This is a genomic window from Bradyrhizobium sp. SUTN9-2, from assembly GCF_003122645.1.
GTDB classification, from domain to species: domain Bacteria; phylum Pseudomonadota; class Alphaproteobacteria; order Rhizobiales; family Xanthobacteraceae; genus Bradyrhizobium; species Bradyrhizobium yuanmingense.
The window spans coordinates 1,231,276-1,285,958 of sequence record NZ_LAXE01000001.1; the positions used below are offsets into that span (position 1 = coordinate 1,231,276).

Sequence of the window (54,683 nt, forward strand, 5' to 3'; positions counted from 1 at the left end):
CTCCGCGTACTCGATTGTCACCGTCGTCGCGGAAGCAGCCCCTCACCCCGCCCTCTCCCCGCGAAGGGGCGGGGAGAGGGAGACGAAAGATCTCTCCCCGCGTAGAGCGGGGCGAGGGAGAAGGGCCACGCTTCACTTCACCTTGGGCAGCACCTGCTTCACCACCTGCTTGCCTTCGACCACCTCGACCAGGAAGCTCTGGCGGTCGATGTCGCCGGTGTCGCTGAAGGTGACGTCCATCAAAATGCCCGGCTCGTCCGCGGCCTTGATGGTGAGGCCGTGCAGCGTGTCGGCGAACTTCTTCGGGTCGACCTTGCCCATCTTTTCCGTGGTCGCCTTCACCATGTAGACGGCGAGGTAGCCCTTCAGGCCGTTATGATCGGGGACGTAATTGTACTTCTTGGAGAACTTCTCGCGGAACGCCTTGACCAGATCGACCGGCGCGTCGGTGGTGAGGCCGACATGGCCGCGCGCGCCGTTGGCGGCATCGCCCGCGAGCTCGATCACCTTCTGGCCGATCAGCGTGGTCTCGCCCATCAGCGGCGCGGTGACGCCCTGGCGCTTCAGCTCCTTCAGGATGCGCGCGCTCTCTTCCTCGTTCAGGTAGACGAACACGGCGTCGGGATTGGCGGCCTTGATCTTGCCGACGTCGGCGGCGAAGTCGGCCTGGCCCGCTTCGGTGGAGAGATCGGCGACGACCTTGGAGCCGAGCCGGTCGAGCTCCTTGACCACGACGTCGCGGCCACCGCGGCCGAAATCGTTGTTGACCCAGACCACCGCAACGGTCTTCGCCTTCATCTCGTCGTGGATGTACTTTGCGACCTTCGGCATTGAGGATTGCTGGCCGAAGGAGGTGCGGAACAGGAACTTGTTTCCTGTCTGCGTCAGCTCGGCGGCTTCGCCGCCCATAATCTGCGCGATGCCGGCTTCGGCCGCGAGCGGCGCGGTCACCTTCACCGAGCCGGAATAACCGGGCCCGAGCAGCACATAGGGCTCGGCGTCGAGCGCCTTCTGCACCTGGGCGCGCGCCACCCCGGGGTTGGACTGCGAGTCGGCGTGGCTGACCTCGAGCTTGCGGCCGAGCACGCCGCCCTTGGCGTTGATCTCCTCGATCGCGAGGTCGATGCCGTTCTTCCAGTTGGTGCCGACGGTAGCGCCGCCGCCCGAGAGCTCCGCGACATTGGCGAGCTTGATCGCCTGGGCAAAGGCGCCCGTTGCGGTCATGACGGTGAGCAATGCGCCCACCACTAGCGTTGATTTCATCGTCCTCTCCTCCCGTTTCAAATCTTGCAAGCGGCCTTGTATCCGGCCGCTTCGCCTCAAGCTGCCTGATAGGCGGCGCTGCGCGCTGCCATCACGGCGTCGAAAGCCTCTCCCATGATCTCGGTGGATGGGGCAAGGCCTGTGAACAATTCGAAGGCGTCGGCGGCCTGGTAGATCGCGAGGTCGCGGCCGGTCATGATCTTCGCGCCTTTCTCTCGCGCTGCGGCCAGCAGCGGCGTGATCAGCGGCGAGTAGACGGCGTCGGCGACCCAAAGGTCCGCCCTGAGCAGTCTCGCCGGCACCGGCGTGTCACGGTTCGGCAGCATGCCGACCGGCGTGCCGTTGACGAGACCGGTCGCACCCTCGAGCGCATCCTCGACGCTGGCGGCGACGCGGGCGCCGCGCGGGGCGAGCATGGTGGCCAGCTTCTCGGCGCGCGCCGGCTCGCTGTCGAAAATGCGGATGTCAGCCACCTCTTGGCTCGCCAGCGCAAACGCGATGGCCTTGCCGACGCCGCCGGCGCCGATCAGGGCGATGGCGTTGCCGGAGGGCGCCAGCAATGGCGTCACCGCCCGCGCGAAGCCCGTGGTGTCGGTGTTGTGGCCGGTCAGCCGGCCGTCCCTGACCACGACAGTGTTGACCGCGCCCATGCTGGCTGCGCCCGGCGCCAGCGCGTCGAGCAGCGGCACCACCGCTTCCTTGTAGGGGTAGGTGACATTGACGCCGGCAAAGCCGAGCCGCCGGACGCCCTCAAGCATCAAGCGCAGCCCGGCCGCATCGGCGCCGGCGACCTCGATAAGCTGGTAATGGCCGCGCAGGCCGAGCGCTTCGGCGGCGCGCTCATGCATGGCGGGCGAGGCGGAATGCGCGATCGGGGCGCCGATCAGGCCGGTGAGGAGCTTCTTGCTGGCGGCGTATCCGCGTTTCGACATGGTTCGCTATCGTCTCAAGGGAGCGTCCGGCCCCGGCCATTAGCGGGGAAATCCGTGCAACTCCAGCTGCGACGATAGCCTTTCCCCCGCCTAACACAATTACCCTTTTATCTGGCAAACCTAACATCATGTTATTGCTTCCGCCCGCGGGCAGGGGCGGTCTTGCCACTGCCGCGGGACGGCTCGACCGCGCGCATCTCGGTGCGCAGGGCCTCGATGAAGTACTCCGCATGCAGCGACAGCGGCGTGCCGCGCTTGACTGCGATGTAGGTGTCGAACCGCGTCGGCTCGGCGATCTTCAGAAGCTCGATGCCGGGATAGCCGCCATGGGCGACGGTGAACTGGTCGATGATGGCGATGCCGAGCCCCGCCTTCACCAGCGCGCAGACGGTGGTGCCGAAGCGCGCGCGGATCGTGATGTTGTAGTCGAGCCGGTGGCGCGCGAAGATCCCGGCCATGATCCGGCCGTAAGGATCGTTGGGATCGATGCCGATCAGCGGATAGCGCGTGATCTCGGCGGCGGAGACCTGCTTGCGGCCGGAGAGCTCGTGGCCGGGCGGCACGATGCAATAGAGCTCGCCCGAGGCGAGCGGCATGAAGTCGAGCCCGGAATGCTCGAGCCGATAGCTCATCGCCACGCATTCGCCGCGGCCGAGCATCAGGTAGTCGATGGCTTCCTCGAGCTTGAGGATGTTGATGTCGATGCCGAGATCGGGATAGCGGCGGCGGACGCGCTCGATCGCACGCGGCACCATCACCTGCGAGATGCTCGGCACCGAGCCGATGCGCAGCTCCGACAGGCCGCCGCGGCCGATCTTGGAGATGATCTCGGAGAGGTCGTCGACCTTCTTGTAGACGCCGTTGATCTGCTCGAAGATGTTCTCCGCTTCCGGCGTCGGGAAGTAGCGGCCGTTCTGGCGCTGGAAGAAGCGGATGCCGAGCGAGCGCTCGGTGTATTTGACGAGGCGGCTGATCCCCGGCGCCGAGACGTTGAGCAGCTTCGCCGCACCGCCGATGGTGCCCGTCACCATCACGGCACGGATCACTTCGACCTGGCGCAGCGTCATCATGGCCTTGAACCGTCCCTGGCATCGACAAGAGATCGCGGCGATCATCTCACGAGAGATGCGCTGTCATCCAGCGGCAAGTGTGCGCCGATGTGGTCGGAGGCTGGCGCTTTCCCTCTCCCCTTGTGGGAGAGGGTGGATCGCCGCAGAGCGGCGAGACGGGTGAGGGTCTCTCTCCGCGACTTCAAATGGGAGTTGGATTCGCGGAGAGAGACCCTCATCCGGCGCTTCGCGCCACCTTCTCCCACAAGGGGAGAAGGGAAGCCAAAATTCGCGGTCAGAGTGTTTCGACTAAAACCCGCGCGATCAGATGGAGAGGCGTCCTCGTGACGCGATCTGTTGCTCCGGCGTCGTCTTTGCAATGGCGTTCTAGCTCGCCGGCCCTTCCGGCGACACGCTCTCGGCCAGCTCCGCGCGCTCGCTCTGCAGCACCTCGCGCGCAAACTCGATGATCTTCTGCTTGTTCGCCGTTTCGCGGACGGCAAAAAACACGCGGTTCAATTCCAGGCCGAGCACGCTGTTGAGGGCGATGTCCTCGTCTTCCATCGTTGGCTTCCCGCTTCGGATGTTCTCAGGTGTATCGTGGCGTCAATTCTGCCACAAGTAGTTAAATCCTCAGAGCGCATGAGCACCGGGAAACTACGGCCACAGCGAATTGAGGCGGTCTGTGAATACGTGCTATACGGAAGCGCGAGGGTCAGGAAACGTACGATGTCCGCCGTAGACTATGGCCGGGAGGCGCTCGACTTCATCGAAGGCCTGCAGACCTACCGCAAGGTACCAGAGGCCATGAACGCGCTCGAAGCGGCGTTCGGTCGCTTCGGCTTCGAAACCATCATCGTGACGGGGTTGCCCAATCCCGATCAGCAGTTTGCGCAGATGGTGCTCGCCAAACGCTGGCCTGCGGGATGGTTCAGCCTCTACACCGAGAAAAACTACGATCGTTTCGATCCCGTGGTGCGGTTGTGCCGGCAGTCGGTCAATCCGTTCGAGTGGTCGGAAGCGCCCTATGATGCGGAACTCGAGCCGAATGCGGCCGAGGTGATGAACCGTGCCAGCGAGTTCCGCATGTCGCGCGGCTTCATCGTGCCGATCCACGGGCTCACCGGCTACGAGGCGGCGGTCTCGCTCGGCGGCGTCCATCTCGACCTCAATGCGCGCAGCAAGCCGGCGCTGCACCTGATGGCGATGTATGGCTTCGACCATATTCGCCGCCTGCTCGAGCCGATGCCGCATTTGTCGACGCGCCTCACCCCGCGCGAGCGCGAGGTGATCGCCTGGGCTTCGCAGGGGAAGTCGGCCTGGGAAATCGGCGAGATCCTGCACATCACCCAGCGCACCGCCGAAGAGCATCTTGCAACTGCTGCGCGCAAGCTCGGCGCGGTCAACCGTACGCATGCGGTCGCGCTGGCGATTCGGAACAAGATCATCAATCCTTAAGCCGCCTTACTGGGAAATTTCCCAATACCGAAGCTGCGTCTTTTCGCAGAATCTCCCCCCATTGAGGATGAATGGGGGTTTTCATGATTCACGCAGTTTCCGCGGCAAATCGTCACCTTTATGAAGACGTAATCGAGCAGCATTTCCGGCTGCGTCACGACATCTTCGTCGAGGAGCGGCGCTGGGAGACGCTGCGCAGGCCGGATGGCCGTGAGATCGATTCCTATGACGACGAGGACACCGTCTACCTGCTGGCGCTGGAGGGCCGCCGCGTTGTGGGCGGTCATCGGCTCTATCCGACCACCAAGCCCTCGATGATGAGTGAGGTGTTTCCGCATCTGGCGGCGGTTCGCGGCTGGCCCGCCGATCCGCTAGTGTGGGAATGGTCGCGCTACTTCGTCGTGCGCGATCGCCGCGACGGCGCGCTCAACCTGCAACTGATGGCTGCGGTGCAGGAGTTCTGCCTCGACCAGGGAATCGCGCAGGTCAGCGCGATCATGGAGACCTGGTGGCTGCCGCGCTTCCACGAAGCCGGCTTCGTCGTGACGCCGCTCGGCCTACCGGCTCTGGTCGAGAACGCATGGACCATGGCGGCGACCATCGACATTCGTCGGGAGACGCTCGATGCCCTGCATCGTCGGATCGGCACGGCTTCGGTCGTGCAGCAGGACGGCCCTCGTCTCGATGCCGTCGCACGTGCCAACCTCTGCGGTCATGTTGCCGCGCAACGAAAGAGCGCCTGAGATGTCGAACGTGATGCGGGACAGCCAGATCATGGCGCAAATGAAAGACGAGGATCTCGGCTACATGTCCGACATGGCGCTCGAACTGGCGCAAATGGCGGAGGACACCGGATTGACGACGCTCGCCTATCTGTTTCGGATGGCGGCTCTGGAGGCGTCGACGGCCAACAGCGTTCTCGCCGAGCCGGACGAGCTCCCCCGGCAGATGACGTCGCACTAGACGCAGCCCTGCTCGATTTTACGACGATCGTACCCTCTCACCGCCAGCCGGTGAGAGGGTGATGCCGTTTGGCTGCGGCAGGTTGCCTCATGCCGTGCGGCAGCTTTTTTGCATTGCGCGGCGCGTCCCGGCCGCACGTGCCGAGATGCAACAAAGTGCATGTTTGATGTCGAATCGCTCTTGCCTCGGAACGATACTGCCATTACCCATTTTTCGGCCTTGAAGAGGCAGGGGGAGCTCTTTCACTGATGGCGACAGTGTTCGAACATCGGCGCGCGTCTGTATGCGCCTGAAAGAGTCCTGATGCTGCTCGTCGTCGAACAATTCTTGAATGGGTTGCAGTTCGGTCTGCTGCTGTTCCTGCTCGCCGCGGGCCTGACGCTGGTGTTCGGGATCATGGATCTCGTCAACCTCGCGCACGGCTCGCTCTATATGATGGGCGCCTATTTCGCCGCCACCTTCGCGGCGTGGACCGGCAGCTTCCTGCTCGGCGCGCTGATGGCGTTGGGCGCGACGCTCGTGCTCGGCATCGTGCTGGAGGTGAGCGCGCTGCGGCATCTCTATGGCCGCGACCATCTCGACCACGTGCTCGCGACCTTCGGCCTGATCCTGTTCTTCAACGAAGCCGTGCGGCTGATCTGGGGCCCGGCGGGCCTGGCGCTGCCGCTGCCGGCCTGGCTCACCGTGCCGGTGCCGATCCTGCCCGGCATTCACTATCCCGCCTATCGCCTCGCCATCATTGGGGTAGCGCTGCTGGTCGCGCTGCTGCTCTATCTCGGCGTGATGCGCACCCGCATCGGCATGCTGATCCGCGCCGGCGCCTCCAACCGCGAGATGATCGGCGCACTTGGCATCAACATCAAGCTGCTCTACACGCTGGTGTTCGGCCTGGGCGCCGCACTCGCGGGCCTTGCCGGGCTGATGCAGGCGCCGATCCTGACCGTGCAGATCGGCATGGGCGAGAACATCCTGATCCTCGCTTTCGTCATCATCGTGATCGGCGGCATCGGTTCGATCCGCGGCGCTTTCCTCGCTGCGATCTTCGTCGGCATGATCGACACGCTCGGCCGCGCCTTCCTTCCGAACCTGCTCCGCCAGGTGCTGAGCGGCGCCGCCGCATCCACCGCCGCGCCCGCGCTGTCCTCCATGCTGATCTATCTGCTGATGGCGATCGTGCTGGTGGTGCGGCCGGAGGGGCTGTTTCCGGCCAACCGTCGATGAAGAGTTTGAGCGTGAGCAAGGCCGTCACGGCCCTGATGCTGGCGGGCCTCGTGCTGCTGCCGCTCTACTCGCATCTGACCGGCAACATCTTCATCCTGACGCTGTTCACCCGCATCATCATCCTGGCGCTGGCGGCTGCGAGCCTCAACCTCATCATGGGATTTGCGGGCCTGATGAGCTTTGGCCATGCCGCGTATCTCGGCATCGGCGGCTATGCCGTCGGCATGCTCGCGCAGGAAGGCGTTGGGTCCGGCTTCATCCAGTTTCCGGTCGCGATTGCGGCGTCGGCGATCTATGCGCTGGTGATCGGCGCGCTGTCGCTGCGCACCCGTGGCGTCTACTTCATCATGATCACGCTGGCCTTCGCCCAGATGGCCTACTATGTCGCCTCGGGCCTGGCCCGTTACGGCGGCGACGACGGCCTGACCATCTACACGCGCAGCGACTTCTCGGGCCTGATCGATCTCGGCAACCGCACGCAGTTCTATTATCTCTGCCTCGCCTGCCTTTTCGGCGTCATGCTCCTGATATGGCGCATCGTCAACTCGCGCTTCGGTCTTGTCGTGCAGGGCCTGCGTTCCAACGAGCAGCGCATGCAGGCCATCGGCTTCCCGGCCAAGCGTTACCAACTGGTCTGCTTCGTCATATCAGGCACGATGTGCGGCCTTGCCGGCGCGCTGCTCGCCAACAACACCGATTTCGTAAGCCCGGCCGTGATGTACTGGACCCGTTCCGGCGACCTCATGGTGATGGTGATCCTGGGCGGCATGGGCACGCTGTTCGGCCCGGTCATGGGTGCGGTGGTGTTCCTGCTGCTGGAAGAACTGCTGTCGCAGATCACCGAATATTGGGCGCTGATCCTGGGCCCGCTGCTGCTGCTCATCGTCCTGTTCGGCCGCGGCGGCATCATGGGCGCACTCGGGAGGGCTGGCCGTGGCTGAACCCTTGCTCCGCGTCGAAAAGCTGGTGCGCCGCTTCGGCGGAATCATCGCGACCGACAACGTCTCGCTCGACGTCGCATCCGGCGAGCTGCACGCCATCATCGGCCCGAACGGCGCCGGCAAGACCACGCTGATTAGCCAGCTCACCGGGCATCTCGAACCGCATTCCGGCAGCGTCTCGCTGGCGGGGCGCGACATCACCTATCTGCCGGCCTATCGCCGCTGCGCGTTGGGCCTGGCGCGTTCGTTCCAGATCACCTCGCTGCTGCTCGACTTCACCGCCGCGGACAATGTCGCGCTGGCGGCGCAGGCGCATGCCGGCACCTCGTTCCGATTCTTCGCCAATGCGCGGAAAGAGAAGGGTCTGCGCGATGCCGCCCAGGCGGCGCTCGATCGCGTCGGCCTCGGCCATCGCGCCGATATCGTGGTCTCCAGGCTCAGCCACGGCGAACGCCGCGAGCTGGAGCTCGCGGTCGCGCTCGCCAGCAAGCCGAAGCTGTTGCTGCTCGACGAGCCGATGGCCGGCCTCGGCGTGACCGAATCCCAGCGCATGGTGAAGCTGCTCCAGGAGCTGCGGAAAGAGGTCTCGATCGTGCTGGTCGAGCACGACATGCCGGCGGTGTTCGCGCTGGCCGACCGCATCACGGTGCTGGTCTATGGCCGCGTCATCGCCTCCGGCGACCCGGCCGCGATCCGGGCCAATGAGGACGTCAAGCGCGCCTATCTCGGCGATCAGCATGTGGTGACGCATCATGGCTGACACGCTGCTCGAGGTCGACGGCATCGAGACCTGCTACGGCCTGTCCCAGGTGCTGTTCGGCCTGTCGCTGTCGATCAAGCCGGGCGAGATGGTCTCGCTGATGGGCCGCAACGGCATGGGCAAGACCACCACCATCCGCTCCATCATGGGCCTGACGCCGGCGCGCGCGGGCACCATTCGCTTCGCGGGCGCGGAGGTGCGGCAGCTTCCGTCCTACCGGATTGCGAAACTCGGTGTTGGTCTCGTGCCCGAGGGCCGGCAGATCTTCCCGAACCTCACCGTGCGCGAAAACCTGGTCGCGGCCGCGGCGGATCGCTTCAACAGCGATAATCCCTGGACGCTCGCCGCGATCTACGTGATGTTTCCGCGCCTCGCCGAACGCGCGTCCAACATGGGCAACCAGCTTTCCGGTGGCGAGCAGCAGATGCTCGCGATCGGCCGCGCGCTGATGACGAATCCAAAGCTCCTGATCCTGGACGAGGCGACCGAAGGCCTCGCGCCGCTGATCCGGCAGGAGATCTGGAATTGCCTGTCGCTACTCAAGAGCCGCGGACAGTCGATCCTGGTCGTCGACAAGAACGTCGACCATCTCGCCCGCATCTGCGATCGCCACTACATCATCGAGCGCGGCAAGACGGTGTGGAGCGGCACCTCCGACGAGCTGATGGCCGCGCCGGACCTGCAGCACAAATATCTGGGAATCTGAGCCCGGCTCCAGCCGCGTCGTCGTTGCGAGCACAGCAAAGCAATCCAGACTGCCGCTGCGGAAAGATCCTGGATTGCTTCGCTGCGCTCGCAATGACGGAAGAGATAACGTGAGCTCTCACCAATAAATTCCGTGCCGATGCAGCTCGCGGATCACGCGCGCCTCGGTGGACGGCTGCCGGCGCTTCGGCTTGGCGGTTTCGGCCCTCGACGCCGTCGCGGACCGGGCCGACGTTGTGGCGGCCGGAATTGCAGAGGCAGGCGCCGTCGATGCAGCTGGTGCGGTCGCCGTCGGCCCATTCGTTGTTGGCGGGGCTTGAGGCGTCTGCGCTGGAACTGGCGTCGCAGTGGCCGGCTGTTCCGCCTGCTGGCTTGCATTGCTGGCCGCCAGGCTGAGGCTCCGCGAGCCTCCGGCATTGGCCTGGCTTGCGAGCAGCGACATCGCGGCGATCAGGATCAGCTTGCTCATGGCAATCCCCGTCATCTGGTCAATCGACCTTACCCAATTCCCTTGGGCTTCATGGACCTAACGCGCGAGGCGGTGCGTGCCGATCTCGATCAGGGTGGTCCGGCAGGACAGGCGATAGATCAGGCTGAAAAGTTGACCCCACATGACCGAACTCCGTTGTTGATCAATGCAGAGAATTCTAGACCGCCTGCCTTTCCGGCGTTTTTCGCCGGGTGAGGAAAATGGCTTCGTCCGGGGGCGGCGCGATGTCGTCGCAACAGTCCGGAAGAAGTCGCCTCACGCGGGCGTGAAGCAGCGCGCCGAGCGGGGCCGATCGGATTCCGATCAAGGCCGGTAGTTCTCCCGGGATGAAGCGCCCGCAGCGCGGCAGTAACGTGCGGGCGCCTCAGCCCCGGTTATTGTATGAGCTCCGATCGCCAAGACGATCCGCCGATCCTCATCTGCTCAAAATGCAGGCGGCCAATGAAGTTCCTGGCGACACTACCTGGAATAGTCACGCTGCCTGCGGAGCACGTTTATCATTGCGTCCAGTGCCGTCGCGTCGACACGATTCGGCTGAAGTGACGCTCTGGTGGCCGGGGCGGGCCGCTTACAGCAGTTGTAGCTGCTCCCGCCGCCGCGAAACCGGTGCTATAATATCGTGAACGAGAACAGGGAGGACACCATGAACCACACCATGGTTCCCAGTGATCGCGTGGAGCACGTCGCCGTCTACGGACGCGACGGCACGAAGCTCGGCACGATCGAGCGGTTGATGCTCGACAAGATGAGCGGAACGGTTGCCTATGCCGTGATCAAGACCGGCGGGCTGCTCGGTACGCGTCACCATTATCCGCTGCAGTGGAGCGCGCTGAAATACGATCCAGCACGGCAGGCGTTCCAGACCGAGCAGACGCTGGACGAACTCAGCAGCGGCCCGTGCGAGTTCGATGGCGACGCGTTCGACTGGGGCGACCGCTCGCAGCCCTACCCGCATCCGCATTACTGGTCGGTCTAGCGAGCAAGACGGTTCGGCCGCGGAGCAGTATTTGACGCGAGCGCCCGCTATCCCGCGAGCGGCGGCTCGCCGACCTTGGGCCAATAGGTGCCGAAGCTCCAGAGCCCGCCCTCCGGATCGCGTGCGGCGAAATCGCGGCTGCCATAATCGGTCGTGTAGGGCTCCATCTCGATCTCTGCACCAGCGGATTTCACCTTCGCATAGAGCGCGTCGGGATCATCGACAGCCAGATAGACGGCATCCGTCCGCCGGCCGCCGATGTCGCCAACCAATTTGCCGTAGGCATCGTCGCGATGCGCGCCCAGCATGAGGATCGACGATCCGAACGCCAGCTCGGCGTGAACGACCGTGCCCTCCTTGCGGTACACCACCCGTTCGGTGAAGCCGAGAACGTCCTTCAGCCAGGCGATCATCGCCTCGGCATCCTTGCAGCGCATGGTGTGGTAGAGGCGCGGCGCTTCGTAGCCGTTCGGCTGGTTCATGACACTCTCCAGGTTCGGTGCAAGCTTGTTGCGAAGCCGACCCTAGTTCGGATCATGGCGGCCGGCTTGAACAAATGGGACCTGACCGTGCCTCGCGCCGTCTTGCCGCTGTTTTGGCGCTAGCCCCCGCCGTCCCGCATCAGGCGTGAATCGACGACATCGAGCCGCGCGGCCCATCCGGTCGGCGTCTCTCCGCTGAACATCCGGAAATCGCGAGCAAGATGTGCCTGGTCGGCATAGCCGGCGTCCGCGGCAATGGCCGCCCAGCCGCCTGCGCCATCCGTCCGGGCCAGGACGCAAGCGCGATGAAAGCGCAGCATCTGGGCCAGCGTCTTTGGCGGAGCGCCGATCTCGCGGTGGAAGCGGCGTGTGAGATGCTTGCGGCTCCAGCCGATGTCGGAGGCAATGTCGGCGATCCTGACCGCGCCCGCGCCTCGCCACAGCGTCTCCAGCGCGAAGGCGACCTCAGGCGAGGGCTCGTGTACGGCGCGGCGAAGCACGAAGTCTTCGACGATCTCGAATCGTCGCTGCCAGCCGGCCGCCTCGGCCACCCTGGCGCGGAGTTCCCTGCCGTGCCGTCCCAGAATGTCGTCGAGCCCGACGATCCGCGCGGTCAGATCGGGCACGGCGCCTCCGAAGAAGCGATACGCCCCGAGCGGCGTGAAATCGACCTGAACGCATTCGGCGCGCCCGTCGGATTCGATCACGACCGGCCCAGGAAACAGACCCGCTGCGAAACTCGGCCGCGCATCGGCGGTGTCCGGTCGGTGTCCGAGCGCGATGCGGAAGGGCGTTCCCAAATTCACCAGCAGAGGCAGTGCAAGCGGCGCGGCGTGGCGGAAGGCGGCCAAGCCGATCCCGCGCTCGCGGTAGAAGGAAATGCTGGAGATCAGCCGCGCAAGACGCGGCGAGGGCGGTCGACGGATGACATCGGGAGGTGCGTCCATCACGCGCTAACGCTCCGTCGCTTCGCGCTCCATGCGTATGGTGTCGCGGAGCATGTCGGTCATGCCTGGAGCTTAGCAGGCGATCGCAGCGGAACTCAAATGACCCGGTGCGTGGCACGCCGTCGAATTGCGCCGAAGCGCTGCCGCCCCGTCACGGCCGGTTGCGCATCCAGTCGGCCAGGCCCGCTATCGCCTTGTCGAGATCCTGGCGCGCGGCGGCGTCCGTGATCGTCTCCTCCAGCGCGCCGCGCATGCAGAGCATCCAGGCGTCGCGCTCGGCGTCCCCAATGGCGAAGCCGAAATGGCGCTGGCGCAGCCGCGGATGACCTTTCTCGGGTGTATAGAGCCGCGGGCCACCGGTCCATTCGGTGAGATAGCGCTTCAGCACGTCCCTGATCAGGCCGAGGTCGTCCGCATGCATGGCGCGGATGATCTTCGCCTCCGGCAGCGTGTCCATGCGGTCGTAGAAGCGGTCGACGAGGGCGTCGATCGTGGCGCTGCCGCCGATCCGCTCGAACATGGAGGTGGCGACGTCGGTGGACGTCATCGCTACAGCGCCACGCTGCGCAGGCCGAAGCTGCGGGCTTCGTTCTGCAGCACCGGCCGCACCGCATCGATCAGGCGTGCGGCGGCGGCATCGACGGAGAGGCCGGCGGTATCCACCACCGCGGTCGCGCGCGAATACAACGGCTCGCGGCTGAGCAGGATGTTGCGCAGCTCCGTCATCGCCGAGCGATCATCAGCCATCGGGCGTAGATCGCCCTGGCGACGCACGCGCGCCATGTGCTCCTCGGGCTCGGCCTTCAGCCAGATCGTGTAGAACGAGGAGAGGACCTGGTCGAAGGTCAGGGGCTCGGAGACGATGCCGCCGCCGGTTGCCAGCACCATCAGCTCGTTGCGCGCGAGCAGCTGTTGCAGTGCCGCCTGCTCCATGCGGCGAAAGCCTTCCTGGCCGTACAGCGCGATGATCTCGGCGACCGAGAGCCCGTTCTGCTGCTCGACCTCCTTGTTGAGCTCGACGAAACTCCAGCCGATCCTCTTCGCCAGCATCCGCCCAAGTGTGGACTTGCCGGCGCCGCGCAGGCCGATCAGCGCGATCCCGCAGAACGGCGCGCGCCGGGGCGCGGTTGCGCTGCCGCCGGCGAGCAGATCCTTGGCCTGAGCAATCTGCGCGGGCGTCGCCTTGCGCAGGAGGTCGCGAAACACCTGCCAGTCCGGGGTCGGATCGGCGCTGGGCAGCAAATCTTCGAGATGGGCGCCCATCGCGTCGGAGACGCGGCGCAGCAGCACGATCGAGACATTGCCCTTGCCGCTCTCGAGCTGCGCGATGTAGCGCTCCGAAATTCCCGACACCTTGGCGAGTACTTTGCGCGACATGCCCCGCAGCGCGCGCATGGTGCGCACACGCTGGCCGAGTTGTTCGAGGAAGCGGGATTCGGCGTCGGGACTTTCGGTCATGAGTCTTCTTTACAGGGGTCCTGCGGCGCGTTTTAATGAAACATAGTGCCTGCTGGCATTGACAGCAAGCCGCCGTGGTGTCTTTCTATGAATTATAATTCTAAATTCTGGGGAGATGTCCGTGAGCGAGGGATCCTATAACGCGGTGACCTGGCTGCTCGACCGTAACGTCGACGAAGGCAGGGGCAGCAAGCTCGCCTTCGACGATACCGTCTCGCGACTCACCTATGGCGAGCTCCAGCAACAGACCCGGCGCGCCGCCAACATGCTGCGCCGGCTCGGCGTCCGCCGCGAGGAGCGCGTGGCGATGATCATGCAGGATACGGTCGATTTCCCGATCGTGTTCCTGGGCGCGATCCGCGCCGGCATCGTGCCGGTGCCGCTCAACACGCTGCTGACCGCGGACCAATACGCCTACATCCTCGCCGACTGCCGCGCGCGCGTGCTGTTCGTGTCCGAAGCGCTCTATCCCGTCATCAAGGACGTTGTCGGCCGCATGCCGGATCTCGAGCATGTCGTGGTCTCCGGCGCCAAGCAGAACGGCCACAAGCAGCTTGCCGAAGAGCTCGCTGGCGAGAACGATCAGTTCACCACCGCCGTGACGCATCCGGACGAGCCGGCGTTCTGGCTGTACTCGTCGGGCTCGACGGGCATGCCGAAGGGCGTGCGCCATTTGCATTCCAATTTGCAGGCCACTGCCGACACCTATGCCAAGCAGGTGCTCGGCATCCGTGAGAGCGATGTGTGTCTCTCCGCGGCGAAATTGTTTTTCGCCTATGGCCTCGGCAATGCGCTGACCTTCCCGATGTCGGTCGGCGCCAGCGTGATCCTCAACAGCGAGCGGCCGACGCCGGCGCGCATGTTCGACCTGATGAATCGCTACAATCCCTCGATCTTCTATGGCGTGCCGACCTTGTTCGCCGCGATGCTCAACGACGAGACCATGAAGAGCGAGCGCGGCGGCAAGGCTTTGCGCATCTGCACCTCCGCCGGCGAGGCGCTGCCGGAATCCGTCGGCCACAGCTGGAAGGCACGGTTCGGTGTCGACATTCTCGACGGCGTCGGCTCGACCGAGCTGTTGCACATTTTTCTGTCGAACGCGCCCGGCGACATCAAATACGGCTCGTCCGGCAAGCCGGTGCCCGGCTATGCGGTGCGGCTCGTCAACGAGGCCGGGCAGGACGTCGCCGACGGCGAGGTCGGCGAGCTCCTGGTCGATGCGCCCTCGGCCGGCGAGGGCTACTGGAACCAGCGCCACAAGAGCCGCCGCACCTTCGAGGGGCCGTGGACCCGCACCGGCGACAAATACATTCGTGACGCCGACGGCCGCTTCACGTTCTGCGGCCGCGCCGACGACATGTTCAAGGTCTCCGGCATCTGGGTCTCGCCGTTCGAAGTGGAGAGCGCGCTGATCACGCATCCGGCCGTGCTGGAAGCTGCCGTCGTGCCCGAGGCCGATCCGGAAGGCCTCCTGAAGCCGAAAGCCTTCGTCGTGTTGCGCCCAGGCGCAAAGACGACGGACTTGCAGGAGATGCTCAAGGAGCACGTCAAGCAGAAGATCGGCCCCTGGAAATATCCGCGCTGGATCGATGTGGTGGACTCGCTGCCGAAGACCGCGACCGGAAAGATCCAAAGGTTCAAGCTGCGGGAAGGCGCGCGTTAATTGGCCACCTGCAACAGGCCGTGATGGCCGGGCTTGACCTGGCCATCCACGCGCCGCCACGCGTGAGAAAAGACGTGGATGCCCGGGTCAAGCCCGGGCATGACGATCGAGAGAGAAGAGCGCAGAAATGACCAATCTCACCCCCACCGGCTTCCTCGACATCGACGGCGCCAGCCTCGAATACAGATGGCTCGCGCCGCCAGTCCCCGACGCGCCCACCATCGTGATGCTGCATGAGGGCCTCGGCTGCGTCGGCCTCTGGGGTGATTTCCCCGAGAAGCTGCAGCAGGCCACGGGCGCGGGCATCTTCGCCTATTCGCGCGCAGGCTACGGCCAGTCCAGCCCGGTCGCGCTGCCGCGGGCGCTCGACTACATGCATCGTGAGGCGCTGGACGTGTTGCCGAAGCTGCTCGACATGATCGGGTTCAAGCGCGGCCTCCTGCTCGGCCATTCCGACGGTGCCTCGATCGCCACCATCTATGCCGGGGCTCATCAGGATCATCGCGTGAGCGGCCTCGTGCTGATCGCGCCGCATTTCATCGTCGAGGACATCTCGATCAAATCCATCGCCGCGATCAAGACGACGTTCGAGACCACGGACCTCAAGACAAAGCTGGCGCGCTGGCACAAGGACGTCGACAACGCCTTCCACGGCTGGAACGGCGCCTGGCTCGATCCAAAGTTCCGCGATTGGGATATCTCCGAATACCTCGCCTACATCCGCGTGCCCGTGATGATCGTGCAGGGCGCAGACGACCAATATGGGACCCTGCGCCAGGCGGAGATCGCGCAGGAAGAATGTTACTGCCCGGTTGATCTGAAAATCATTGCCGGCGCGGCGCATTCCCCGCATCGCGAGGCCGCGGGGCCGACGCTCGATGCCATCATGCAGTTTGCAAAGGCCGCCTTGCGGGACGATCCGGGGCTTCAGGCTGCATGAAACCCATGCGCGCCTAGATGAAGCAAAGTGCATATGAGGTCGCGATTCGGGCTAGACTAACCTAACTAGATGCACTATTGTGCATCTAACGCTCCAAATGCATAACCAAGCTTAAGGGTGGCTCATGGCCGGGGAAGATCGGCGCCTCGCAGGCGGCGCGACATTCATCGATTTCCAGACCGAACCGTCCCGCTACAAGCATTGGAAGCTCGCGGTTGACGGCGACGTCGCCACGTTGACGATGGACGTCGACGAGAATGGCGGCCTGTTCGAGGGCTACCAGCTCAAGCTCAATTCCTACGACCTTGGCGTCGACATTGAGCTCGCCGACGCGATCCAGCGCCTGCGCTTCGAGCATCCCGAGGTGAAGGTCGTGGTGCTGCGCTCGGCCAAGAACCGCGTGTTCTGCGCCGGCGCCAACATCCGCATGCTCGCGGGCTCGACCCATGCCCACAAGGTGAACTTTTGCAAGTTCACCAACGAGACCCGCAACGGCATGGAAGATTCGTCGGAGAATTCCGGCCAGCGCTTCATCACGGTCGTGAACGGCTCCGCCGCCGGCGGCGGCTATGAGCTCGCGCTCGCGACCGATCACATCATCCTCGCCGACGACGGCTCGTCCGCCGTCGCGCTGCCCGAAGTGCCGCTGCTCGCGGTGCTGCCGGGCACCGGCGGCCTTACGCGGGTGGTCGACAAGCGCAAGGTGCGGCGCGACCACGCCGATGTCTTCTGCACCATCGAGGAAGGCGTGAAGGGCAAGCGCGCCGTGCAATGGCGCCTCGTCGACGAGATCGCGCCGAACTCCAAGCTCGAGGCCAAGATCGCCGAGCGCGCCAAGGAATTCGCAGGCCAATCGAAGCGCAAGGGCAGCGGCAAGGGCATCGCGCTGACGCCGCTCAGGCGCCTGATCGACGAGAACAGCATCCGCTACGGCTTCGTCACCGTCGATATCGATCGCACCGCGCGCATCGCCACCATCTCGATCAAGGCGCCGGAGACCGCGCCGCCCGCCGACATCGACGGCATGATGGCGCAAGGCGCCTCGTTCTGGCCGCTGCAAGTGGCGCGCGAGCTCGACGACGCCATCCTGCATCTGCGCATCAACGAGCTTGAGATCGCGATGCTTGTCTTCAAGAGCCATGGCGACCGCGCCCATGTGCTCGCCAGCGATGCTTTCCTCGAAGCCAACAAGGCGCATTGGCTGGTCAACGAGATCAGGCATTACTGGAAGCGCGTGCTCAAGCGCGTCGACGTCACTTCGCGTACGCTGGTGACGCTGGTCGAGCCCGGCTCCTGCTTTGCCGGCACGCTCGCCGAGCTCGTCTTTGCCGCCGACCGCTCCTACATGCTGATCGGCACCCGCCAGGGCGACAATCGTCCGCCGCCGTCGATCGAGCTGTCCGCCATGAATTTCGGCCCCTATCCGATGAGCCACGGCCTGACACGGCTGGAATCGCGCTTTCAGGCCGATCCGTCCGATTTGGAGCGCGCGGAAGCAACGCTCGGCACCAGCCTCGATGCGGAGCAGGCCGAAGAGCTCGGCCTCGTCACCTTCGCGCTCGACGACATCGACTGGGACGACGAGGTCCGCGTGTTCCTCGAGGAGCGCGCCAGCTTCTCGCCCGACAGCCTCACCGGCATGGAAGCGAGCCTGCGCTTCGTCGGCCCCGAGACGATGGAATCGAAGATCTTCGCGCGCCTCACCGCCTGGCAAAACTGGATCTTCCAGCGCCCGAACGCCGTCGGCGAGGAAGGCGCGCTGCGCCGCTACGGCAGCGGCCAGAAACCAAAATTCGATATGACGCGAGTCTAGCGAATAGGGAGTGGCGAATAGCGAATAGGGGAATTCCATTCGCTACTCGCCATTCGCCATTCGCGCCCTTCAAACGAGTAAGTCCCCCACGGGAGGTCCACATGAACATGAACATCATGAACGTCGACTACTCGACCAAGATTCCCAACAACGTCAATCTCGCTGAAGACCGCCAGGTGCTCAAAGCGCTGGAAGGCTGGCACCCCGGCTATATGGATTGGTGGAGCGACATGGGCCCCGAGGGCTTCCAGGAATCGCTGGTCTATTTGCGCACCGCCTACTCCGTCGATCCGCGCGGCTGGGCCAAGTTCGACTATGTCCGCATGCCCGAATATCGCTGGGGCATTCTCCTTGCGCCGCAGGAAGAGAACCGCGTCGTGCCGTTCGGCGAGCATTATGGCGAGCCGGCCTGGCAGGAAGTGCCGGGCGAGCATCGCGCCATGCTGCGCCGCCTGATCGTGATCCAGGGCGACACCGAGCCCGCTTCGGTCGAGCAGCAGCGCCATCTCGGTAAGACCGCGCCCTCGCTCTACGACATGCGCAATCTGTTCCAGGTCAACGTCGAGGAAGGCCGTCACCTCTGGGCGATGGTCTACCTGCTGCAAAAGTATTTCGGCCGCGACGGCCGTGAGGAGGCCGACGATCTCTTGCGCCGCCGCTCCGGCGATGCCGACTCGCCGCGCATGCTGGGCGCGTTCAACGAAGCGACGCCGGACTGGCTGTCCTTCTTCATGTTCACCTATTTCACCGACCGCGACGGCAAGATGCAGCTGCACTCGCTCGCGCAGTCCGGCTTCGATCCCCTGTCGCGCACCTGCCGCTTCATGCTGACGGAGGAAGCGCACCACATGTTCGTCGGCGAGACCGGCATCACCCGCGTCGTGCAGCGCACCTGCGATGCGATGAAGGCGGCCGGCATCACCGATCCCACCGACATCGCGAAGGTCCGCGCGCTCGGCGTGATCGATCTTCCGACCATCCAGAAGAAGCTGAACCTGCACTACACGCTGTCGCTCGACCTGTTCGGCTCGGAAGTCTCGACCAACGCGGCCAACGCGTTCAACGCCGGCATCAAGGGCCGCTACCACGAGACGCAGATCGACGACGATCACCAGCTCAAGAATTCGACCTATCCGGTGCTCAAGCTGATCAACGGCGAAGTCAAGCTGGTCGACGAGCCGGCGCTGACCGCGCTCAACATGCGCCTGCGCGACGATTACAGCCAGGATTGCGTCAAGGGCATGCTGCGCTGGAACAAGGTAATCTCGACCGCCGGCTACGACTTCAAGCTGACGCTGCCCAACGTCGCCTTCCACCGCCACATCGGCGAGTTCAAGGACGTGCACGCGACGCCCGACGGCATCCTGATCGACGATGCGACCTGGGCCAAGCGCAAGGACGAATGGCTGCCGTCGGCCAGCGACGGCGACTTCATCACCTCCCTGATGCAGCCCGTCACCGAGACCGGCAAGTTCGCCTCCTGGATCTCGCCGCCCAAGGTCGGCATCGACAACAAGCCGGGCGATTTCGAGTATGTGAAGATCGAGTCGTGAGGGCGCTTGCGACGCACCACGACTGTTCCACACCCACAGTGTCATCGCCCGGCTCGACCGGGCGATCCGGTATTCCAGAGGCGGCTGTGATAGACGCGAGGCGCCGCGGCGTACTCACGCGCCAGCCTGCCCACCGCCTGCTTGCCCCAAGAACAAAGCTATTCGGGTAGTCCCGCCTTGATCATCGCTTCCAAGAGTTCCGCTCTAAGCTTGGGCGAATAGTGCGGGGCAGCCACAGTTGATCGTCGAGAGCCAGAAGATCGGCGGAGAATTTCTGCCATCAGCCTTTGAGCGTCGTCCAATCGTCCAGCGCCCACGTAGCAGAGGATGGCCTGAGCCATTCCTACATTAAACGCCGGGGGGAAGGCTCGAACGGCTTTGTCAGCCCACTCACCCGCTTCGGCATGTCTGCCGGCGTTGTGATGCGCTAGGGCAAGTCCCAGCATTGCGTTGTAGTTGAAAGGATCGCGCGGACTTAGGTGCAGAGCCAGCTCAAGGTCCGCAACGGCGGCATCGGATTCGCCTTGCCAACCTCGAATGAGGCCCCGCGCGTGAAGTGCGGGTCCATAGGTTGGATTGAAATGGATAGCGCGCTCGACCAATTCAACCCCGCCATTGAGGTCGAGCGCGAACCAGAACAGGAGAAAGCCCACAACGGTTAAGGCCATTGCGTCGTCTGCCCCGAGCTCCTTTAAACGTTCGGCAATCTGCAAGACCTGAGCGTTGTCTTCGACAAAGTCTCCAGGCCAATTGTTGGCCCTTCGCCACGCTATGCAAGTTGCAGCGCCGCCATACGCAGGCGCAAAACTGGGATCAAGAGCAATCGCTTGCTCGAAATGCCTAGAGGCAGCTTCATTATTCTGTGGAGTGGTCGGGAAACGAATATGAGGCAAACCGCGATAATACGCTGTCACCGCATCGATGTTACCGGTCCTTTTTCGACTGGCTCTGTCGATCTCGGCACGATCGACTTCTGGAGCGATGGCCCCGACCACGTGTAGCGCGACCTGGTCCTGTAAATCGAAAACGTTTCCCAAAGCACCTTCAAACCGATCGGCCCAAAGGTGCGCGCCAGTTGCAACATCGATCAATTGTGCATTGATTCTTAGCTGCGACCCTCCCTTGCGCACACTGCCTTCGAGCACGTATCGCACGCCAAGCTCCTGTCCGACGCGCTTGATGTCGACAGCCTTACCTTTGTAGGTGAACGAGGAGTTGCGAGCGATGACAGAGAGCGTCCTGAAGCGCGAGAGAGCAGTAATGATATCGTCAACCAACCCATCGGCGAAGTATTCTTGTTCTGGACGGGCCGGCATGGATTGGAACGGCAACACGGCAATCGCGGGTTTGTCGGACGGCGCGGGAGCTAGTGTCGAGGGTTGAAGTGCGTCATTTGGGACCGCAGCGTCATCCTGTCCGCCGATTTCCTGCACGCTGCCAATGAAGCGAAAACCCTTCCTCTGTAGCGTCTTAATGAGGCGCTGCTGATCGCCGGCATCATGGATTGCGGCGCGCGCTGCATTGAGGCGGGTCGCAAGCGCGGCATCCGAGATGGCGCGGCCGCCCCAAATGGCGGAAATCAGATCGTCCTTGCTAACCACACGCTGGCGGTTGCGGATCAAGTAGAGAAGCACGTCGAAGGCCTGCGGCGTCACCGAAACCGCATCGATCCCCCTGCGCAGCTCCCGCTTGTCGGCGTCGAGCGCAAAGTCTTCAAACAGATAGCGCATCAGCTCGTCCGTTCCTCCAGCAGCGCGAGCGTAGCACAGCCCAGCAAGCGGGGGAGCGCGCGAAATCAGCCGTCGGTAATGAAAATGTAAGCGGTCTGTAAAGTGTTGCCGTCGCGCTTCGCGCATTCTTGCCAGGCGAAACCCTCGAGACCGGAGTGATGGCGATGAACGCAGCCTCAACAATGCTGCAGGATAGGCACGGCCACATCGACTATGGCGAGGAGGGCACGGGACCCACCATCGTGTTCGTGCCGGGATCGTGGGCGACCGCGTCAAGCTGGCGGGGCGTGATCGAGGCGCTCGGCGGTCGTTTCCGGACGGTGACGACGAGCCTTCCGGGTTATGGCGGCACGAGGGACCGACGGACGGCTGCCGATACATCGATCGATCGGCAGGCGGAGATCATCGAAGCCGTGATCCGCCGGGCCGGCGGTCCCGTGCATCTCGTCGGACATTCCCTCGGCGCGCTCGCGTGTCTGGACGTCGCGCTGTGCGGGATGCTGCCGCTCATGAGCCTGACCCTGATAGAGCCGGTGGCTTTCGGCCTGCTGCGCCGGGAGAGCCAGCTTGCGCTGTATGAGCAGTTCACGGCGATGCGCGATGCATACTTCCAGGCGTTCGAAAACGGCGAGAGGGAAGCCGCGCTCCGGGTGATCGATTATCTCGGCGGTGAGGGCAGCTTCGATGCCCTGCCGTCCCGGATGCGACAATACATCGTTAGGACGACCGCGACCCAGGTTCTGGACATGCGTTCGGCATTCGATCCACCATTATCGGCTTTCGCCAACATCCTGCTCCCAACCCGCCTCATCTGCGGTGAGCGTAGCCCGCAAGCGTTGCAGCGAAGCGCGGAAATCCTGACCCGTGCGTCGGCGAACGCGTCGCTATGCACGATAGCGGGCGCAACCCACTTTATGCCGGGCACGCACGCTGCGGAAGTAGCCCAGCGCATTGGTGACCATGTGTCTACGACCGAAGCGCTTGCTTGGGACAGCCTGTCCATCGCCTCTCCGTTCAGTTCACGATCGCTCGGCCATGCGGTCTAGATCACCATCTGCTTCCGCAGCGCCCTCGCCGGCTGCCTCGGTCATCGCAGGCGCGGAGCCAGCGCCCCGCGGCGCAATTTCGCGGGCGAACTGGTTGAGTGAAAGCAAGGTGGAACGCGCATGAGAGACTTGGTTGGACAGACCGCATTCGTGACTGGCGCTGCCTCGGGCATCGGACTGGGGATCGCGACCGTGCTGTCGCGGGCGGGCGTGAGGGTCATGCTCTGCGATATCGAGGAGGAGGCGCTGAAAAATGTGGTCGCGGACCTGAAGACACGAACCAAAGCCGATGTCGATGGCGTGAAAGCGGACGTTTCGCTCAAGGGCGAACTTCAGGCGGCAGCGGACGCGACCGTCGCGCGGTACGGCAGAATCCACATATTGGTCAACAATGCGGGCGTGGGTGGCGGCGGCACCTTTGGTGAGTGGACTGATTTAGGCTGGAACTGGGTCCTCGGCGTCAATCTGATGTCGGTGATCTGGGGCTTCGAGATATTCGGTCCGCTGATCGAAGCGCACGGCGAAGGAGGGCAGGTTATTTCCACGGCGTCCGTCTCCGGACTGATTACGGGACCAAGTCCGGCATACGATGTAAGCAAATATGGAGTGGTGGCGCTCTCCGAGGGGATGCGTAACGTGCTCGCGCCGAGGAAGATTGGGGTCTCCGTTCTGTGTCCGGGCTTTATCCGCACGCAGATCATGAACTCTCGGCGCAACGTGCCGCACCGATTTGCCGGGGCTGTCGGCAACCCTCCGCCGACAGAAGGACCACGCGCGGAGATCATCAAGGCATTGCATGAACGGATCAACAACGGCGTTGATCCGCTCTACGTAGGCGAGCTGGTTCGCGAGGCCATCGAAAACGACTGGCCCTACATTTTCACCGATACTGAGCACGAACCATTCATCGAGCAGCGCTTCGCAGCGATCAAGCAAGGATTCGACCGGATACGCGGACGAACGCCGCGACGCTAGCTCTCGCATCCATAGATTTTGAGTACACGCGCCAGCTCGACGCGTGTTTTGCCCGACGTGTCAACTGCATGGCGGCTGCAAATGTTGTCTCCAGGCCGCTCGAAAGATCCCTTATCGATCAAGGGGCCCGCTACTGTGCATGGGGTTGTTTTCGACGTTTTGGTTTTGAGCCCCTATGCACGTGACGGGAGACCGCCGGATCAATCGCTGTCCCACCCGCTGCCCTTGATCCCGGGGTTCGCATAGACGATGCCGCCATCCACCGCGATGGTCGCTCCCACCACGTAATCGCCGGCGCGGGAGGCGAGGTAGATCGCAGCGCCCGCCATGTCCTCGTCGGTGCCGATGCGGCCCACGGGGACGCGCGTTGCGACCTCGTCGGCGTGGTCGCGCGCGGCGCGGTTCATGTCTGACTTGAACGGGCCCGGCGCGATTGCGGTGACCACGATGTGGTCCGGGATGAGCTTCACCGCCATGCGCCGCGTCAGATGAATCAGCCCGGCCTTGCTCGCGGCATAGGAATAGGTCTCGCCGGGATTGACGAAGATGCCGTCGATCGAGGCGATGTTGATCACCTTCGCCGGCCGTTCCGCGCTCGCTGACGTGCGCAGCGTCGGCGCCAACGCCTTGGTCAGGAAGAACGGCGCCTTGACGTTGAGGTTCATCACCTTGTCCCAGCCGTTCTCCGGAAATTCGTCGAACTCCGCGCCCCAGGCGGCGCCCGCATTGTTGACGAGGATGTCGAGCCGGGACTCGCGTTTCCCGAACTCGCTGGCCAGCAGCTCGGCGCCGGCAACGGTCGAGATGTCGATCGGCAGCGCGATGCATTCCCCGTCATATTGCGCGCTGAGCTCCTTCGCGGTGGCCTCGCACGGTCCGGCCTTGCGCGCGGTGATGTAGACCTTTGCCGCGCCGGCGCTGAGAAATCCCGCCGCGATCATCTTGCCGATGCCGCGCGAGCCGCCGGTTACCAGCGCGATGCGGCCTTTGAGCGAGAACAGATCGTTGAACATGCGTCCCTCCCTTGGTTGCCGCCGGTTGTGGGCGGAGCGGGGAGGGGTGTCAAGGAAGGCACGCTTGTCCTCGACCAGTGCAGATTGAGGCCTACGCCGCCGCGATGCGGCGGAAGCCGTTCCACATCGCGGTCGCGGCACCCGAGGTCAGCACCGGCAGGATCCGCGCGTCCTGATAATTGCCATTGAGCGAGACGCGGGGCAGCGCGGTCATGTGGCCGGCGTTCTCCGCGAACAGCATGCCGGGCCGCGTCGTCACCGCGGTCTTGAAACCGGCGGATGCGGCAAGGGCGAATTCGCGCGCGCCCGCGGCGTCGCGGTCGCCATAGGGATAGGCGAGGTGCAGCACGGGGCGCTCCAGCACCTGCTCGATCCGCGCGCGGCTTGCGGCCATCTCCTGCGCGGCGATGTCTTCCGTCTGCTTGGCGAGATTGCAATGGCTGATGCTGTGCGCGCCGATCGTGACCAGCGGATCGGCGGCAAAGGACTTGAGCTCGGCCCAGGACAGGCACAAGCCGCGGCACAGCGCTTCCATGTCGACGCCGTAAGTCCTGCACAGCGCCCCGATCTCGCGCGCAAGATCCTGCTCGCCCGGCAGCGCGCGCAGCCAGTCGTGCAGGCGGTCGAATGCCGCTTGCTTCGCCGCGACACTGTTCGCATCGAGCCGCAGGGCGGAATTGCCGATCTGAATGTCGATCTGCTCGGCCTTGGCGATCACGGCCTCCAGCGCCGTCCACCACAATCGCCCGGTGCCGTCGGCAAAATCGCTCGCGACATAGACCGCCAGCGGCGCGTCAAATTCGCGCAGCACCGGCAGCGCGTATTCCAGATTGTCGCGGTAACCGTCGTCGAGAGTGAAGGCGGCGAAGCGGCGCTCGAACCGGCCCTGCACCAGCCGCTCATGCAGCTCGTCCATGCTGACGATGTCGATGTCGCGCGAGCGCAAATGGCACAGCGTGGCGCGCAGGAAGTCGGGGGTGACCTCGAGATGCCGGTTCGGCTGGAACGCGGCCTCGCGCGCCGGCCGCACATGGTGCAGCATGAAAATGGCGCCGACGCCCGACAAGAGCGGGCGCAACAGGTGGTGCGCCCCGCTGAGATAGAGTGCTCCCAGCCCGGCGCGGATGACGTTGTTACGCAGTTGTTTCATGACCGGGTGGGGGACTTTGGCATTCCGGCCTCAACTTACGGAAGAACCCTTGAAGAAAAAGTTATTCCGATTGTCCCACCCGGGCCTTGGGACCAGGGCCATTTCCGGTTTGACAGCCTGCCAAGGGTTTGTTTTGTCTCCGTTTCCAGAGGTCGGGTCGTCGAATGCAGAAGCTTTTCTCGTGGGCCAGCAAATGGTGGCCGGGGTTGATCCCCCTTGCCGTCATGTGGGGATTTGCGGCCTGGAATAATACCTTACCGGTCGAGGCCGATCTGTCGGCCCGCAGCTCGGCTGCGCTCAAGGACACCGTTCTGGACAAGACCCGGATCGCGGTCGACGGCCGCGACGTCAGCCTGGCCGCGGACGCCTTCTCCGAGGAGGGGCGCCGCGACGCAGTGATGGCGGTCGAAACCGTGCCCGGCGTGCGGCTGGTCGACGACCGGACCCGCCTCGTTCCCGAGGCCAAGCCCTTCGTGTGGAATGCCGAGCGCGACGTGGTGCGGGTGACGCTGTCGGGCTCCGCGCCGCTGCCATCGATGAGGGCCCGGCTGACCGAGGCGGCCCGCAAGGAAGTCGGCGGCGTCGAGGTCGCGGACCAGATGGGGCTGGCGCGCGGGGCGCCGCCTCGGTTCGAAGCCGCCGCGATGCTGCTGCTGGATCAAATCGGCAAGCTGAAGGACGGCAAGATCACGATCACGGACACCAAGGTCAATCTGTCGGGCATGGCGCGTGAGCTCGGCGGCCGTGAGGCGATCGCGGCTGCGCTGAAGAACCTGCCCGAGGGTTTTTCGATTGCGGCCAACGAGATCAAGGCGCCGCCCTACATCTTCCAGGCCTACAAGGATCCGGTGGCTGCGACGGTGACGCTGACCGGCAATGTTCCGGACAACAACGTCCACGCCGCGATCGGCACCAGCGCCTCGCGAAAGTTCTTCACCGAAAAGGTCGTCGACAATCTCAAGGCCAGCATCGGCGCCCCCGGCTCCTTCAGCACGGCTGTTATCGCCGCGCTCGGCGCGCTGTCGCGGCTGTCGACCGGCACGCTGGTCGTCTCCGACCGCGAGGTGAAGCTCTCGGGCGATGCGCTCTACGAGGGCGCCGCCAACGAGATCCGCGCAGGCCTCGGCAAGGACTTCCCGAAGAACTGGCAGTACAAGCCGGAGATCACGGTGAAGCCCGCCGCAGGCCCGGTCGACGGCACCGTGTGCCAGCAATTGTTCTCGGAGCTTCTGACCAAGGGCAAGATCCGTTTCGCGAACAGGCGCGCGGACATCGATCCTGACTCGGCCGGCATTCTCGATCGCCTCATCGAGACTGCGCTGCGCTGCCCCACCACCAATATCGAGGTCGTCGGACATACCGACGCCGATGGCGAGGATGCCTTCAACCAGGCCCTTTCGGAAAAGCGCGCGCAGGCGGTGATCGACTATCTGGTCAAGGCGGGCCTTCCTGCCAGCCGCTTCACCGCGGCCGGCCATGGCAGCACGCAGCCCGTCGCCGGCAACGACACCGATGAAGGCAAGGCGCAGAACCGCCGCATCGAATTTCTGGTGAGGTGACGATGCCTTATCTCGTCTCGTTCCATCTGGGCTGGCTGATCGGCTCGCTGCTGCTGGGCTTCTGCATGGGCTGGATCTCGGTGGTCCAGCGCGGCAACGGCACCTCGAAGGTGATTGCGCGGTGGCTCGCAGTGCTTGCCGCCGCCCTGGTCGCGGCCTCTCTCACCCATGTGGTCCCCGGTCGCTTCGGCTACTGGCTCGACCTCGGCCTGATCATGTTCGCCTGCTATCTCGTCGGCGGCACGATCGGAGCGTGGCTGCGCGATCGGGTGGTCTCGCGTACCGCGCCGCCAGCCGCTGTGTGATGTTGCTATGCACCCTCACGCGCGGGACGGGGTGTGCTCCGCCGCGGCCTTTCGGCGCATTGGAAAACCGGGACCTGGCCGCTCCAGTCACCCCTCTTTCAACAGGCAGGCCGGCTCCATAGATTGACGTTGGCTTAAGGCGTGACGGAACATTGTGCGGCCGAAATCATCAAAACTTCATGGCCCCTGCGCAGGATCGCCTGGAGATTCGCGCCAAGCCTTGCCGACGAAAGCGCCAAACCCTGCACTGGGAGCTGCAACCCTGCCTAAAATATTGAAGGCACGTGTTTTTGTTCGAATTGGCGAATTCCACTTCGGCCGAAAACGCGCTAGTGGAGGGGCAGGGGGCATGCGCGATTCCGGCGCCGGCGGCGAGGGTTCGTTGAATGCCTGCGCGTCCGCCTGTCCGCCGGCCACCCTGGCCGCTGAAGCGTTGTTCGAGGTCTAGATGCTGGAAGCCATACGCAGGGCGACGACGTTTCTGCGCCAGAAGCAAGTCCTGCATAAGCTTGGAGTCGTGATCAGCATCGCGGTCATCGGCATCGCTTGCTACGTGCTCTACCACATGCTGCGCGGCATCGATTTCAACGAGGTCCTCGAAGCGATCAAGAGCACCGAGCCGAGCCAGATTGCGATGGCGGCGCTGTTCGTCACTGCGGGCTATTTCACGCTGACCTTCTACGACCTCTTCGCCACGCGCGCGATCGGCCATGCCCATGTGCCCTATCGCATCAACGCGCTCGCGGCCTTCACCAGCTATTCGATCGGCCACAATGTCGGCGCCTCCGTCTTCACCGGCGGGGCGGTGCGCTACCGCATCTATTCGGCCTATGGGCTCAACGCGATCGACGTCGCAAAAATCTGCTTTCTCGCCGGCCTGACCTTCTGGTTGGGCAATGCCGCGGTGCTCGGCCTCGGCATCGCCTACCATCCGGAGGCGGCAGCCTCGATCGACCAGCTGCCGGTCTGGCTGAACCGGACACTGGCGCTGATGATCATCGTGGCGCTGATCGGTTACGTGATCTGGGTCTGGAGCCAGCCGCGGGTGGTCGGCCGCGGCCCTTGGACGGTGGTGCTGCCGGGCGGCCCGCTGACGCTGCTCCAGATCGCGATCGGCATCGTCGATCTCGGTTTCTGCGCGCTGGCGATGTATGTGCTGGTCCCCGACGAGCCCAATCTCGGCTTCGTGATGGTCGCGGTGATCTTCGTCTCGGCGACCCTGCTCGGCTTCGCCAGCCATTCACCCGGAGGCTTGGGGGTGTTCGATGCCGCCATGCTGGTCGGGCTCTGGCAGATGGACCGCGAGGAGCTGCTGGGCGGCATGCTCCTGTTCCGCGTCCTCTATTATCTGTCTCCGTTCGTCTTATCTGTAATCTTGCTGACGTTTCGAGAGGTTATAATCGGCGCCCGATCGAAGCGCTTGCAACAGGCGGCGCTCAAGCTGGACCCCGGCCCGGCGCCTGAAGCCGCCTATGTGAGAGAGCGCAGCGACAGCGGCGCCTGACCGGTGTCAGGTCCTTAAGGACAGTCCCCAGGAGAAGTCCGCCCCGATGGCGATCGACGCCCCCTCTTCTCCCTCCGCCCAGCCCTGGTCCGATCGGCTGCGGCACTCGACCATCATCCTGATCGCCGCGGCGCTGGCGCTGTCCGTCGTGGTCTCGCTCGGCGAATTGTCGGCGCTGCACGCTGCAATCGTGTTCCTCTGCATCGCGGCGGCTGCCTTGATCCCGTGGCGGCTGCACGATCCCGCCACCTCCCGCGACGACGTCAGACGCATCAACCCGGTCGAGAGCGCGGCGGTGGCCGCGGTGGTCGCCGGCATGCCGGATCCGGCGGTGCTGCTCGACCGGGCCGGCCGCGTCATCCACCTCAACGCCGCCGCCGCCCAGCTCGCGCCGGCGCTGCGCAAGAACGAGCTCGCCCAGTTCGCGCTGCGCTCGCCGGAGATCATCACCGCGCTGCGCGAGGCCATCGCGACCACCGAGCCGCGACGCGCGACCTATCTCGATCATGTTCCGGTCGATCGCTGGATGGAGCTGATCATCACGCCGGTACCGGTGCCGACCAGCTTCGGCGGCGCCGACAAATGCATGCTGATGACCTTCCACGACCAGACGCCGCTGCGCCGGGTCGAGGAGATGCGCGCCGACTTCGTCGCCAATGCCAGCCACGAGCTGCGCACGCCGCTGGCGGCGCTGTCGGGCTTCATCGATACGCTCCAGGGCCAGGCCAAGGACGATCCCAAGGCGCGCGAGCGCTTCCTCGGCATCATGCACAACCAGGCCACGCGCATGGCGCGCCTGATCGACGATCTCTTGTCGCTGTCGCGGGTCGAACTGTCGGCCCATGTCCGGCCCGACACCCTGGTCGATCTCGTCCCGATCATCCGTCAGGTCGCCGACGGGCTCGAGCCGCTGGCGCGCGAGCGTCAGGTCGAGGTGGACATCCACCTGCCGGAGCCGCCGGTGATGATCGCGGGGGACCGGGAGGAGCTGCTCCGCCTGTTCGAGAACCTGATCGAGAACGCGCTCAAATACGGCGCCTCCGGCGGGCGCGTCATCGTGTCGCTGACCTCGAGCGCCGCCGCTGACGGAACTCAGGAAATCCGGGTCATGGTCCGCGATTTCGGCCCGGGCATCGCGCCGGAGCACCTGCCGCGTCTGACGGAGCGCTTCTACCGGGTCGACGTCGGCGACAGCCGCTCGCAAGGCGGCACCGGGCTCGGGTTATCGTTGGTGAAACATATCCTTAACCGTCATCGCGGCCGCCTTTTGATCGAAAGCGTGCCCAGGCAGGGCGCCACTTTCACCGCCTGTTTTCCCCAGATCAAGACTCCGGCTTGATCGGAAACGCAAGCAATTTCAATTGCTTGGTGTCGTCATCCAACTGTCACGAAACCTTCGTAAAAGCACAGCCGACCGCCCCTAAAGCGGCGGCGCGGGGAGCGCGATCGGGCGCGGATGGCGCTTCGCTCCCCTGTATGGAGACCAGCATGAATTTCCTCAAAACCATGGTCGCTGCCGGCTTGGTCGCCGCATCGACGACGGTAGCCTTTGCGGCCGACATCACCGGTGCCGGCGCGACGTTCCCGTTCCCGATCTATTCGAAGTGGGCTGACGCCTACAAAAAGGAGACCGGCAACGGTCTGAACTACCAGTCGATCGGCTCGGGTGGTGGCATTAAGCAGATCCAGGCCAAGACCGTGACCTTCGGCGCCACCGACGCGCCGCTCAAGGCCGAGCAGCTCGAGAAGGACGGCCTCGTCCAGTGGCCGATGGTGATGGGTGCCATCGTCCCCGTCGTCAATATCGAGGGCGTGAAGCCGGGCGAGCTGGTTTTCGACGGCGAGACCCTGGCCAACATCTATCTCGGCAAGATCACCAAGTGGGACGATGCCGCGATCAAGAAGCTCAATCCCAACGCGAAGCTGCCGTCAGAAGCCATCACCGTGGTCCGTCGTTCGGACGGCTCGGGCACCACCTTCAACTTCACCAACTATCTCTCCAAGGCCAGCGCGGACTGGAAGAGCAAGGTCGGCGAGGGCACCGCGGTCGAGTGGCCGGTCGGCGTCGGCGCCAAGGGCAACGAGGGTGTGTCGGGCAACATCAGCCAGACCAAGAACTCGATCGGCTATGTCGAATACGCCTATGCCAAGCAGAACAAGCTCACCCACACCGGTCTCGTCAACAAGGCCGGCAAGCCGGTGCAGCCGACCGTCGAGGCCTTCCAGGCGGCCGCCTCCAACGCCGATTGGTCCAAGGCTCCCGGCTATTACGTCATCCTGACCGAGCAGCCCGGCGAGAAGTCCTGGCCGATCACGGCGGCGACCTTCATCCTGATGCACAAGTCCGCCACCGACAAGGCGGCCGCGCAGGAAGCGATCAAGTTCTTCCGCTGGGCCTTCAAGAACGGCGGCAAGATGGCCGAGGAGCTCGACTACATTCCGATGCCGGACAGCGTCGTCCAGCAGATCGAGAAGACCTGGGCTGCCGAGATCAAGAGCTAAGGCGCTATATGTGTCCCGGACACGGTTCCGGGACGCTGCAAGATCTCCGCTCCGGATCGGCCTCCTGCCGCATCCGGAGCGCGCCACCAACAACAAGCGTACATAAAACGGGTATAGGGGATCGGCGTGGCTGAGATGGCTGTTGAGAGCAATGTGATTGATGCTGCCGGTCCATATGATCGCGCCAAGGCCTTGAGCGCGTTCAAGCTCGGCGACGTCACCTTCTACTGGATCACGCGGTTGTCCGCGATCTCGGTGCTGCTGATCCTCGGCGGCATCATCATCTCGCTGATCGTCGGCGCCTTACCGGCGATCCAGGAGTTCGGCATCTCCTTCCTGTGGACGCAGCGCTGGGCGCCCTCGGCCGATCCGCCGGTGCTCGGCGCGCTCGGGCCGATCTACGGCACGCTCGTCACCTCCTTCATCGCGATGCTGATCGCCATTCCCGTCGGTCTCGGCATTGCGATCTTCCTCACCGAGCTCTGCCCGCAATGGCTGCGCCGCCCGATCGGCATGGCGGTCGAGCTGCTCGCCGGCATCCCCTCGATCATCTACGGCATGTGGGGCTTCTTCGTGCTCGGCCCGTTCCTGGCCAACACCTTCCAGCCTTTCATGATCAGGGTGTTCGACGGCGTCCCCGTGCTGGGCGCGATCTTCGCAGGGCCCCCGTCCTATCTCAGCCTGTTCAACGCCGCGCTGATCCTCGCCATCATGGTGCTGCCCTTCATCACCTCGATTTCGGTCGACGTGTTCAAGACGGTGCCGCCGGTGCTGAAGGAAGCCGCCTACGGCGTCGGCTGCACCACCTGGGAGGTCGTCCGCAGCGTGGTGATCCCCTACACCCGCGTCGGCATCATCGGCGGCGTCATGCTGGCGCTGGGCCGGGCGCTCGGCGAGACCATGGCGGTGACCTTCATCATCGGCAACTCGTTTCGGATCTCCTCGTCGATCTTCGCGCCGGGCACGACGATTTCGGCGGCGATCGCCTCCGAATTTGCCGAGAGCGACGGCCTGCACCAGTCCGGCCTGATCCTGCTCGGCCTCCTGCTGTTCGTGCTGACGTTCTTCGTGCTCGCTGCCGCCCGTTTGATGCTGCTGCGCCTCGAAACCAAGGCCGGGAAGTGAAGTCATGAACCCGATCTATTCGCGCCGCCGCCGCTGGGACATCGTCATTCGCGGTCTCTGCATCGCAGCCGCCGCCTTCGGCGTCACCTGGCTCGCGCTGATCCTGGTCACGCTGCTCTACAACGGCCTGGCCGGGCTCAACCTCCAGGTCTTCACAGCTGACACGCCGCCGCCCGGATCGACCGAGGGCGGCCTGCGCAACGCCATCGTCGGCTCGTTGATCATGACCGTGATCGGCGTCGGCATCGGCGCGCCGCTCGGCCTGTTCGCCGGCACCTATCTCGCCGAGTACGGCCGCAACGACAAGCTGACCTCGGTGATCCGCTTCATCAACGACATTCTCCTGTCGGCACCCTCGATCATCATCGGCCTCTTCATCTATGGCGCGGTGGTGGTGCCGATGCGCGGCTTCTCGGCGATTGCGGGCGCGCTGGCGCTTGCCGTCATCGTGATCCCGGTCGTCGTGCGCACCACCGAAGACATGCTACTGCTGGTGCCGAATCCGTTGCGCGAAGCTGCCAGCGCGCTCGGCCTGCCGCGCTCGCTGGTGATCAAGCGTATCGCCTATCGTGCCGCGCGCTCCGGCCTCATCACCGGCGTGCTGCTGGCGACCGCCCGCGTCGCCGGCGAGACCGCGCCGCTGTTGTTCACGGCACTGTCGAACCAGTTCTTCAGCCTCGGCCTGAACAAGACGATGGCGAACCTGCCTGTCACCATCAACAACTTCGTGCAGAGCCCCTACGAGTATTGGAAGCAACTCGCCTGGAGCGGCGCGCTGTTGATCACCCTGACCGTGCTTGCCCTTAACATTGGCGCGCGCATCCTTGGCGCCGAGAGGACTGCAAAATGAGTGAAATGTCTGTTTCCGTCAGCGCGCCGACCGTTCATCCCGGCTCGCAGCCCCTGCCCGAGGCGCCCGCCAAGGTCACGGCGCGCAACCTCAACTTCTACTACGGCGACCACCACGCGCTGAAGAACATCAACCTGGCGCTCGGCACCAACCGCGTCACGGCGTTCATCGGCCCGTCCGGCTGCGGCAAGTCCACCCTGCTGCGCATCTTCAACCGGATGTACGACCTCTATCCGGGCCAGCGCGCCGACGGTCAGCTGTTGCTCGACCATACCAACATCCTCGACCCCAAGCTCGACCTCAACCTGCTCCGCGCCCGGGTCGGCATGGTGTTCCAGAAGCCGACGCCGTTCCCGATGACGATCTACGAGAACATCGCCTTCGGCATTCGTCTCTATGAGAAGATCTCCAAGTCCGAGATGGACGACCGCGTCGAGAAGGCACTGCGCGGTGGCGCGCTGTGGAACGAGGTCAAGGACAAGCTCAATGCCTCCGGCCTGTCGCTCTCCGGCGGCCAGCAGCAGCGCCTCTGCATCGCCCGCACCGTCGCGGTGCGGCCCGAGGTGATCCTGTTTGACGAGCCCTGCTCGGCGCTCGACCCGATCTCGACCGCCAAGGTCGAGGAGCTGATCCAGGAATTGTCCGAGAACTACACGATCGCGATCGTCACCCACAACATGCAGCAGGCCGCGCGCGTTTCCGACAAGACCGCCTTCATGTATCTCGGCGAGTTGATCGAGTTCGACGACACCAGCAAGATCTTCACGTCGCCGAGCGATCGGCGCACGCAGGATTACATCACCGGCCGGTTCGGCTGAGGAGACGGAACATGGGTTCTGAACATACCGTAAAGGCTTTCGACAGCGACCTTCAGGAGCTCACCCGCCTGGTCGCCGAGATGGGCGGCATCGCCGAGCGCATGATCGTCGATTCCGTCGACGCGCTGATCCGCCGCGACGTCGCGCTCGGCCAGCGCGTCGTCGCCACCGACGTCGAGCTCGACGCGCTGCAGAAGCGCATCGAGGAGCGCGCCGTGCTCACCATCGCCCGCCGCCAGCCGATGGCCGTCGACCTGCGCGAGATCGTCGGCGCGATGCGCGTTGCGACCGATCTCGAGCGCATCGGCGATCTCGCCAAGAATATGGGCAAGCGCGTCGCGGCGCTGGAGACGGATTTCCATCCGCTCAAGCTGTTCCGCGGCCTGGAGCACATGACCGACCTCGTGCAGCAGCAGGTCAAGTCGGTACTGGACGCCTATGCCGCGCACGACCTGCCGGCGGCGATGGCGGTGTGGAAGGGCGACGAAGAAGTCGACGCCATCTGCACCTCGCTGTTCCGCGAGCTCCTCACCTACATGATGGAGGATCCGCGCAACATCTCGTTCTGCATCCACCTGATGTTCTGTGCCAAGAACATCGAGCGGATCGGCGACCACGCCACCAACATCGCCGAGACCGTGTTCTACATGATCGAGGGCCAGGCGATCACCGACAAGCGGCCGAAGGGCGACATGACGACCTTCGCCACGACGGTGCCGAACACCTGACGACTTAAGGAGCTACGACCACATGGGCGCACGCATTATGGTGGTTGAGGACGAGGAAGCTCTCACCGAGCTTCTTCGCTACAACCTCGAAGGCGACGGCTATGACGTCGAGACGGTGATGCGCGGCGATGACGCCGACACCCGCCTCAAGGAGCACATTCCCGATCTGATCGTGCTCGACTGGATGCTGCCGGGCCTGTCAGGCATCGAGCTGTGCCGGCGGCTTCGGACCCGCCCCGAGACCAAGCAGCTGCCGATCATCATGCTCACCGCGCGCGGCGAGGAGAGCGAACGGGTGCGCGGGCTCGCGACCGGCGCGGATGATTATATCGTCAAGCCGTTCTCGGTGCCGGAACTGCTTGCGCGCGTGAAGGGCCTGCTCAGGCGTGCGAGTCCCGAGCGCCTCGCCACTGTGCTCGCCTATGGCGATATCGAGCTCGACCGCGACAAGCGCCGCGTGGCGCGCTCGGGCCGGCCGATCGATCTCGGTCCGACCGAATATCGCCTGCTGGAGTTCTTCCTGGAGCATCCCGGCCGCGTGTTCTCGCGCGAGCAGCTGCTCGACAGCGTCTGGGGCCGCGACATCTACATCGACGAGCGCACCGTCGACGTCCATATCGGCCGCCTGCGCAAGCTGCTCAATCTTGGCCGCGAGCAGGACCCGATCCGCACCGTCCGCGGCGCCGGCTACGCGCTGGACGATCGCTTCGCGAAGGCTGAGCAGACGTAAGGCGCCAGCGACAGCTGGTTTGGCGAACTGCGGCGCCGATCTCGGCCGTCATCCCCGGGCGCGCGCAGCGTGAGCCCGGGATCTCAGCGCGAGCGCTTGCGCTCTTCGCGATCAGCCACAGGACGTGGTTTGGCGAAGACACGGAGTGACCATCTCGCGCAACGATTGCGCCCCGCGGTTACGGATCCCGCATTCGCGGGGATGACACCGAGCGATTGGGAGCCGTCATCGTGTGACGGCTGCAGTCTTGGCGATCAAGCTTGGCGATCAGGGAATTCCGCAAGCTCACCGCGTGCCCGGTTTCGGTGCTGCGCGACGGCGATCCGCTGCGGGCTGATAGGCCACGCGCGAATGCTGGGCACAATAGGGCAGGCCGGAGAGCGCCTTGCCGCCGCAGAAGAAGAAATCCGGGCTCGAGGGATCGCCGACCGGCCAGTGGCAGGTCGCCTCGTTCAATTCCAGCAGCGACAGCCGCTGGCTCATCGGCACCACGTTGTCGTAGGTAACCGGCTCGGCTTCCAACTCGACCTCGAAGGCCTGCGCCAACGCGGTGTTGCCGCGCGCGACGGGGCGGGTCACCCGCATCATATGCTGCGCGGGCCGTGCCTTGCGCGGCCGCGGCGCTGCCGATGAAGGGCTCTTGGCGCGGCCGGACAGGCCGAGCCGGTGCACCTTGCCGATCACGGCATTGCGGGTCACATTGCCGAGCTCCGCCGCGATCTGGCTGGCCGAAAGTCCGGCCTCCCAGAGCTTCTTCAGCTGCTCGACGCGATCATCGGACCAGGTCAAAACCGTCATTGCACCCTTTCCCTCGCTGCGCGCCTGCCATCCTGGGGCCTTCGCAGCGAATGCTTTAGCCTTGAAAAACCCGTGCCGTCAGAATCCCTTAAGGCTCGCCGGGCGCGCTCAAGACGCCCGAACGTTTACGCCGGTACATGAGGACTTCTGGGATCAGAACTGCTGCACGAGATGTCGTATCTGACAGTCCAAACGCTACAATATGGCGTGACTCCCGCGCAAGAGTCCGCCGACTCGCTTCCACATGTTCCGTGGTGAAAAACCCGCAAAATCGGCACCGCAAGACTACGGAATCAGCGTTTCGCGAGGCTTTCCGGGCGGCATTGACACCCGTCTTGCCAGGCATAAGATAGTGCCACGTGCCGCCCTTAAAAGGCGGCACGTTTCGTTTTCCGGGGCCGGTCGATGGTGCGTCGCGCAATGCATGCCTCACACCGTCCGCAACATTCAAGTGACGTCATGACTAACAGCGCAGCGCCGCATTTGCTCCCCGTTTTCGCCAGGGCCGACCTCGGTTTCGAGCGCGGCGAAGGCTGCTGGCTGATCGCGACCAACGGCGATCGCTATCTCGATTTCACCTCGGGTGTCGCGGTGAATGCGCTCGGCCATGTCCATCCCGCGCTGGTCAAGGCGTTGCAGGAGCAGGCGACCAAGCTCTGGCACATGTCGAACCTGTTCCAGAGCCCTGACGGCGAGAAGCTCGCAAGCCGCCTCTGCAATGAGAGCTTTGCGGACTTCGTGTTCTTCTGCAATTCCGGCGCCGAGGCGCTGGAAGGCGTGATCAAGCTGGTGCGCCACCATCACTTCTCCAAGGGGCATCCGGAGCGTTACCGCATGATCACCTTCGAGGGTGCCTTCCATGGCCGCACGCTGGCGACGCTCGCCGCCACCGGCTCTGCGAAATATCTCGAGGGCTTCGGTCCGCCGATGGACGGCTTCGATCAGGTGCCGCACGGCGACCTCGACGCCGTGAAGAAGGCGATTGGTCCGCACACCGCCGGCATTCTCATCGAGCCGATCCAGGGCGAGGGTGGCGTTCGTTCTGCACCTCACGCCTTCCTGAGGGCGCTGCGCGAACTCTGTAACGAGCGCGGCCTGTTGCTCGCCTTCGACGAGGTGCAGACCGGCATGGGCCGCACCGGCGAGCTCTTTGCCTACAAGCGCACCGGCGTCACACCGGATGTGATGTCGCTCGCCAAGGCGCTCGGCGGCGGCTTTCCGATCGGCGCGGTGCTGGCAACCGCGGACGCGGCGGCCGGCATGGGGCCCGGCTCGCACGGCTCCACCTTCGGCGGCAATCCGCTCGCGATCTCGGCTGCCAACGCCGTGCTCGATGTCATGCTCAAGCCCGGCTTCTTCGACCACGTGCAGAAGATGTCGCTGCTGCTCAAGCAGAAGCTCGCCTCCGTGATCGATCGTCATCCCGAAATCGTCAGCGAGGTGCGCGGCGAGGGCCTGCTGATCGGTATCAAGGCGGTGGTGCCCTCGGGCGATCTCGTCGCGGCGCTGCGCGCCGAAAAGCTGCTCACCGTCGGGGCCGGCGACAATGTCGTGCGCTTCCTGCCGCCCCTGATCGTCACGGAAGCGGAGATCGAGGACAGCGTCGGCCGGTTAGAGCGCGCCTGCGCTGCGATCTCCTCCAGCCAGACCAAGCGGGCGGCAAGCTGATGAGCACGACGCCCAACAAAGCTCCCAAGCACTTCCTGGACATCAACGAGCTGCCGCTCTCGGAGCTCAAGAGCATGCTCGCCGCCTCTTCCGCCATGAAGGCGAAGCAGAAGGCGCAGCAGCCGGTCAGGCCGCTCGAGGGCAAGACGCTGGCGATGATCTTCGAGCGTCCCTCGACCCGCACCCGCGTCTCGTTCGACGTCGGCATGCGCCAGCTCGGCGGCGAGGCGATCATGCTCACCGGCGCCGAGATGCAGCTCGGCCGCGGCGAGACCATCGCGGATACTGCGCGGGTGCTGTCGCGCTATGTCGACGCCATCATGATCCGCATCCTCAACCACGATGCGCTGCTGGAGCTCGCGGCCAACGCCACCGTGCCCGTCATCAACGGCCTGACGCGGCGTTCGCATCCCTGCCAGGTGATGGCCGACCTCATGACCTATGAGGAGCATCGTGGCCCGATCGAGGGCAAGACGGTGGCCTGGACCGGCGACGACAACAACGTGCTGGCGTCCTGGGCCCATGCCGCCGAGCGCTTCAAATTCCAGCTCAATGTCGCAACGCCGCCGGAGCTCGCACCGAAAAAGGCCATGCGCGACTGGATCAAGGCGACGGGCGCGCCGATCGTGCTCGGCACCGACCCCGAGGCCGCCGTGCGCGGCGCCGATTGCGTCGTCACCGACACCTGGGTGTCGATGGGCGACAAGGAGGGCGAGCACCGCCACAACGTGCTCAAGCCCTACCAAGTCAATGCCAAGCTGATGTCGCTGGCCAAGGCGGACGCATTGTTCATGCATTGCCTGCCGGCCCATCGCGGCGAGGAGGTCACCGACGAGGTGATCGACGGGCCGCAATCGGTCGTGTTCGATGAGGCCGAAAACCGCCTGCACGCGCAGAAGGGCATCTTGGCCTGGTGCTTCGACGCGGTGAAGTAGCCTTCTTGTAGCCCGGATGAAGCGCAGCGAAATCCGGGGTTCTCAACGCGTGGAAAGACCCCCCGGATTGCGCTGCGCTCCATCCGGGCTACGCACTCGTCGTTCCGCGGACGACGGAATGCGGGCGTGCCTCTTTCAATTTGCATCGAACGACCCCAGATAAAGCGCCATGGTTTCCCAGTCTCCTGACATGAACACCGGGCCTGAAGGCCCGGTTCGCGCGCCATCATCGGTTCCGATCGATGACGCCGTGCTGCCTTACGAGGTCGACGCGCTTGACGTGCGCGGGCGCCTGGTGCGGCTTGGCCCCGCGCTCGACGACATCCTCACCAAGCACGATTATCCCGCAGCCGTGGGCAAGCTGCTCGGCGAGGCCATCGTGCTGACGACGCTGCTCGGCTCGACGCTGAAATTCGAGGGCCGCTTCATTCTTCAGGCCCAGACCGACGGTCCGGTGTCGTTCCTGGTGGTCGACTACAAGGCCCCGGACCGCCTGCGCGCCTATGCGCGCTTTGACGCCTCGCGCCTGGGCACGGCCAAGGATTCCGGCACGCTGCTCGGCCGCGGCCATCTCGCCATGACCATCGACCAGGGCCCCGACATGAGCCGTTACCAGGGCCTGGTTGCGCTCGACGGCGGCAGCCTGGAAGACGCCGCCCACGAATATTTCCTGCGCTCCGAGCAGATCCCGACGCGCGTGCGCCTCGCGGTCGGCGAGGAGTGGCGCTCGAGCGACGGCGGCAAGCATCGCTGGCGCGCCGGCGGCATGCTGATGCAATTTCTGCCGAAGGCGCCGGAGCGCGCGCGGCAGGCGGACTTGCATCCCGGCGATGCGCCCGACGGCACCGAGGTGCACAGCGTCGCGGAAGACGATGCCTGGGTCGAGGCACGCTCGCTGATCGAGACGGTCGAAGACGTCGAGCTGATCGATCCCGAGCTCTCTGGCGAGCGGCTGCTCTACCGCCTCTTCCACGAGCGCGGCGTGCGCGTGTTCAATCCGCAGGTGCTCGAGGCGCGGTGCTCCTGCTCGCGCGATGCGGTCGCCGCGATGCTCAAGAGCTTCTCGCACGACGACCGCGCCGCCATGGTCAAGGACGACAAGGTCGTCGTCACCTGCGAGTTCTGCTCGTCGGTGTACCAGTTCACGCCGCACGAGGCGGGCGTCGAGGACGCCTGAGCCTACCCGCGTCGCTGCACTCGCAATGTCGAGTGGAGCAGTGCCACACGCGCGGTGTCATCGCCCGACTTGATCGGGCGATCCAGTACTCCGAGACGATGCTGATCGAAACGAGAGGCCGCGGCGTACTGGATGCCCCGGTCAAGCCGGGGCATGACAGTTGTGAGTGTTACGGCGAACTCGCCTCTCTAATTCAACACCCGCTTGTTGTCGGGGCTGTCCAGCGAAAACGTCGGCACGTCGATCTCGAAACGCTCGCCGGTTTCGCTGACCATCTGGTAGCGGCCGGTCATGAAGCCCGAGGCGGTCGAGAGCGGCACGCCGGAGGTGTATTCGAAGCGTTCGCCGGGGGCGAGGATCGGCTGCTCGCCGACCACGCCTTCGCCCTTCACCTCCTGCTGGCGGCCGGAGGCATCGGTGATGATCCAGTGCCGTGTCTTGAGCTGCACGGTCTCCTCGCCCGAATTGGTGATGACGATGGTGTAGGACCAGAAGTAGCGGGAGCGGTCGGCCGACGATTGCTCCGGAACAAAGTTCGGCTCGACGGTCACTTCGATCTGGCGGGTCACGGCGCGGTACATGGCTGTCATCATACCGAAATCCGCCCCGGGAACCAAACCCCCGCGGGCGCCTTGGCGACATCGTCCCGCCAGAATTGGCGGGAAAGCACACCACCGAGGGAGACACCCTGATGTGATCCGGACGCTTTGCGAGACGACAGCCGGACCATTACACTGCTTCAACGTCGCGATTTGCGGAAGGGTTTCCAGGCCCCGATGACCATTGCCGACCAAGTGACGGGATCGACCATCGCAGGAACCGCGGGCGCCAAGCCCGCAGGGACCAAGGCGCGCGCCGCAGCGCCGGCCATCACGCTGCCCGCCATCGGCGAGCGCGAGCTCCGGCTCGATCTGTTCCGCGGGCTCGCGCTGTGGCTGATCTTCATCGACCATCTGCCGCCCAGTCTGCTGACCTGGTTCACGATCCGCAATTACGGCCTCAGCGACGCCACCGAGATTTTCATCTTCATCTCCGGCTACACCGCCGCCTTCGTCTATGGCCGGGCCATGCTGGAGAGCGGCGTTCTCATCGCCACCGCGCGCATCCTGCGCCGGGTCTGGCAGATCTACGTCGCCCACGTCTTCCTGTTCACGATCTTCCTCGCCGAGATCTCCTATGTCGCGACCAGGTTCGAGAACCCGCTCTACACCGAAGAGATGGGCATCATGGACTTCCTCAAGCAGCCCGATGTCGTCATCGTGCAGGCGCTGCTGCTGCGCTTCCGTCCCGTCAACATGGACGTGCTGCCGCTCTACATCGTGCTGATGCTGGCGCTGCCGCTGATCCTGTGGTCGATGAAATGGCGGCCGGACGTCACGCTCGGGCTGTCGGTCCTGCTCTACGCGGTGACCTGGGAGTACGACCTTTACCTGTCGGCCTATCCGAACGGCTTCTGGGCCTTCAATCCTTTCGCCTGGCAATTGCTGTTCGTGTTCGGGGCCTGGTGCGCGCTCGGAGGTGCGCGTCGCATGTCGGGCATCCTGGCCTCGCCCGTGACGATGTGGATCTCGATCGCCTATCTCATCGCGGCGTTCTACGTGACCTTGACCTGGTACGTGCCCCAGCTCTCCCAGTTCATGCCGAAGCAGATCGAACAATGGATGTATCCGATCGACAAGACCGACCTCGACGTGCTGCGCTTCGCGCACTTCCTGGCGCTGGCGGCGCTGACCGTACGCTTCCTGCCCCGCGACTGGCCGGGCTTGAAATCGCGCTGGCTGCGACCATTGATTCTATGTGGTCAGCATTCGCTCGAGATCTTCTGCCTCGGCGTCTTCCTGGCCTTTGCCGGCCATTTCGTCCTCGCCGAAATCTCCGGCGGGCCGGTCATGCATGCGTTGATTAGCCTCTCCGGAATCCTGATCATGTGGGGGGTGGCCTGGGTCATTTCGTGGTACAAGCGTGTGGCTGACAAGAGCGGTGCGAAAACCAAAAACGCCGTCGGCAACGCCGATCTGGCGGGAGGGGGCTGATGAAGGCGAAGGTTCTCCTGAGCCTGGTCCTGCTATGCGGTAACCTCGCCGCGCCCACGGCGCGCGCGGGCGATGCCGCGTCTGCCGCATCCCCTATGCCTGCGGCCTGCGAACTGCCGTCCTATCTGCTGACCAGCGAAAGCCAGCTGCCCAAGGTCGCCGAGGCGATCAAGGCCGGCAAACCGCTCGACATCCTGGTGATCGGCAGCCGCTCGACCACGATTCCGTCGTCGGAGAGCAGCTCCTATCCGGCGCGCATGGAGGCGATCCTCAAGGAGAAACTGCCGCCCTCCGAGCCGGTGCACGTCTCCGTAGAAATACAGAGCAAGAAAACGGCAGAGGAGACCGCGTCCACCTTCGTTAAGCTGATGGAAGCAAAAACGCCTACTTTGGTCATCTGGCAGACCGGGACCGTGGATGCTATCCGATCCATCGATCCCGACGAATTTCGTAGCGCGGTGACCGACGGGGTTGTTGCGCTGCAAAAGGCAGGGGCGGACGTCGTCTTGATGAATTTGCAATATAGCCCGCGCACCGAGACCATGATCTCGGCGCAGCCTTTTCTCGATAATATGCGCGTCGTGGCACAGGAGCACGACATCCCGCTGTTCGATCGTTTCGCGATCATGCGGCAGTGGAATGAACAGGGCCAGTTCGACCTGTTCAACCCGTCCCGCGGGCCTGAGCTGGCGAAGCAGGTCCATGATTGCCTTGGCCGGGCGTTGGCACAGTTCGTGATCGACGCTGCCCATCTGGAGCCGGCCCAGCAGCAAAATTGAGGTCTAGCGTTAATGAGTTCTCTCCGCCCTTTTTGCCTGACGTCATGGCTAGCCGTGCCTGCAACAGCAGTGCTGTTGTTGCTGACGCCCGCCGCGCATGCGCAGACGCCGGCCGCTCAGCCGGCGACCCCCGCACCCTCCCAGTCGACTGATCCCGCACCCGCTGCGCCGTCCCAGACCACCGTCGCCGCGAGGTCGCCCGAGCAGCGCGGCGTCACCTCGCGCGCCATCGACAAGATGAAGGAGGTCGCGAAGTCCGCCGCCGACATCTTCAGCCGGGTGCCCTGCCTGCCGCCGAAGGGCGGCTCCAAGGCGATGGGCTCGCTGCCGCATGTCGCGAGCAAGCTGGCCGCCGGCCAGCCCGTCGTCATCGTCGCGTTCGGCTCCTCGTCGACTCAAGGGTTCGGCGCGAGCTCGCCGGAGTTCAATTACCCCAATCGTCTCGCCGCGCAGCTGCGCCGGCACTATCCGACTGCCGACATCAGCGTCATCAATGCCGGCGTCGGCGGCGAGGACGCCCCCGAGATGATGAAGCGTCTGCAGACGCAGGTGATCGACAGGCATCCGGATCTCGTGATCTGGCAGGTCGGCACCAACGCCGTGCTGCGCAATCTCGATCCCGGCGAGACCGTCAAGCTGGTGGAGGACGGCATCAACCGCATTCAGGCCGCCGGCGGCACCGACATCGTGCTGGTTGGTCCGCAATATTCGCCGGCCGTCAACCAGCGCAAGGAGAGCGCCGGCAAGATGATCAAGCTGCTCGGCAACGTCGCCGAGCTCCGCAAGGTCGGCATTTTCCCGCGCTTCGAGGTGATGCGCGACTGGCACGAGAACCAGTCGATCCCGGTCGAGGGCTTCGTCATCGCCGACGGCCTGCACATGAACGATTGGGGCTATGCCTGCTTCGCCCAGCTGCTCGGCGACGACATCATCCGCTCCGTCGGCCAGATCAAGCTCGGTGTGAGCGTGCCCGCCGATGTGAGAACGTACCGGCCGATGTGAGAGGGTGCGTAGGGTGGGTTAGGCGAAGCCGTAACCCACCACTGTCTATCTCCGCGGATGCAGCAGAGGTGGATTACGCCTTCGGCTAATCCACCCTACGAGACCTCGCTTCCCTCACGCCTTCTCCAGCGCCGCGGTGAGATCCTCGATCAGGTCATCCGCGTGCTCGAGCCCCGCCGAGAAGCGGATAAATCCCTCGCTGATGCCGAGCGCGGCGCGGTCTTCCGGCTTGAGGCGCTGATGCGTCGTCGTCGCCGGATGCGTGACGAGGCTCTTGGCGTCGCCGAGATTGTTGGAGATCTTGGCAAGCTTCAATTCGTTGAGCACACGGAACGCCGCCGCCTTGCCGCCCTTCACCTCGAAGCCGACCAGCGTCGAGCCGCCGCGCATCTGCTTCTTCACCAGCGCCGCCTGCGGATGATCGGCGCGGCCGGGATAGACCAGTCGCGAGATCTTGGGATGGCTCGCCAGCACCTCGGCGACGCGCGCGGCATTGTCGGTCTGCGCGCGCACGCGCACGCCCAGCGTCTCCAGGCCCTTGAGCAGGACCCAGGCATTGAACGGCGAGATCGACGGGCCGGTCTGGCGCATGAAATTGTGGATATGCTCGGCGATGAAGGCTTCGGAGGACAGGATGATGCCGCCGAGACAGCGGCCCTGGCCGTCGATGTGCTTGGTCGCAGAGTAGACGACGACGTCGGCGCCGAGCGCGAGCGGGCTCTGCCAGATCGGGGTTGCAAACACGTTGTCGACGACGAGCCGCGCGCCGCCCTTGTGCGCGATCTCGGCGATCGAGGGGATGTCGAGCACGTCCAGCGTCGGGTTGGTCGGGCTCTCCAGGAAGAACGTCTTGGTGTTGGGCCTCAGCGCCCGCTGCCACTGGTCGAGATCGAGCCCATCGACCAGCGTGGCCTCGATGCCGTAGCGCGGCAACAGGTCCTGGATGACGTAGAGGCAGGAGCCGAACAGCGCACGGGAGGCGACCACGTGATCGCCGGCCTTGAGCGGCGCCAGGATCGCGGTCGTCACCGCCGCCATGCCGGTTGCCGCCGAGCGCGCGGCCTCGGCGCCCTCGAGCTCGATCATGCGGCGCTCGAACATTGCAATCGTCGGGTTGGAATAGCGCGAATAGATGAAGCCGGGATCCTCGCCCTTGAAGCGCGCCTCGCACTCCTCCGCGCTGGCGTAGACATAGCCTTGCGTCAGGAACAGCGCCTCCGAGGTCTCGCCATATTGCGAGCGCAGGGTGCCGGAATGGACCAGGCGGGTTTCGGGGCGATAAGTGGCAGACGACTTCGACATAGGACCCTCTCCGACATGACCGCCGAGGCGAAAACGGTCACAAAAAAACCGGCCTAGATATCTCCACGGGCCGGGATCACAGAGGTCCCCGGCCTGTTTAGCGACTTATTTAACGTGGCTGCAAGCCGGCCGGCTCAAATCACCACGGGATAAGTGATGCTCATATTCCGCAATGCTCTTTCCGTCAAGGCGTCCATCGGATAGCCGTAAAAGACTTGTATTTCCGGCATGGTCCGGATGCATTCGGCCCCTGATGAGGACCCCCCGGTTGACGTTCACGGTCGCCGCCGACGCCAATGGTATCCTGCCCGACCGCATGATCGCGGCGATGGCGGAAGAAGGTCTCATCCTGCCCACCTACGACTTCGTCGAGAGCCAGATCCAGCCGGCGAGCCTCGATCTGCGCCTCGGCGACATCGCCTATCGGGTCCGCGCCAGCTTCCTCCCCGGGCCCGGTGCCACCGTGGCAGAGCGCATCGACGAGCTGAAGCTGCACGAGTTCAGCCTCGCCGACGGCGCGGTGCTCGAGACCAACTGCGTCTACATCGTGCCGCTGCTCGAGAGCCTCGCGCTGCCGCCGGAGATCGTCGCTGCCGCCAATCCGAAGAGCTCGACCGGCCGGCTCGACGTCTTCACCCGCGTCATCGCCGACGGCACCCGCCGCTTCGACATGATCGGCGCCGGCTATCACGGCCCGCTCTACGCCGAGATCAGCCCGAAGACGTTTCCTGTGCTGGTGCGCGAGGGCTCGCGTCTCAGCCAGGTGCGCTTCCGCACCGGCGATGCCATCCTCAATGCCGACGAGCTCGATGCGCTGCACGCCAGCGAGCGTCTCGTCGACATCGACGATGCCGATCTCTCGGGCGGCGTTGCCGTCTCGGTCGATCTCTCCGGCGAGAAGGCGAGCGGCTTCGTCGGCTATCGCGCCAAGCGCCACACCGACGTCGTCGATGTCGACCGCCGCGCGGGCTACGCGGTGGAGGATTTCTGGGAGCCGATCTCGGCGCGTCCCGACGGCAGCCTGATCCTCGACCCCGGCGAGTTCTATATCCTCGCCTCCAAGGAAGCGGTGCAGGTGCCGCCCGACTACGCCGCTGAGATGGTGCCGTTCGACCCCCTGGTCGGCGAATTCCGCGTGCACTATGCCGGCTTTTTCGATCCCGGCTTCGGCTATGCCGGCGCTGGCGGGCTGGGATCGCGCGCCGTGCTGGAGGTGCGCTCGCGCGAGGTGCCGTTCATCCTCGAGCACGGTCAGATCGTCGGCCGCCTCGTCTACGAGAAGATGCTGGCCCGCCCCGACGCGATGTACGGCCAACGCATCGGCTCGAATTACCAGGCGCAAGGCCTGAAGCTCAGCAAGCATTTCAGGGTGTAGTGCTAACCTCACCCACCGCTGTCATTCCCCGCGGAGGCGGGGAATCCAGTACGCCGCGGCTTCTCGATTCAAGCATGACCATCTCGGAGTACTGGATCGCCCGCCTTCGCGGGCGATGACACCGAGAGCGCGTCCGGTTGCGTCACCCGATCCGCGATGACACACTCCCGCAAAACAACAAGCCGGGAGCGAACATGACTATCGCACCAGACCTCGCGCAGCACGCGCAATGGAAGCGCTGGCGCGCCGTCGCCGATCTCTATCACGCTTACTTCACCGGGCTGATCCTCACAATCGTCACGCGCCGCGGCACGGCGGATGCCGCAGAGTTCGTCTTCCGCGTGTTTCGTCGCCAGCAGCAGGAGCGTTTCCTGCCGGGGCTCAGGAAGCTCGGGATCGACCATCTGCCGCCGGCGGTCGCGGCTGCGCAATACCACTATCTCTCCAACTGGATCGGCGGCGTTCATGTCGAATACATGTACGAGAGCGACACCAAGGCTTGGATCCGCTATCCGCCGCCGCGCTGGATCTGGAAGGGCACTGCGATCTGTGGCGTGCCGGGCGAAGTCTCACGCGCCATGCTGCGCGGCTGGCACGCCAACAATGGCGCAGCCCTCGGCGATCTCAGGCTCGGCTTCGTCTGCACCAAGCAGAGCGTCGACGGCCAGGACGGGCTCGAAGGCTATTATCATCAATACGACCATCCGCTCGAGCTCGACCAGCGCCTCGTATTCGCGCGGCACCTGGAAGCGCCTTTGTTCGATGCGAAGACGGCGCCCGCCTTGCCGGTCGCGAGCTGGCCAAGACCGCGGCTGGAAAAGGCCTATCGCAATTACGCGATGGAATATGTCCGCACCGCCGCGCCCGTGATGGTGCAGCTGTTCGGCCCGGAGGATGCCGGCTATCTGCTGCACCTCACCGGCAAGCTGATCGGCATGCAATATTTCGACGAGGTCGCCGCGGCGCTGGCGACGATCCGCGGCGGCGCGCGAGAATTCGCATCGTTCCTGAGCGCGTTGCTCGCCGCGCAGGATGATGCAGCCGAGACGGCTCAATCGGAAGACACCTTCGAGATCCGGCAGCAGAGCTGGAAGCTGATGGACGACGTCGCCGACACTCACCGCGCCTGCGCCAAGCTGCCGGAGGGATTGTTCGAGGGTCTCGCTGCAGGTTGCGGCCGGCATATCGGCGTGCAGATGCGCGCCGCTCCGGGCGGCCGTCCGCCGCTGGTCTGGACGATCGGTTAGGCGACGGCCGCAGCGGGCTTCACCTCGCCCCGCTTGCGGGGAGAGGTCGGATTGCATCGAAGATGCAATCCAGGTGAGGGGGAGTCTCCGCGAGTCCAGCTCTCGCCGTCTTCGCGGATAGAGCCCCTCACCCCAACCCTCTCAGGGCGAGCGAAGCTCGTCCCGGCCCCGTAAGAACGGGGAGAGGGAGAAGAACGAATTCCACCGCTTGAAATGCGCTGCCGCAGGGCACGCCTGCATCGGGCGCAGGCAGAATCGGAGCACGCCGTGCTAACACGCCTCAGCCGCGCCATTCGCGCGAACGACGCCATTGGCACACCAAGTGATTGCTGCGCTGCAAACGGCGCCTGCGCCCGGGAGAGGACATGTCCGACATCGCCGAAATCCCGGTCGATGAGCAAGAGCGCCCACTGCCGCCGCCTCCGCCGCCGATCAGAAGCGTCCTGACCGAGGGGCCGATCCTGCGCACGCTGCTCTCGCTCGCCTGGCCGAACGCGATCGGTCTGTCGGCCGGCATTTGCGTGGTGATCGCCGAGACCTCCTATGTCGGCCGGCTCGGCGTCGAGGCGCTGGCGGCGATGGCGCTGGTGTTTCCGACGATCATTCTGACCATGACGATGTCCGGCGGCGCTATGGGCGGCGCGGTGGCTTCGGCCATTGCGCGTGCGCTCGGCGCCGGGAATCGCGAGCGCGCCGGCATATTGGCCGTGCACGCGATGCTGATCGGCATCAGCTTCGGACTCGTCTTCATGCTGGGCATGTTGATCTTCGGGCCGAGGTTGCTCGAGATGCTCGGCGGCCGCGGCGATGTGCTGACGCATGCGATCGCCTATACGCAGGTGTTCTTCGGCGGTGCCGTGCTGCCCTGGCTGCTTAACACCATGGCGGGCATCCTGCGCGGCACCGGCAACATGAAGCTGCCGTCGTTCCTGATCCTCAACTCCGCGGCCTGGCAGATCGTGCTCGGCGGCACGCTCGGTCTCGGGCTCGGGCCAGTGCCGCAGTTCGGCATGCGCGGCGTCGCCGCTGGCGCGCTGATCGCCTATACTATGAACATCGGCATTATGGCCTGGTACCTGTTCTCCGGCCGCGCGCGGATCACGCTGAAGCTGCGCGGCCTGCGCATCCAATGGGCGATGTTCTTCGACATCCTCAAGGTCGGCGCCATCGCCTGCTTCTCGCCGCTGCAATCGGTGCTGACGATCTCCATCTTCACGCACATGCTGGCGCAGTTCGGCACTGCGATCCTCGCCGGCTACGGCGTCGGCGCGCGGCTGGAATTCCTGCTGACCTCGATTGCGTTCTCGTTCGGCATCGCCTGCGTGCCGATGGTCGGGATGGCGATCGGCGCCGGCCGCATCGCGCGGGCCCGGCGCATCGCCTGGACCGCCAGCGTTGCCGCTTTCGTCGCGGTCGGTGCGCCGGCGTGCCTCGTTGCGATCTTTCCCGATCTCTGGGTCAACATGTTCACCGACAGCGCGGAGGTGCGCGCGGCGAGCCATCAATATCTTGCGACGGTCGGGCCATTCTACGCCTTCTTCGGCCTTGCGACGACGATGTATTTCTCCTCGCAAGGCGCGGCGAAGGTGATCGGGCCCGTGCTAGCGCAGACTGCGCGGCTGATCTACATCGCAGGTGTCGGCTGGTGGCTGTCGACGCACGGCGCCAGCGCGCAGAGCTTTTTCTGGCTCGCCGCGAGCTCGATGGTCGTGCTCGGCCTCTTGTCGTGCTCCAGCGTCGTGCTGACACGCTGGGGACCGCGCGAGGGCAAGCCTGCAATCGCGCCTGCTCTTGTTGTCGACTAGCGACGCTTGTGGCGGCGATGGCCGCCACCGCCGGTATTGGCGAGCCGCATCAATTGCGGGATCATCGCCATCATGTCGCTGCCACCGGTGCCGCCGAGCATGCCCATGATGTCGCCGCCGCCCATGCTACCGATCCCGACCGGCATGGTGCCGCCGCCCATCGGGGTGTAGCCGCCGTAGCTCGGTGCACCGAATCCGCCGCCGAAATTGCCGCCGCCCATCATGCCGCCGAGCCCGCCGCCGCCGTTCTCCATCATGCGGCTCATCATCGGACCCATGGTCTGCATCAGCATGGCGAAGCGGCGCTTGCCCATCTTCGCCTTCATCATCTCCAGCATCGGCGCCATCTGGGTCATCATGTCCTCGCCGCCGGCACCGCCGCCGCCGAGGAATTGCGCCTTTGCCGGCACGCTCGAGATTGAAAACAGCAGCAGCATCGCGGCCGCCTGGCAGATCACCTTGTCCGCACCTCTCATGGCATGCTCCTCGCGTGCGTGGCGCCGCCGGGAGAGCGGAGCCGACCGGACGCACGCGGGCATGGTTACGGCCGGCGAGGACGGGCTTCTGTGAGAAAACTCACAGTGAATGATCAGGCCGAAGCGGGCGGAAACGCCTTGTGCATGGCGGCCACCGCCTCCTTGGTTTGCCCCTGAACGTAAGGCGCGAGCTCGTTCGGCAGCATGTCGATGATCCAGACGAGGCGGCAGCTCGCCTCGTCCTCGGCAATGACCTGCACCGAGGCGCTGTAATGCCTCAGCCGCTCGTTGCTGATGGCATAGACGAGGCGCCGCCGCGCATCGTCGCAGTCGACCAGCACTTCGCGCGCGACCGAGCCGTTGGCGAAGGTGACGATGCGCGCATCGCCATCGAGCGTGCACGCCGTGACGAAGCCCGCCACCAGCCGCCGATGCAGCGCGCCGAAATCGCGCACCGCGTCCCAGACGTCGCGCGCGGAGGCGGGGAGGGAGATGTCGTTGTGGATGGAGGCCATGAATATTCCCCTTTTGTCGGAGTTCGTAGGGTGGGCAAAGGCGCGCTCTTCGCGCGCCGTGCCCACCATTCATCGGCGTTGTCGCGAGCAATTGGTGGGCACGCTACGCTTTGCCCACCCTACAAGTGCTCGTGCGCGGCGGCGCCTCTACGGACAAACCGCCTCGACATTGTTGCCATCAGGGTCAATCAGGAACGCCGCGTAATATGTCGGGCTGTAATCCCTGCGCGGGCCGGCGCCGCCATTGTCGCGACCGCCGCTCTTCAGCCCTTCGCTATGGAACGCCTTGACTGCGTCGTGATCCTTTGCGCGAAACGCGATATGCGCACCATCTGCCTTGCGGCCCTTGTTCAGGTGCAGCCACAGCGCCGGCTCGCCCTTCGGCCCGAAGCCGGCATAACCGTCGCCGCTCGAGCACAGGACAAACCCGAGCGGCGCCAGCACCGCGCTGTAGAAGCGCGTGGCGGCGTCGAGGTCGGCAACGCGCAATCCGATGTGGTCGTACATGTTCGTCTCCATTGCGAAGAAGCGTGCCGCGAAGGGCACGCGCCGGAGACGACCCTAGTCAGTTGAGGGCAAGCTGCTCTTGGAGAATCTTGCGCTCCCCCTTCGACGCCTGCCGGAACTTGGTCGGCGACACGCCGGCGGCGCGATGGAAGGTGCGGACGAAATTGGAGAGATCGCCGAAGCCGACGTCATAGGCGATATCGGTGACGGCGATGTCCTCGTCAGCGAGCAGCCGTGCCGCGTGGCGCAGCCGGGAGCGCACCAGATATTGATGCGGGGTGACACCGAGCACGGCCGAGAACAGCCGCAGGAAATGAAACGGGCTCAATCCCGCCTGCTTGGCTGCTTGCTCGAGGTCGAGCTCGGCATGCGAGTTGTCGTCGATCCACAGCGCGGCCTCCACCGCGCGGCGGCGATCGCGTGCGGTGGGGCTGGCCGGCTTGCGCGCCTTGCCCGAGACGGCCTCGACAAAACGGCCGGCCAGGATCTGGCCGATCTCGTCGAGGCCGAGATCGCTGTTGCCATCTGCTGCCGTCTGGGCCAGCTCGCCCAGCACCATCAGCTCGGGCAGCGGCGGCGTCGCGCCGATCTGCCAGACCTCGCGCCGCCCGCCGAGGGCGTCGACCAAATCCTCGCTAAAGAAGAAGCCGAGGCAGACGTCGCCGGAGACGTGCTCATGCGTGCAGGTGTATTCCTCGCCGGGGGCGCCGATCAGCATCGAGCCCGCCACCAGTTCGAAGAAGCCGGCGCGGCAATGGCAGCCGAAGCTGCCGGAGCGGACATAGGCGATGGAATGGCCGGTGCGGCATTCCGCGAACGGCCTATCGTCCGGGCCCGCATCGCAGCGAAACTCGGAAGCCGTGATCGAGGGCGTCGTCAGCAACGTGGTGGCGTGCATCCCGCGTATTTAGGTAGGCGCGCGGGGCGGAGCAACCGGCAGCAGCACCTCGAACAGCGTCTTGCTGGCGATGGGATGGGCCCCTTCCAGCGCCAGCAGCCGCCGCTTGGAGATCACGCCGCCATAGGGCGAGAGCCGGTCGGCGTAATTGCCAGCCTCCAGCACCCGGTGGCAGGGCACGATCAGCATGAAGGGATTTTTCGCAATCGCCTGCGCCACGGAATAGGACGCGCCGGAGGCGCCCAGCGCCCGGGCGACCTCGTGATAGGTGCGTGTCTCTCCGCGCGGAATGCTGCAGGTGTACTCGTAGACGCGCCGGTCGAAGCCGGGCACCCCGCCGGCGTCCAGGCTGACCTCGGAGAAGTCGGGATCGTGACCTTGCAGCAGGCCCGTGATGCCCTCGATCGCAAGCTCGGCGTTCTCGGACGGGCGCTGCTCTCGCGCCTCGGGATGGACCTGGAAAATCCGGCGGCGGGTGTCGATCTCCCGCGCCTCCGGCAATTGCACGGCGACCACGCCGGTGCCGCTCCAGATGATGCCGCAACGGCCGATGGCCGTATCGAATATCGCGTAAGCCCGCCCCACCATGCACACGCCCCACTCAGTGCACGTTTCTCCCCGGAGAAGCGATCATAACACCGCCACAATCCGGCGCACCTGGAATCTTATCAGGACGTTAACAACCGCCCCGCTGGTCGCGCCAAACCGCTTGGCGGCAGGCGCCGTCTCGGCTAATCAAGAGGGGCGCAAAGCGCACATCGCGGGCGTAGTTCAATGGTAGAACGGCAGCTTCCCAAGCTGCATACGAGGGTTCGATTCCCTTCGCCCGCTCCAGCCCTTAGTTCGGCAGGCTTCTCAGAAACTGGACGATCGCCGCGTTCACCTCCGCCGGCCGCTCCTGCTGCGTCCAATGTCCGCAGCCGGGCAGCATCTTGATTTCGCGCAGCTGCGGCACCCATTGCTTCATGTTGGCGAGATGTTCGGCGGCACCGGGGAAGGCGATGACCATGTCATGGTCGCCGGCGACGAAGAGCGAGGGCACCACCACCTGCATGCCCTCGAATGCTGCCATCAGCTCCCAATTGCGATCGATGTTTCGGTAGTAATTGAGCGGCCCGCGAAAGCCGCTGCGCGCAAATTCGGCAGCGTAGTGGTCGAGCTCGGCGGCACTCAGCCACGACGGAAGCGGCACCGGCACCTTCGGCAGCATGCCGTCCTTTCGGGAGACCATGCCGGCGGTGACCGTCCGCCCTTGACGCTCGGCATTGGCGCGGATCGCGGTCGCCCCTTCGCCGGAGCCGCCGAAGAGCATGGCGCCGAGCGTTGCGCGAGGATCCCGCTCGAACTCCGCTTCGGCGATACCTGGCTCCTGGAAGTACAGCTGATAGAACTGCGCATCCGCCGTCTGCGGCATGACGCTCGTCGGCCGCACGGGACTGCGCGGCCGATACGGTACGCTGAGGATCGCGGCGGCCCGGAAGCGATCGGGCCGCAGGCGCGCCGTGTGCCAAGCGATTGTCGCGCCCCAGTCATGTCCAACGATGACGGCGTCCTTTGCCTCGAACGCGTCGAGCACGCCGACGAGATCGCCGACCATATGGAGGATCGTGTATTGATCGATCGCTTCGGGCCGGTCGCTCTTTCCGTAGCCGCGCATATCCGGTGCGACCGCGTGGTAGCCAGCCGCCGCCAGCGCCTCGAGTTGATGCCGCCAGGAGTACCAGCCTTCCGGAAAGCCATGGCAGAGCAGCACCATAGGCCCGTCGCCCTGCTCGGCGACATTGAGGCTGATGCCGTTGGCTTTGATCCTCCGCTGCGTCGGGCCATCCATTCGTCGCCTCCGATTTTTTGTGGTTGGGGCGCATCCTAATCGGGCGTACGGCCTGCGCAAAATTTCTAATATATTGGACTGCCGCTCCCGGCGTGTGCCTCCGCGCGCGCTAAGCTTCTCTCACCCCGGCGGATGCGGTCCTCGTATCGGGCGATGTTCGGATGAAACCCATGGACCAGCAAAAACTCGATCGCGCCATCGGTCGGCGCCTGAAGACGCTGCGGACGCAGGCAGGCATGACGTTGAACGAGCTTGCAGGCCGCTCCGGCGTCAGCCGGGCCATGATCGGGCGGGTGGAGCGGGCGCAGAGCAGTGCGACGGCGGCGCTGCTGAACAAGCTCTGCGCGGCGCTCGACGTCACGCTCAGCGATGTCGTCGCGCTCGCCGAGAAGCCGCCGGAGCGCCTGGTGCGGCTGGCGGACCAGCCGCTCTGGCGCGACCCCGACAGCGGCTATCGCCGGCGGCACGCCTCGCCGCCGGATGCGGCCAGCGGCATCGAGATCATCGTGGTCGACCTTCCCGCCGGCGCGCGCGTCTCCTACAGCCCCTGGGGCCGCAACGCCTTCACCCAGCAGCTCCTGATGCTGGAGGGTGCGATCGCCGTGCATATCGACGCCAAGGCGGTGCGGCTGCGCGAGGGCGATTGTCTGGATTTCGACGTGATGCGCGCGGTGATCTTCGAGAAC

General features: G+C 64.8%; 55 protein-coding genes, 1 tRNA gene and 1 riboswitch (1 of these 57 running past the window's edge). Of the genes, 35 read left to right on the forward strand and 21 right to left on the reverse strand.

What is annotated here, in order from left to right; genetic code table 11:
* Positions 1 to 132: 132 nt before the first annotated feature.
* The 4 genes from XF30_RS05740 to XF30_RS05755 all read right to left on the reverse strand — a co-directional run bounded on the left by XF30_RS05740 (position 133) and on the right by XF30_RS05755 (position 3,808).
* Positions 133 to 1,263 carry an ABC transporter substrate-binding protein gene (locus XF30_RS05740; protein WP_036001805.1) on the reverse strand — a complete coding sequence of 377 codons (1,131 nt, stop codon included), beginning with the start codon at positions 1,261 to 1,263 and terminating at the stop codon, positions 133 to 135.
* A gap of 56 nt (positions 1,264 to 1,319) precedes the next feature.
* Positions 1,320 to 2,195 (reverse strand): shikimate dehydrogenase, encoded by an 876-nt coding sequence (locus XF30_RS05745; protein WP_109142167.1) that lies wholly within the window; start codon positions 2,193 to 2,195, stop codon positions 1,320 to 1,322.
* A 131-nt stretch (positions 2,196 to 2,326) separates the two neighbouring features.
* Entirely contained in the window at positions 2,327 to 3,265 is a 939-nt protein-coding gene (locus tag XF30_RS05750) for a LysR family transcriptional regulator (RefSeq protein WP_109142168.1), read from the reverse strand.
* 366 nt (positions 3,266 to 3,631) lie between these two features.
* The gene (locus XF30_RS05755) at positions 3,632 to 3,808 is read right to left on the reverse strand and encodes a hypothetical protein (protein ID WP_036001797.1); all 177 of its coding nucleotides are present in this window, start codon (positions 3,806 to 3,808) and stop codon (positions 3,632 to 3,634) included.
* 165 nt (positions 3,809 to 3,973) lie between these two features.
* On the opposite strand from XF30_RS05755, the gene XF30_RS05760 reads away from it, so the two are divergent.
* The 7 genes from XF30_RS05760 to XF30_RS05790 all read left to right on the forward strand — a co-directional run bounded on the left by XF30_RS05760 (position 3,974) and on the right by XF30_RS05790 (position 9,293).
* Positions 3,974 to 4,702: a helix-turn-helix transcriptional regulator gene (locus tag XF30_RS05760; protein ID WP_057028468.1), complete on the forward strand. Its 729-nt coding sequence runs from the start codon at positions 3,974 to 3,976 to the stop codon at positions 4,700 to 4,702.
* An 83-nt stretch (positions 4,703 to 4,785) separates the two neighbouring features.
* On the forward strand, positions 4,786 to 5,445 hold the full coding sequence (locus tag XF30_RS05765) for an acyl-homoserine-lactone synthase (protein ID WP_192893045.1): 660 nt from the start codon (positions 4,786 to 4,788) through the stop codon (positions 5,443 to 5,445).
* A gap of 1 nt (position 5,446) precedes the next feature.
* Entirely contained in the window at positions 5,447 to 5,665 is a 219-nt protein-coding gene (locus tag XF30_RS05770) for a hypothetical protein (RefSeq protein ID WP_036001783.1), read from the forward strand.
* A 303-nt stretch (positions 5,666 to 5,968) separates the two neighbouring features.
* Entirely contained in the window at positions 5,969 to 6,886 is a 918-nt protein-coding gene (locus tag XF30_RS05775; RefSeq protein ID WP_036001780.1) for a branched-chain amino acid ABC transporter permease, read from the forward strand.
* A complete protein-coding gene (locus XF30_RS05780) occupies positions 6,883 to 7,827 on the forward strand; it encodes a branched-chain amino acid ABC transporter permease (protein WP_109142170.1) in 945 nt (314 codons plus the stop codon). The genes XF30_RS05775 and XF30_RS05780 overlap by 4 nt, the downstream gene beginning before the upstream one ends.
* Positions 7,820 to 8,587 (forward strand): ABC transporter ATP-binding protein, encoded by a 768-nt coding sequence (locus tag XF30_RS05785; RefSeq protein ID WP_036001772.1) that lies wholly within the window; start codon positions 7,820 to 7,822, stop codon positions 8,585 to 8,587. Before XF30_RS05780 ends, XF30_RS05785 begins: the two co-directional genes overlap by 8 nt.
* Complete coding sequence (locus tag XF30_RS05790) at positions 8,580 to 9,293, forward strand: ABC transporter ATP-binding protein (RefSeq protein ID WP_036001768.1); 714 nt, start codon at positions 8,580 to 8,582, stop codon at positions 9,291 to 9,293. The genes XF30_RS05785 and XF30_RS05790 overlap by 8 nt, the downstream gene beginning before the upstream one ends.
* A 117-nt stretch (positions 9,294 to 9,410) precedes the next feature.
* Here XF30_RS05790 and XF30_RS05795 read toward each other — a convergent pair whose 3' ends face one another.
* Positions 9,411 to 9,761, reverse strand: coding sequence for a hypothetical protein (locus tag XF30_RS05795; RefSeq protein ID WP_109142171.1), 351 nt, complete (start codon positions 9,759 to 9,761; stop codon positions 9,411 to 9,413).
* Between the two features lie 664 nt (positions 9,762 to 10,425).
* Between XF30_RS05795 and XF30_RS05800 the strand changes: the two genes are divergently transcribed.
* Positions 10,426 to 10,758, forward strand: coding sequence for a PRC-barrel domain-containing protein (locus tag XF30_RS05800; RefSeq protein WP_109145586.1), 333 nt, complete (start codon positions 10,426 to 10,428; stop codon positions 10,756 to 10,758).
* A 47-nt stretch (positions 10,759 to 10,805) separates the two neighbouring features.
* On the opposite strand, the gene XF30_RS05805 is transcribed toward XF30_RS05800, so the two are convergent.
* From XF30_RS05805 to XF30_RS05820, 4 genes are all read right to left on the reverse strand, one after another.
* On the reverse strand, positions 10,806 to 11,240 hold the full coding sequence (locus tag XF30_RS05805) for a VOC family protein (RefSeq protein ID WP_109142172.1): 435 nt from the start codon (positions 11,238 to 11,240) through the stop codon (positions 10,806 to 10,808).
* 119 nt (positions 11,241 to 11,359) lie between these two features.
* On the reverse strand, positions 11,360 to 12,091 hold the full coding sequence (locus XF30_RS05810; RefSeq protein WP_225113437.1) for an AraC family transcriptional regulator: 732 nt from the start codon (positions 12,089 to 12,091) through the stop codon (positions 11,360 to 11,362).
* A gap of 247 nt (positions 12,092 to 12,338) precedes the next feature.
* Positions 12,339 to 12,734 carry a group II truncated hemoglobin gene (locus XF30_RS05815; RefSeq protein ID WP_057028463.1) on the reverse strand — a complete coding sequence of 132 codons (396 nt, stop codon included), beginning with the start codon at positions 12,732 to 12,734 and terminating at the stop codon, positions 12,339 to 12,341.
* Between the two features lie 2 nt (positions 12,735 to 12,736).
* Complete coding sequence (locus XF30_RS05820) at positions 12,737 to 13,645, reverse strand: helix-turn-helix transcriptional regulator (protein ID WP_036001723.1); 909 nt, start codon at positions 13,643 to 13,645, stop codon at positions 12,737 to 12,739.
* A 121-nt stretch (positions 13,646 to 13,766) separates the two neighbouring features.
* Between XF30_RS05820 and XF30_RS05825 the strand changes: the two genes are divergently transcribed.
* The 4 genes from XF30_RS05825 to boxB all read left to right on the forward strand — a co-directional run bounded on the left by XF30_RS05825 (position 13,767) and on the right by boxB (position 19,614).
* Positions 13,767 to 15,308 (forward strand): benzoate-CoA ligase family protein, encoded by a 1,542-nt coding sequence (locus tag XF30_RS05825; protein WP_109145587.1) that lies wholly within the window; start codon positions 13,767 to 13,769, stop codon positions 15,306 to 15,308.
* A gap of 127 nt (positions 15,309 to 15,435) precedes the next feature.
* Positions 15,436 to 16,248 (forward strand): alpha/beta fold hydrolase, encoded by an 813-nt coding sequence (locus tag XF30_RS05830; RefSeq protein ID WP_109142173.1) that lies wholly within the window; start codon positions 15,436 to 15,438, stop codon positions 16,246 to 16,248.
* Positions 16,249 to 16,372: 124 nt separating this feature from the next.
* Positions 16,373 to 18,061, forward strand: a complete 1,689-nt coding sequence (gene boxC / locus XF30_RS05835; RefSeq protein WP_109142174.1) for a 2,3-epoxybenzoyl-CoA dihydrolase — start codon at positions 16,373 to 16,375, stop codon at positions 18,059 to 18,061.
* Positions 18,062 to 18,162: 101 nt separating this feature from the next.
* Positions 18,163 to 19,614: a benzoyl-CoA 2,3-epoxidase subunit BoxB gene (gene boxB, locus XF30_RS05840; protein ID WP_109142175.1), complete on the forward strand. Its 1,452-nt coding sequence runs from the start codon at positions 18,163 to 18,165 to the stop codon at positions 19,612 to 19,614.
* A gap of 158 nt (positions 19,615 to 19,772) precedes the next feature.
* Here boxB and XF30_RS05845 read toward each other — a convergent pair whose 3' ends face one another.
* Positions 19,773 to 21,344: a winged helix-turn-helix domain-containing protein gene (locus XF30_RS05845; protein WP_158284332.1), complete on the reverse strand. Its 1,572-nt coding sequence runs from the start codon at positions 21,342 to 21,344 to the stop codon at positions 19,773 to 19,775.
* Positions 21,345 to 21,502: 158 nt separating this feature from the next.
* On the opposite strand from XF30_RS05845, the gene XF30_RS05850 reads away from it, so the two are divergent.
* Together XF30_RS05850 and XF30_RS05855 are read left to right on the forward strand one after the other, a co-directional pair.
* Complete coding sequence (locus XF30_RS05850; RefSeq protein ID WP_244608877.1) at positions 21,503 to 22,390, forward strand: alpha/beta fold hydrolase; 888 nt, start codon at positions 21,503 to 21,505, stop codon at positions 22,388 to 22,390.
* A 120-nt stretch (positions 22,391 to 22,510) separates the two neighbouring features.
* Positions 22,511 to 23,365 carry an SDR family NAD(P)-dependent oxidoreductase gene (locus tag XF30_RS05855; protein WP_109142177.1) on the forward strand — a complete coding sequence of 285 codons (855 nt, stop codon included), beginning with the start codon at positions 22,511 to 22,513 and terminating at the stop codon, positions 23,363 to 23,365.
* Positions 23,366 to 23,565: 200 nt separating this feature from the next.
* Here XF30_RS05855 and XF30_RS05860 read toward each other — a convergent pair whose 3' ends face one another.
* Together XF30_RS05860 and XF30_RS05865 are read right to left on the reverse strand one after the other, a co-directional pair.
* Positions 23,566 to 24,378: an SDR family oxidoreductase gene (locus XF30_RS05860; RefSeq protein ID WP_036001696.1), complete on the reverse strand. Its 813-nt coding sequence runs from the start codon at positions 24,376 to 24,378 to the stop codon at positions 23,566 to 23,568.
* A gap of 91 nt (positions 24,379 to 24,469) precedes the next feature.
* Positions 24,470 to 25,528 carry a polysaccharide deacetylase family protein gene (locus XF30_RS05865; protein ID WP_109142178.1) on the reverse strand — a complete coding sequence of 353 codons (1,059 nt, stop codon included), beginning with the start codon at positions 25,526 to 25,528 and terminating at the stop codon, positions 24,470 to 24,472.
* 164 nt (positions 25,529 to 25,692) lie between these two features.
* On the opposite strand from XF30_RS05865, the gene XF30_RS05870 reads away from it, so the two are divergent.
* From XF30_RS05870 to phoB, 10 genes are all read left to right on the forward strand, one after another.
* On the forward strand, positions 25,693 to 27,087 hold the full coding sequence (locus XF30_RS05870) for an OmpA family protein (RefSeq protein ID WP_109142179.1): 1,395 nt from the start codon (positions 25,693 to 25,695) through the stop codon (positions 27,085 to 27,087).
* A 2-nt stretch (positions 27,088 to 27,089) separates the two neighbouring features.
* The gene (locus XF30_RS05875) at positions 27,090 to 27,392 is read left to right on the forward strand and encodes a hypothetical protein (RefSeq protein ID WP_036001688.1); all 303 of its coding nucleotides are present in this window, start codon (positions 27,090 to 27,092) and stop codon (positions 27,390 to 27,392) included.
* Between the two features lie 448 nt (positions 27,393 to 27,840).
* A complete protein-coding gene (locus tag XF30_RS05880) occupies positions 27,841 to 28,896 on the forward strand; it encodes a lysylphosphatidylglycerol synthase domain-containing protein (RefSeq protein WP_036001683.1) in 1,056 nt (351 codons plus the stop codon).
* Between the two features lie 46 nt (positions 28,897 to 28,942).
* A complete protein-coding gene (locus XF30_RS05885; RefSeq protein WP_036001680.1) occupies positions 28,943 to 30,235 on the forward strand; it encodes an ATP-binding protein in 1,293 nt (430 codons plus the stop codon).
* A gap of 149 nt (positions 30,236 to 30,384) precedes the next feature.
* The gene (gene pstS / locus XF30_RS05890; RefSeq protein ID WP_036001732.1) at positions 30,385 to 31,398 is read left to right on the forward strand and encodes a phosphate ABC transporter substrate-binding protein PstS; all 1,014 of its coding nucleotides are present in this window, start codon (positions 30,385 to 30,387) and stop codon (positions 31,396 to 31,398) included.
* Between the two features lie 135 nt (positions 31,399 to 31,533).
* A complete protein-coding gene (gene pstC, locus XF30_RS05895) occupies positions 31,534 to 32,523 on the forward strand; it encodes a phosphate ABC transporter permease subunit PstC (RefSeq protein WP_036020411.1) in 990 nt (329 codons plus the stop codon).
* A gap of 4 nt (positions 32,524 to 32,527) precedes the next feature.
* Positions 32,528 to 33,373: a phosphate ABC transporter permease PstA gene (gene pstA, locus XF30_RS05900; RefSeq protein WP_036001676.1), complete on the forward strand. Its 846-nt coding sequence runs from the start codon at positions 32,528 to 32,530 to the stop codon at positions 33,371 to 33,373.
* Positions 33,370 to 34,191 (forward strand): phosphate ABC transporter ATP-binding protein PstB, encoded by an 822-nt coding sequence (gene pstB, locus XF30_RS05905; RefSeq protein ID WP_036001673.1) that lies wholly within the window; start codon positions 33,370 to 33,372, stop codon positions 34,189 to 34,191. The genes pstA and pstB overlap by 4 nt, the downstream gene beginning before the upstream one ends.
* An 11-nt stretch (positions 34,192 to 34,202) precedes the next feature.
* Positions 34,203 to 34,919, forward strand: a complete 717-nt coding sequence (gene phoU, locus XF30_RS05910; RefSeq protein WP_036001670.1) for a phosphate signaling complex protein PhoU — start codon at positions 34,203 to 34,205, stop codon at positions 34,917 to 34,919.
* Positions 34,920 to 34,941: 22 nt separating this feature from the next.
* Entirely contained in the window at positions 34,942 to 35,649 is a 708-nt protein-coding gene (gene phoB, locus XF30_RS05915; protein ID WP_008143479.1) for a phosphate regulon transcriptional regulator PhoB, read from the forward strand.
* A gap of 285 nt (positions 35,650 to 35,934) precedes the next feature.
* On the opposite strand, the gene XF30_RS05920 is transcribed toward phoB, so the two are convergent.
* Entirely contained in the window at positions 35,935 to 36,447 is a 513-nt protein-coding gene (locus XF30_RS05920; protein WP_036001664.1) for a GcrA family cell cycle regulator, read from the reverse strand.
* Between the two features lie 459 nt (positions 36,448 to 36,906).
* On the opposite strand from XF30_RS05920, the gene XF30_RS05925 reads away from it, so the two are divergent.
* From XF30_RS05925 to XF30_RS05935, 3 genes are all read left to right on the forward strand, one after another.
* The gene (locus tag XF30_RS05925) at positions 36,907 to 38,115 is read left to right on the forward strand and encodes an aspartate aminotransferase family protein (protein ID WP_057028453.1); all 1,209 of its coding nucleotides are present in this window, start codon (positions 36,907 to 36,909) and stop codon (positions 38,113 to 38,115) included.
* Positions 38,115 to 39,050: an ornithine carbamoyltransferase gene (gene argF / locus XF30_RS05930; protein ID WP_036042744.1), complete on the forward strand. Its 936-nt coding sequence runs from the start codon at positions 38,115 to 38,117 to the stop codon at positions 39,048 to 39,050. Before XF30_RS05925 ends, argF begins: the two co-directional genes overlap by 1 nt.
* 169 nt (positions 39,051 to 39,219) lie before the next feature.
* Positions 39,220 to 40,227: an Hsp33 family molecular chaperone gene (locus XF30_RS05935; RefSeq protein WP_109142180.1), complete on the forward strand. Its 1,008-nt coding sequence runs from the start codon at positions 39,220 to 39,222 to the stop codon at positions 40,225 to 40,227.
* A 188-nt stretch (positions 40,228 to 40,415) separates the two neighbouring features.
* On the opposite strand, the gene apaG is transcribed toward XF30_RS05935, so the two are convergent.
* Positions 40,416 to 40,808, reverse strand: coding sequence for a Co2+/Mg2+ efflux facilitator ApaG/CorD (apaG, locus tag XF30_RS05945; protein WP_024337101.1), 393 nt, complete (start codon positions 40,806 to 40,808; stop codon positions 40,416 to 40,418).
* Positions 40,809 to 41,003: 195 nt separating this feature from the next.
* On the opposite strand from apaG, the gene XF30_RS05950 reads away from it, so the two are divergent.
* From XF30_RS05950 to XF30_RS05960, 3 genes are read left to right on the forward strand one after another with little or no spacing between them, the layout of a single operon-like run.
* Positions 41,004 to 42,260 carry an OpgC domain-containing protein gene (locus tag XF30_RS05950; RefSeq protein ID WP_057028451.1) on the forward strand — a complete coding sequence of 419 codons (1,257 nt, stop codon included), beginning with the start codon at positions 41,004 to 41,006 and terminating at the stop codon, positions 42,258 to 42,260.
* Positions 42,260 to 43,039, forward strand: a complete 780-nt coding sequence (locus XF30_RS05955; RefSeq protein WP_036020422.1) for an SGNH/GDSL hydrolase family protein — start codon at positions 42,260 to 42,262, stop codon at positions 43,037 to 43,039. Before XF30_RS05950 ends, XF30_RS05955 begins: the two co-directional genes overlap by 1 nt.
* A gap of 12 nt (positions 43,040 to 43,051) precedes the next feature.
* A complete protein-coding gene (locus XF30_RS05960) occupies positions 43,052 to 44,041 on the forward strand; it encodes an SGNH/GDSL hydrolase family protein (RefSeq protein WP_109142181.1) in 990 nt (329 codons plus the stop codon).
* 114 nt (positions 44,042 to 44,155) lie between these two features.
* Here XF30_RS05960 and XF30_RS05965 read toward each other — a convergent pair whose 3' ends face one another.
* Positions 44,156 to 45,343 carry an O-succinylhomoserine sulfhydrylase gene (locus XF30_RS05965; RefSeq protein WP_035996376.1) on the reverse strand — a complete coding sequence of 396 codons (1,188 nt, stop codon included), beginning with the start codon at positions 45,341 to 45,343 and terminating at the stop codon, positions 44,156 to 44,158.
* Between the two features lie 76 nt (positions 45,344 to 45,419).
* A riboswitch (SAM riboswitch) is annotated at positions 45,420 to 45,499 on the reverse strand.
* 97 nt (positions 45,500 to 45,596) lie between these two features.
* Between XF30_RS05965 and XF30_RS05970 the strand changes: the two genes are divergently transcribed.
* The 3 genes from XF30_RS05970 (at position 45,597) to XF30_RS05980 (ending at position 49,770) form a co-directional block, all read left to right on the forward strand.
* Positions 45,597 to 46,718 carry a 2'-deoxycytidine 5'-triphosphate deaminase gene (locus tag XF30_RS05970; RefSeq protein WP_502696081.1) on the forward strand — a complete coding sequence of 374 codons (1,122 nt, stop codon included), beginning with the start codon at positions 45,597 to 45,599 and terminating at the stop codon, positions 46,716 to 46,718.
* A gap of 194 nt (positions 46,719 to 46,912) precedes the next feature.
* Entirely contained in the window at positions 46,913 to 47,965 is a 1,053-nt protein-coding gene (locus XF30_RS05975; RefSeq protein ID WP_109145589.1) for a hypothetical protein, read from the forward strand.
* A gap of 365 nt (positions 47,966 to 48,330) precedes the next feature.
* The gene (locus XF30_RS05980; RefSeq protein WP_109145590.1) at positions 48,331 to 49,770 is read left to right on the forward strand and encodes an MATE family efflux transporter; all 1,440 of its coding nucleotides are present in this window, start codon (positions 48,331 to 48,333) and stop codon (positions 49,768 to 49,770) included.
* On the opposite strand, the gene XF30_RS05985 is transcribed toward XF30_RS05980, so the two are convergent.
* The 5 genes from XF30_RS05985 to XF30_RS06005 all read right to left on the reverse strand — a co-directional run bounded on the left by XF30_RS05985 (position 49,767) and on the right by XF30_RS06005 (position 52,754).
* Positions 49,767 to 50,246, reverse strand: a complete 480-nt coding sequence (locus XF30_RS05985) for a hypothetical protein (protein WP_192893046.1) — start codon at positions 50,244 to 50,246, stop codon at positions 49,767 to 49,769. The genes XF30_RS05980 and XF30_RS05985 overlap by 4 nt on opposite strands.
* 113 nt (positions 50,247 to 50,359) lie before the next feature.
* Positions 50,360 to 50,761: an SRPBCC family protein gene (locus XF30_RS05990; protein ID WP_109142184.1), complete on the reverse strand. Its 402-nt coding sequence runs from the start codon at positions 50,759 to 50,761 to the stop codon at positions 50,360 to 50,362.
* Between the two features lie 147 nt (positions 50,762 to 50,908).
* The gene (locus XF30_RS05995) at positions 50,909 to 51,268 is read right to left on the reverse strand and encodes a VOC family protein (RefSeq protein WP_192893047.1); all 360 of its coding nucleotides are present in this window, start codon (positions 51,266 to 51,268) and stop codon (positions 50,909 to 50,911) included.
* A 58-nt stretch (positions 51,269 to 51,326) separates the two neighbouring features.
* Complete coding sequence (locus tag XF30_RS06000) at positions 51,327 to 52,166, reverse strand: helix-turn-helix domain-containing protein (RefSeq protein WP_109142185.1); 840 nt, start codon at positions 52,164 to 52,166, stop codon at positions 51,327 to 51,329.
* Positions 52,167 to 52,175: 9 nt separating this feature from the next.
* The gene (locus XF30_RS06005) at positions 52,176 to 52,754 is read right to left on the reverse strand and encodes a methylated-DNA--[protein]-cysteine S-methyltransferase (RefSeq protein ID WP_109142186.1); all 579 of its coding nucleotides are present in this window, start codon (positions 52,752 to 52,754) and stop codon (positions 52,176 to 52,178) included.
* Positions 52,755 to 52,926: 172 nt separating this feature from the next.
* Between XF30_RS06005 and XF30_RS06010 the strand changes: the two genes are divergently transcribed.
* Positions 52,927 to 53,000, forward strand: a tRNA-Gly gene (locus tag XF30_RS06010).
* 4 nt (positions 53,001 to 53,004) lie between these two features.
* Here XF30_RS06010 and XF30_RS06015 read toward each other — a convergent pair.
* Positions 53,005 to 53,997, reverse strand: a complete 993-nt coding sequence (locus tag XF30_RS06015; protein ID WP_109142187.1) for an alpha/beta fold hydrolase — start codon at positions 53,995 to 53,997, stop codon at positions 53,005 to 53,007.
* Between the two features lie 170 nt (positions 53,998 to 54,167).
* Here XF30_RS06015 and XF30_RS06020 point away from each other — a divergent pair, with 170 nt between their 5' ends.
* On the forward strand, positions 54,168 to 54,683 hold the 5' portion of the coding sequence (locus XF30_RS06020) for a helix-turn-helix domain-containing protein (RefSeq protein ID WP_074447667.1). 66 nt of this gene lie beyond the right edge of the window; the window shows 516 of its 582 coding nt (coding positions 1-516); it begins with the start codon at positions 54,168 to 54,170; the stop codon falls past the right edge of the window.

What these genes read in the sequence shown, in the direction of transcription:
- XF30_RS05740 (WP_036001805.1), bottom strand. Translation starts at nt 1,263, where the DNA reads ATGAAATCAACGCTAGTGGTGGGCGCATTGCTCACCGTCATGACCGCA.
- XF30_RS05745 (WP_109142167.1), bottom strand. Translation starts at nt 2,195, where the DNA reads ATGTCGAAACGCGGATACGCCGCCAGCAAGAAGCTCCTCACCGGCCTG.
- XF30_RS05750 (WP_109142168.1), bottom strand. Translation starts at nt 3,265, where the DNA reads ATGATGACGCTGCGCCAGGTCGAAGTGATCCGTGCCGTGATGGTGACG.
- XF30_RS05755 (WP_036001797.1), bottom strand. Translation starts at nt 3,808, where the DNA reads ATGGAAGACGAGGACATCGCCCTCAACAGCGTGCTCGGCCTGGAATTG.
- XF30_RS05760 (WP_057028468.1), top strand. Translation starts at nt 3,974, where the DNA reads ATGTCCGCCGTAGACTATGGCCGGGAGGCGCTCGACTTCATCGAAGGC.
- XF30_RS05765 (WP_192893045.1), top strand. Translation starts at nt 4,786, where the DNA reads ATGATTCACGCAGTTTCCGCGGCAAATCGTCACCTTTATGAAGACGTA.
- XF30_RS05770 (WP_036001783.1), top strand. Translation starts at nt 5,447, where the DNA reads ATGTCGAACGTGATGCGGGACAGCCAGATCATGGCGCAAATGAAAGAC.
- XF30_RS05775 (WP_036001780.1), top strand. Translation starts at nt 5,969, where the DNA reads ATGCTGCTCGTCGTCGAACAATTCTTGAATGGGTTGCAGTTCGGTCTG.
- XF30_RS05780 (WP_109142170.1), top strand. Translation starts at nt 6,883, where the DNA reads ATGAAGAGTTTGAGCGTGAGCAAGGCCGTCACGGCCCTGATGCTGGCG.
- XF30_RS05790 (WP_036001768.1), top strand. Translation starts at nt 8,580, where the DNA reads ATGGCTGACACGCTGCTCGAGGTCGACGGCATCGAGACCTGCTACGGC.
- XF30_RS05795 (WP_109142171.1), bottom strand. Translation starts at nt 9,761, where the DNA reads ATGAGCAAGCTGATCCTGATCGCCGCGATGTCGCTGCTCGCAAGCCAG.
- XF30_RS05800 (WP_109145586.1), top strand. Translation starts at nt 10,426, where the DNA reads ATGAACCACACCATGGTTCCCAGTGATCGCGTGGAGCACGTCGCCGTC.
- XF30_RS05805 (WP_109142172.1), bottom strand. Translation starts at nt 11,240, where the DNA reads ATGAACCAGCCGAACGGCTACGAAGCGCCGCGCCTCTACCACACCATG.
- XF30_RS05815 (WP_057028463.1), bottom strand. Translation starts at nt 12,734, where the DNA reads ATGACGTCCACCGACGTCGCCACCTCCATGTTCGAGCGGATCGGCGGC.
- XF30_RS05820 (WP_036001723.1), bottom strand. Translation starts at nt 13,645, where the DNA reads ATGACCGAAAGTCCCGACGCCGAATCCCGCTTCCTCGAACAACTCGGC.
- XF30_RS05830 (WP_109142173.1), top strand. Translation starts at nt 15,436, where the DNA reads ATGACCAATCTCACCCCCACCGGCTTCCTCGACATCGACGGCGCCAGC.
- boxC (WP_109142174.1), top strand. Translation starts at nt 16,373, where the DNA reads ATGGCCGGGGAAGATCGGCGCCTCGCAGGCGGCGCGACATTCATCGAT.
- boxB (WP_109142175.1), top strand. Translation starts at nt 18,163, where the DNA reads ATGAACATGAACATCATGAACGTCGACTACTCGACCAAGATTCCCAAC.
- XF30_RS05845 (WP_158284332.1), bottom strand. Translation starts at nt 21,344, where the DNA reads ATGCGCTATCTGTTTGAAGACTTTGCGCTCGACGCCGACAAGCGGGAG.
- XF30_RS05850 (WP_244608877.1), top strand. Translation starts at nt 21,503, where the DNA reads ATGGCGATGAACGCAGCCTCAACAATGCTGCAGGATAGGCACGGCCAC.
- XF30_RS05855 (WP_109142177.1), top strand. Translation starts at nt 22,511, where the DNA reads ATGAGAGACTTGGTTGGACAGACCGCATTCGTGACTGGCGCTGCCTCG.
- XF30_RS05860 (WP_036001696.1), bottom strand. Translation starts at nt 24,378, where the DNA reads ATGTTCAACGATCTGTTCTCGCTCAAAGGCCGCATCGCGCTGGTAACC.
- XF30_RS05865 (WP_109142178.1), bottom strand. Translation starts at nt 25,528, where the DNA reads ATGAAACAACTGCGTAACAACGTCATCCGCGCCGGGCTGGGAGCACTC.
- XF30_RS05870 (WP_109142179.1), top strand. Translation starts at nt 25,693, where the DNA reads ATGCAGAAGCTTTTCTCGTGGGCCAGCAAATGGTGGCCGGGGTTGATC.
- XF30_RS05875 (WP_036001688.1), top strand. Translation starts at nt 27,090, where the DNA reads ATGCCTTATCTCGTCTCGTTCCATCTGGGCTGGCTGATCGGCTCGCTG.
- XF30_RS05880 (WP_036001683.1), top strand. Translation starts at nt 27,841, where the DNA reads ATGCTGGAAGCCATACGCAGGGCGACGACGTTTCTGCGCCAGAAGCAA.
- XF30_RS05885 (WP_036001680.1), top strand. Translation starts at nt 28,943, where the DNA reads ATGGCGATCGACGCCCCCTCTTCTCCCTCCGCCCAGCCCTGGTCCGAT.
- pstS (WP_036001732.1), top strand. Translation starts at nt 30,385, where the DNA reads ATGAATTTCCTCAAAACCATGGTCGCTGCCGGCTTGGTCGCCGCATCG.
- pstC (WP_036020411.1), top strand. Translation starts at nt 31,534, where the DNA reads ATGGCTGTTGAGAGCAATGTGATTGATGCTGCCGGTCCATATGATCGC.
- pstA (WP_036001676.1), top strand. Translation starts at nt 32,528, where the DNA reads ATGAACCCGATCTATTCGCGCCGCCGCCGCTGGGACATCGTCATTCGC.
- pstB (WP_036001673.1), top strand. Translation starts at nt 33,370, where the DNA reads ATGAGTGAAATGTCTGTTTCCGTCAGCGCGCCGACCGTTCATCCCGGC.
- phoU (WP_036001670.1), top strand. Translation starts at nt 34,203, where the DNA reads ATGGGTTCTGAACATACCGTAAAGGCTTTCGACAGCGACCTTCAGGAG.
- phoB (WP_008143479.1), top strand. Translation starts at nt 34,942, where the DNA reads ATGGGCGCACGCATTATGGTGGTTGAGGACGAGGAAGCTCTCACCGAG.
- XF30_RS05920 (WP_036001664.1), bottom strand. Translation starts at nt 36,447, where the DNA reads ATGACGGTTTTGACCTGGTCCGATGATCGCGTCGAGCAGCTGAAGAAG.
- XF30_RS05925 (WP_057028453.1), top strand. Translation starts at nt 36,907, where the DNA reads ATGACTAACAGCGCAGCGCCGCATTTGCTCCCCGTTTTCGCCAGGGCC.
- argF (WP_036042744.1), top strand. Translation starts at nt 38,115, where the DNA reads ATGAGCACGACGCCCAACAAAGCTCCCAAGCACTTCCTGGACATCAAC.
- XF30_RS05935 (WP_109142180.1), top strand. Translation starts at nt 39,220, where the DNA reads ATGGTTTCCCAGTCTCCTGACATGAACACCGGGCCTGAAGGCCCGGTT.
- apaG (WP_024337101.1), bottom strand. Translation starts at nt 40,808, where the DNA reads ATGTACCGCGCCGTGACCCGCCAGATCGAAGTGACCGTCGAGCCGAAC.
- XF30_RS05950 (WP_057028451.1), top strand. Translation starts at nt 41,004, where the DNA reads ATGACCATTGCCGACCAAGTGACGGGATCGACCATCGCAGGAACCGCG.
- XF30_RS05955 (WP_036020422.1), top strand. Translation starts at nt 42,260, where the DNA reads ATGAAGGCGAAGGTTCTCCTGAGCCTGGTCCTGCTATGCGGTAACCTC.
- XF30_RS05960 (WP_109142181.1), top strand. Translation starts at nt 43,052, where the DNA reads ATGAGTTCTCTCCGCCCTTTTTGCCTGACGTCATGGCTAGCCGTGCCT.
- XF30_RS05965 (WP_035996376.1), bottom strand. Translation starts at nt 45,343, where the DNA reads ATGTCGAAGTCGTCTGCCACTTATCGCCCCGAAACCCGCCTGGTCCAT.
- XF30_RS05970 (WP_502696081.1), top strand. Translation starts at nt 45,597, where the DNA reads ATGAGGACCCCCCGGTTGACGTTCACGGTCGCCGCCGACGCCAATGGT.
- XF30_RS05975 (WP_109145589.1), top strand. Translation starts at nt 46,913, where the DNA reads ATGACTATCGCACCAGACCTCGCGCAGCACGCGCAATGGAAGCGCTGG.
- XF30_RS05980 (WP_109145590.1), top strand. Translation starts at nt 48,331, where the DNA reads ATGTCCGACATCGCCGAAATCCCGGTCGATGAGCAAGAGCGCCCACTG.
- XF30_RS05985 (WP_192893046.1), bottom strand. Translation starts at nt 50,246, where the DNA reads ATGAGAGGTGCGGACAAGGTGATCTGCCAGGCGGCCGCGATGCTGCTG.
- XF30_RS05990 (WP_109142184.1), bottom strand. Translation starts at nt 50,761, where the DNA reads ATGGCCTCCATCCACAACGACATCTCCCTCCCCGCCTCCGCGCGCGAC.
- XF30_RS05995 (WP_192893047.1), bottom strand. Translation starts at nt 51,268, where the DNA reads ATGTACGACCACATCGGATTGCGCGTTGCCGACCTCGACGCCGCCACG.
- XF30_RS06000 (WP_109142185.1), bottom strand. Translation starts at nt 52,166, where the DNA reads ATGCACGCCACCACGTTGCTGACGACGCCCTCGATCACGGCTTCCGAG.
- XF30_RS06005 (WP_109142186.1), bottom strand. Translation starts at nt 52,754, where the DNA reads ATGGTGGGGCGGGCTTACGCGATATTCGATACGGCCATCGGCCGTTGC.
- XF30_RS06015 (WP_109142187.1), bottom strand. Translation starts at nt 53,997, where the DNA reads ATGGATGGCCCGACGCAGCGGAGGATCAAAGCCAACGGCATCAGCCTC.